This window comes from Desulfolithobacter dissulfuricans (assembly GCF_025998535.1).
Classification (GTDB): Bacteria; Desulfobacterota; Desulfobulbia; order Desulfobulbales; family Desulfobulbaceae; genus Desulfolithobacter; species Desulfolithobacter dissulfuricans.
Genome location: NZ_AP024233.1, coordinates 3033782 through 3091452 on the forward strand (window position 1 = coordinate 3033782; position 57671 = coordinate 3091452).

A 57671-nucleotide genomic window follows, 5' to 3' on the forward strand; every position below is an offset into this window, starting at 1 on the left:
GTCGCCACCGGTATCTGAACGCCGGATCAGGCAACCCTGCTGCAAACAAAAAAAAGCTCCTGCAGATCGCGCTGCAGGAGCTTTTTCTTTTGTGATTACCACTGAAATTCAGCCACCGATGGATGAAGGTGTCGGCCTCACTTGTTGCACGGGTGTCTGTGGCCTGGATGGCCACAGTCAAGCCCCCAGGGACGGGTTTATGGCGTCCCGTGAAACAAGTGTAGAGTAGAGCGCTGTCAACAATGATCTTCAACGACTATGCCCTGCCGCACGCGGCTACTACATATCAGAGGAGGTCTCATTGCGGACAGCGCCCCCTCGTCGAACCGGACGTGCGGTTTTACCGCATCCGGCTCTCCGATGATCTCTCGCCTCAAGGCATTCACAGGGAGTTGACGGCTCTTTTATGCAGATAGACCAGCCCCTTAGACATGAGCGCCCTGTACAACGACGCTCCATCAAGGTGCCGGCAGTGCCGGTGACTCCGTGTCCTCATAAAGCGACTGAACCGGGTCTGCACGTACCAGTCAAGCGTCTTGAACGATACCTTCGGGTATCCGAAGGAAAAGTAGTTGCCCCAGCCAATCAGAAATCGATTGACGTGGTCAATTACTTCTTCTACCGGCTTTTGAATCCTGCGAATCGTCAGAGCATGTATCCTTTCTCGCGCCCGTTTCAAGCTCTTGGCAGAAGGGACAATGTTCAGGTACCGGCCCGCTCCGTACAGACTGCGGTCAAAGCGGAACGTAAATCCAAGGAAATCAAAACTACTGCCGGGATCTTTCAAGTTAACTATGGTTGTCTTGTTCCGATTCAGGATCAGGTCGAGTTCCCCCAGCGTCTTGTCAACAAAGGCGTGAATGCGAGGTCCGATGTACCGAGCCATGATAACCCAGTCGTCGGCATATCGTACCAGCCTTGCGTTGGCAAAATTGCGGGGACCTTCCGAGCTGTGAAAGCGTTGGTCGAATTCATGGAGAAAGATGTTGGCCAGCAGAGGCGAGATGACTCCACCCTGTGGCGTACCCTTGCGGGAGCGAGTGATCTTGCGACCGCCCTGCCCATCCGCTTCCACGATATCGCTTTTCAACCACATCCTGATCAGCTTCAAAACGGATCGGTCAGCTATTCGACGCTCCAGGCATTGCATCAGTTTGCCATGGTCAATCGTGTCAAAGTAGCTGCTCAGATCCGCATCCAGAACTTCGGTAAATCCCGCCTTGAGCGCCTGCCGAATCGCGGCGAGAGCATCATGGGCCTTAAGGCCCGGGCGGAATCCGTACGAGCAGTCCTCAAAGTCTGCCTCGAAAATCGGCTCCAGGATCAACAGGACCGCCATCTGCACGACCCGATCCTTGACGGTCGGGATGCCCAGCGGACGCATCTTGCCATTCGCCTTTGGGATATAGACCCGTTTCACCGGCATGGGCCGGTAGGTCTTACCCTTCAATTCCTGCTGTATTGTTCGCAGCTGGCCAGATACGCCTTCCGAACTCTCCTTGATGGACGCAAGGCTTACTCCATCCACCCCGGCAGCGCCTCGATTGGCGTAAACCCGGTTCCAGGCACTTTGCAGTACATCCAGGCGATACACCCGGTCGTACAGGGCATAGAATCGGAACTCCGGTTCCTGCTTGGCCTTGTGGCCCAGTTTCTTTCGCAAGAGGGAGACTTTCGGGCTCAGGCCGAACTCCTGCCCTGCCCGTTTATCCGTAGTGTGAGACAAACATGTGTACTCCAAGCGGGACTTCCTCCATTGTCAGAAACACGATCAAAGTCCTGCCCCTTCGCTCCACGGGAGTTACCCCGCTTCAAAACTACTATGAGCAGGTCCGACTCCCGGCCGGAACCGCACAGAGGGTTATGCATTCCCCTCCAGCGTTTGGACTCGGGCTATCTGCTGCCCTGCCCGTCCCGCCGGGTCTCCCAGGTTCCCTGGCGCTCCCTTGAGTACATGCCATCTCCAAACACCCCGGGCGGCCCAACGCAACGCTCCTGTTGTCTCATCGCGTCAATGACTGGCTTCCCCATGACCTCGGAGGGTCGCCGCCGCCAAATGTGTAACGAGGCCGAATCGAGTTCACAGATGTTACGGCCTATACTCTATCTGACCTTACGGCCTTTTCCGACCCTGCTTGACGATTCGGGTTACCCCTACACGCCGGGTCGGCGATTTCGCGGTGAACAGGCAATTACCGCGGGTGGCATCGCAGCCACCAGGTTCGCCAGAGCTTCGCCTGGCACACGAGGTCGACACCGGTTTCAATGCCAAAGATTGATGGTAATCAGATTTTCTTTTAATGGCTAATATCTTTTCCGAAAGAAATCAGGGAGCTGTCTACTGCTGTTCTCCCTTCTGCTGCTGGCTGTTTTCATAGAGGGCGACAAAGTTGATCGGCTCCATGAGAAAGGGCATGAACCCGCCATCCACGGCCAGCTGGCTGACTATCTGCCTGGTGAAGGGAAAGAGCATGAGCGGGCAGTCCACAGCCAGGACCCGCTCCAGATGCTCGGCAGGAATATTTTTCATCAGGAAGACCCCGGCGTGTTCGATCTCGATCATGAACATGACCGTGTCATCATTGCCCTGATCCACGATCTTGGCGGTAATGGCAATGGACATCTCCCAGTGGTCGTCATCGATCTTCTGGTTGTTGAGCTGCAGGTTAAACTCCACCTTGGGCTGCTGGTTCTTCATCAGGAAAATCCCGGGAGCATTGGGATTCTCAAAGGAGAGGTCCTTGATATACATCTTCTGCAGCCGGAATACCGGCATGGTCTGCTGGGCGTCGTTCTGATCTGTCATAGTCTTTCCTTCCTGTGGTATTGGTTATGGAGCCGGGCGCACCATCGGCGCGGACACACGACGTACCAGATCCGGATCCGGTCCCGCCGGCCCGGCCCGGGCTGCGGCTCCTCGTTCACTTGTATTTAGCCGTATTTACGTGGTCACCATCCAGGTGCAGCAGACCGCGGACCGGTCCATGCTGGCCAGGTGAATATGTACCTCAATAGCGCCAAAGACGCAACCGCTGCCTCAGGACGCCAGCGTCTGTTTCAGAAACCGGCCGGTATAGGAAGCGGGACAGGCGGCCACCTCTTCGGGCGTGCCGGCGACCACCAGCTCTCCGCCGCCATCCCCTCCTTCCGGGCCGATATCGACGATATAATCAGCGGTTTTGATCACATCGAGGTTATGCTCGATGACCACCACGGTGTTGCCGCTGTCCACCAGCCGGCCGAGAACGTGGAGCAGGTGCTGGATGTCGGCCGGATGCAGGCCGGTGGTGGGCTCGTCCAGGATATAGAGGGTCCGTCCGGTGGAGCGGCGACTGAGCTCCTTGGCCAGCTTGACCCGCTGCGCCTCTCCGCCCGACAGGGTCACCGACGACTGGCCGAGGGTGATATAACCCAGGCCCACATCGAAAACCGTCTGGAGCCGGTTCTTGATCGGCGGGATATTCTGGAAAAAGTCCAGGGCTTCCTCCACGGTCATGGCCAGGATATCGGCGATGTTCTTGCCCCGGTAGCGTATCTCAAGGGTTTCCTGATTGTAGCGCCGGCCATGGCACCTCTCGCACGTCACATAGATATCCGGGAGAAAATGCATGGCAATGCGGATCACCCCGTCTCCCTCGCAGGTCTCGCATCGCCCTCCCTTGAGGTTGAAGCTGAAGCGGCCGGGCTTGTAGCCTCTGGCCCGGGATTCGGGCAGCCGGGCCAGCAGTTCCCGGATCGGCGAGAGAACCCCGGTATAGGTCGCCGGGTTGGAGCGGGGTGTCCGGCCAATGGGACTCTGGTCGATATCGATCACCTTGTCGATATGCTCAAGCCCGACCACCGTGCCGATTCCCGGTGTCTGGCGGCCGGTCTGGAAAAACTGGTGCGCCTGTCGGTACAGGGTCTCGATCACCAGCGAACTCTTACCCGAACCCGACACCCCGGTGACACAGGTCATGACCCCGAGGGGAAAACGCACGGTCAGGTTTTTGAGATTGTTGACCGAGGCATTTTTGACGATCAGGTTGTATTTTTTCGTCTTCCGGGCCTTCCTGCGTTTCGCGGGCACCGGAATTTCCAGCCGGCCGGAGAGATAGCCTCCGGTCAGGGATCTCTCACAGTCCAGCAGTCCGGGAACCGGCCCGGAATAGATGATCTCGCCGCCGTGAACTCCGGCCCCGGGCCCGATATCGAGCACATGGTCGGCAGTGGCGATGGTATCGGTATCATGCTCGACCACAATCACCGTGTTACCGAGATCACGCAGATCGAGCAGGGTCTTGATGAGCTTGTTGTTATCGCGCTGGTGCAGGCCGATGCTCGGCTCATCGAGGATATAGAGAACCCCGGCCAGCCGCGAGCCGATCTGGGAGGCCAGACGGATACGCTGGGCTTCGCCACCGGACAGAGTTCCGGCCTTGCGGTCCAGGGAGAGGTATCCCAGGCCGACCCCCTGGAGAAAGGAAAGCCGCTCCCGGACCTCCTTGAGGATGGGCCCGGCGATCATCTTTTCCCGCTGACCGAACTCCAGCTTTTCCAACTCGCCGAGCAGCTGGTCGATGGGCATTCGGGTCAGGTCGATAATGGACCACGGTCCGATCCGGGTGGCCAGGGCTTCCGGCTTGAGCCGCGCCCCATGACACTTGGGACAGGGCTGCTCGTTCATGAAGCGGCTCACCTCTTCCCGGACCCGGGAGGATGTGGTCTCGCGAAACAGCCTGTCCATGCGCGGAATGATGCCCTCAAAGGGGATGTTGGAGACAAGATGCCGGCGGCCTCGGGTATGGACGAAATCGATCCTGGTCCGGCCGGTGCCGTAAAGGACTGCCTTGTGCACCTCCTCGGGCAATTTTTTAAACGGCGTGTCCGGGTCAAAGCCAAAATGATCGGCCAGGGCCTGGATCCAGTGGCTGGCATGGGTGGCCAGCTTGCGACGGTTCCAGGGTGCCACCGCCCCCGGGCCAGACTGAGATCCGGATCCGGGACCACCAGCTGCTCGTCGAAAAACTGCTTGACCCCAAGTCCGCCGCATTCAGGGCAGGCTCCCTGGGGATTGTTGAAGGAAAAAAGCTGGGTGGAAAGTTCGGGAACGGAAATACCGCAGTTGTGGCAGGCCGCGGACTCGCTGAACAACATCTCCTCGCCGGAGTCGGGGAACAGGACCAGCATGGTGCCCTCGGTGAGGCGCACCGCCGTGGTGACCGACTCCTCCAACCGCCGCCTTATCCCCTCCTTCAGAACCAGCCGGTCCACCACCACCTCGATGGAATGGTGTCTGTTCTTATCCAGATTGATGGGATCGGCCAGGGAGACGATCTCCCCGTCCACCCGGACCCGGACAAAACCATCCTTGCGCAGACGGGCAAGAAGCTGTTCATGCTGACCCTTGCGGCGGCTGACCAGTGGGGCCAGCAGAATCACCTTGGTCCCCGCGGGCAGAGCCAGCAGAGACAGGACCATGTCCTCCACCGACTGGGAACGGATGGGCCGGTCACAGCGGGGGCAATGGGGCTGACCGGCGCGGGCAAAGAGCAGCCGCAGGTGGTCGTAGATCTCGGTCACCGTACCCACGGTGGAACGCGGGTTCTTGCTGGTGGTCTTCTGCTCGATGGAAACAGCCGGCGACAACCCCTCCAGCAGATCCACATCCGGCTTGTCCATCTGGCCGAGGAACTGCCGGGCATAGGTGGACAGCGATTCCACATACCGGCGCTGGCCCTCGGCATAGAGGGTATCAAAGGCCAGGGTGGACTTACCCGAACCGGACAGACCGGTGAAAACCACCAGCCGGTTCCGGGGCAGGTCCACCGAGATATTCTTCAGATTATGCATCCGTGCGCCGCGGATACGGATATATTTTGGTTCCATGGGATTTCAGGGACAGAAAAACGGTCTTGCGGGTGGCCGGCCGGTCACGAGACGCCGAACTGGTTATGGTCGATTTTCAGACACCGGTCCATGATTACGGTCAAACCTGCTTCCTCGGCCAGAGTCGCAGCCTCCTGGTTGACGACCCCCTGCTGCATCCAGACGGTGCGGGCCCCGATCTCGATGGCCTGTTCGACAATGGGGAACACGTCTTCGGGCCGGCGGAAGATGTCCACCAGGTCCACCTTGTCCGGGATCGACAGAAGGTCAGGGTAGCACCGCTGGCCAAGAATCTCCTCCTGGCCGGGATTCACCGGGATGATCCGGTATCCCGCCTGTTGCAGATAGAGGGCCACTCGATGGGAGGGTCGGGACGGTTTGGGTGAAAGGCCGACCACGGCGATGGTTTTCGTCTCTTTCAGGATACGGCGGATGGTCTCCACCGGAGCAAGCTGCATCATTGTCCGCACTCCAGAAAAAATAATTTGATATGCCGGCACGTTACAGAAAAACCGCGCCCACAGACGACAGCGACAGCGGCGGCCCGCAAAAAGGCGTTTACCGCCACACCCTGGTATGGTAGACTGTTATGTTACAGTACGTTTTCCCAATGCACACAGTCAAGCAGAGCATATTACCATGTATTTCCAAGATATAATAGCCACACTCAACAGCTACTGGGCCTCCAGGGGATGTGTTGTCCTGCAGCCCTATGACATGGAAGTGGGCGCCGGCACCTTTCATCCGGCCACCCTTCTCCGGGCCCTGGGACCGGAACCCTGGAACGCGGCCTATGTCCAGCCTTCCCGCCGCCCTACCGACGGTCGCTACGGGGAAAATCCCAACCGCCTGCAGCATTATTACCAATACCAGGTGGTCCTCAAGCCCTCACCCAAGGATGTCCAGGAGATGTATCTGGAAAGCCTCAAGCGGTTCGGCCTCAACCTGCTGGAGCATGATATCCGCTTCGTGGAAGACGACTGGGAGTCCCCTACTCTGGGAGCCTGGGGGCTGGGCTGGGAGGTCTGGCTCGACGGCATGGAGATCACCCAGTTCACCTATTTCCAGCAGGCCGGCTCCATTGACCTCAAGCCCATTACCGTGGAGCTGACCTATGGCCTGGAACGGATCGCCATGTACCTGCAGGAGGTGGACTCGGTCTATGATATCCAGTGGAACGAACAGGTTACCTATGGCCAGATCTTCCGCCAGGCGGAACGGGAATTTTCCGCTTTCAACTTCGAGGAGGCCAATGTCGAAGAGCTGATCCACGCCTTCAACACCTATGAGAGCGAGGCTCTCAAGCTGGTCGACAAAGGGCTTATCCTGCCGGCCTATGATTACTGCCTCAAATGTTCCCACACCTTCAACCTGCTCGACGCCCGCAAGGCGATTTCCGTCGCCGAACGAACCCGCTACATCGGTCGGATCCGCAACATTGCCCGACAGGTGGCCAGACGTTACGTGGAACAGCGGGAGGAAATGGGATATCCCCTTCTCCAAGACAGGGAAAAACAGGACCAGAAAAAAGCTACCGCCTGAACAGGACAGAGCCGGACAAACGCCTCAATAAAATAAAAATGGCGGAAGTGCATGGGAATCGAACCCACCTGCCAGGCTGTTCACCCGGCACACCGGATTTGAAGTCCGGGAGGGCCACCAGCGCCCTTTCCACTTCCACCTGGCACTGACTTTAATAACTATTGACCTGAAAAACAACTTTTTATTATACTCACACCCTGTAAAAAGGGTACCTTGCAACACATCAACCACCAACCAGGAGAGGACGGCCAACGTCCCGCCAGTTTTCATGCAGTGTGATCAGCTGATTCGTCTTATCAAAGGATGGTATCTTCACGTCAGAGAAGAGACCATGGCTCCTGCCCGCATGATGCAGTTCGTCGACAAACACGTCAAGGAGTGCGACGTCTGTCGATTCGACCCGGACCTGCACCATGAGATCGAGAAAATCCGTGAATTCGTGGTCCCGGAATCAAAGATTCCCAAGGCTATCCGGGTGCAGCAGGAGGCTCCGACCATGGAAATTTCTCCGGAAGAGGACCATGAAGTCACCGACGACACACCTGCTGTGGCCAGCAACCAGACCGATCCGGACAAAGCCGCCTGAACAGACCTGCACCGGTCTGCCTGTTTTTTGTTTTTTGTTTTTTGTTTTTCTGCCAAAGGTTCTCTAATTTGCCTTGTTGCCGCCCTGTTGCCCGCATCCTTTTGTTTCTCCCGTCAGCCTCCGGTTGTGCCGCTCTCCTCTGATGCAGCAAAAAAGCGTCTCCTCCCTGGTTTCCCTGCTGCTGCTTACCGGAATATTTTACCTGAACTTCTGTTCGCGCATCATCCTCGCCCCCCTGCTGCCCCAGCTTGAGCAGGACCTGCATCTTTCCCACGGGGCCGCTGGCGCGTTCTTCCTGATCATGAGCTGCGGCTACTTTCTCTCCCTGCTGGGCTCAGGCTTTGTCTCGTCCAGGCTGAACCACAAGGTCACGATCATCACCAGCATGGTGGCCGTCTCTGTTTCCCTGGCCCTGGTCGGCATGGCCACGGACCTGCTGCTGACCAGGGTCGGTTTTTTTCTCCTGGGCCTGGCGGCTGGACTCTACCTGCCCTCGGCCATCGCCACCATATCGGACCTGTTCCGGGCCGACCGCTGGGGACGGGCCTTTGGCCTGCACGAACTGGCTCCCAACCTGGCCTTTCTCACCGCCCCGCTGATCACCGCCTGGCTCCTGCCGCTGATCACCTGGCACCAGATTCTCTATATCCTGACCACAACCGGCCTGCTGATGGCCCTGATCTACGCAATTCTTGGCCGGGGCAGCCATCTGCACGGGGCACCGCCGGAACTAAACCGCTGCCGCTCCCTTATGGGACAGAGGGATTTCTGGATTCTGGTACTCCTGTTCGCCATGGGAATCACCGGCACCATCGGAGTCTACTCCATCCTGCCCACCTTTCTGGTCAGTGAACACGGCATGACCAAGTACCAGGCCAGCATGCTGGTGGGGCTGTCGCGGATCACCACCCTGGTTACGGCCCTTCTGGGCGGCATCCTGGCGGATCGATTCGGCAACCGGAGAACCATGGCCTCGGTCCTCCTCCTCACCGGGACCACCACGGCCTGTCTCGGGCTTTCGGCCACCGCTCTGGTTTCTCTCTGGGTCTGGCTGCAGCCGGTGCTGGCCGTCTGCTTCTTTCCACCGGCCTTTGCCATGCTCTCCCGGATCGGCTCGGCAGAAACCAGGAACGTGGTCATCTCCCTGGCCATTCCCCTGTCCTTTGTCCTGGGTGGCGGGCTGATTCCGGCGGCCATCGGTCGGCTGGCAGATTATGGTCATTTCCACCTGGCCCTGACCCTGACCGGGGTCTTTATTGCCAGCGGCTCGCTGATTGTCCGGTTCCTTGCCGCTGAAAAAAATCAGCAGGTCCCGGCTCCTGGCTGAGCAGGAGACTGCAGATCCACGTCGTCTACCCGCTGCCAGAGGCAGCAAGAGCTGTAACGTCCAAGAATTCCATGGAAACGAAAAACGAATCCAGGCAATCCGGTTCCGGAAAAAAATGGTGGCTTCCTGTCGGAGCAATGCTGGCCGCCCTCATCGGTGGCCTGATATTCTTCACTCCGCTTATCCTGCGCGTCGGCCTTGAGAAATGGCTGCTGGCCAACGGTGCCGACCAGGTACGAATCAGCGGTGTACGGCTCAATCCTCTGGCCGGCTCACTCTCCATCCGGGGTGTCGAAATTGTCCGGGACTCCAAAAAGGTGGTGCGGGACAGTGAAACCACCCTGGAGATAGAACTCGTTGGCCTGTTCCGGAAAAAGGCTATCCTCCGGAGGGCCACCCTGCGCGGCGTCGCAGTGGACCTGGAACAGCGTGCGGACGGTTCCTGGTGCTATGGTTTCTTCACCCCGCCGTCATCCGCAGAGGAAAAGCCACCGGAACCGGAACAGCAAAGCTTCTCGCCCTGGATCCTGGGTGCTGAAGAAATACTCGTCTCCGACAGCCAGGTCCACCTGAAGATCCCCGATCTTGAGCTGACCCTGAAGGTGGACAGCCTGCGTCTTTCCGAGCTGAGCACAGCCACCGGTGCCCAACCGGCAAAGCTTGTCTTTTCCGGCTCGATCAACGGGGCCCCGGTATCCCTGGACTTGGACAGCCTCCACCTCCTGCGCCATCCATCTCTGAGCGGAACTGTGGATATCCGTGGATTTCAGCTGACCTGGCTGGCCGATTTTCTCAAACCTTATCTCGGGCCCTTTACCGGTGCCGCCACGGTCAACGGTGTGGTCCGCCTCTCCCTCGGGCCGGATACGGATCTGGATGTGGCCTACGATGGTCATATCACTCTCGAGCAGGGGGACCTGGGCGGAGATTCCTGGGGAGTCCGGGGGAAGAAGGTCAGCTATTCCGGCAAAGCCCGGTTTCAGATGCCCCCCCGCGGAGCCATGGTGGTCGACGTGAATGGCCGTCTTGAAGGAAACGAGGTGGCGGTGACCGTACCGAAGGCCGACCTGCAAATCAAACAGCAACACCTCGTGGTCAACGGACCGGTCCAGGTCCATATCGGCGACGAGGTCCGGGTGGACTCCGGTGCTACCGTATCTGCCGGCAAAACCGACCTGACCCTGTCCATCCTCGCCATCGGCGATACGGCTCTCTCCTGGGAGGGCAAGGCATCCTACAACTCGGGCACCGCCACCCGCAACCAGCAGGTCAGCTTCAACGGTGCCCTCCTGGTCAACGATCCCGCCTTTGCCCTCGACACCCGGACCGTGGCCCTGCATACCGAAGGAAAAAAAATCTCCTGGCAGGGGAAAGGAAGGTACACCTCGCCTCTGGCCGGCAAGGCCGAACATACCGTTGCCCTGGACGGGACGCTTGGAGGCGCTGGCTTGCGGTTCGCCATGCCCGGACAGCTCGATCTCTCCCAGGAAGAGCTGCAACTGGCCGGCAAAACCTCGGTACGCTTCGGTGACCAGGCCACGGTCCAGGTCGATGGCGAACTTGCCTTGAGGGGGGGCAGACAACGCATCCTCTCCCTGGTCAACGGCTCCCAGAACGATCTCAGCTGGAACGGTACGGCCTGCTGGGAGCAAAACGATCAGCAGCAGGCCGTACTCCTCGACGGCACCCTGCAGGGTGCCGGTCTCCAGGCACTGCTCGTGCCCCAAAAACGGCAACTCTTAATCGATGACCTGAAGCTCTCAACCAGGGCCTTTGATCTACGGCTTGCCGAAGGTGTCGAACTGCATGGCAATGGAGACCTGGAAGCGCAGCAACTGGTCTTCGGGGACTCGGAAACCGGACATTACCTGCTCAAAAGCCGAGAGCTGACAATCAGCGGACTGGAGGCCCCCGGGAAAGGTCCGGTAACGATCACCGGGGCCGGCCTGCTTGGCCTGGAAATCGACGGCGGGCCGGACAGAGGACTGCACCTGAGCCTGCCCTCTCTTCGCCTGAACCGGATGGAGAGCCAGAATCTACATGATTTCACCATCGACTCCCTGATCTCTGACCCGGTGACAATCACCAACACGCGGGATGGCAGCAACCAGGGAGGAATCGGTGGTCTCGAGGCCAGCAACATCCAGGCCGACACCACGGGTGAGGTCCACCTTGATCACCTCCTGGTCCAAAATGTCCATCTCTTTCCCCAGGACGAGGACACCGAGGCCCTGCATCTTGGCTCCATCACGGTCAACAAACCGGCCTGGTCGATGAAAAACGGCCTCTCGGCCGAAGAGATCGTTCTCAACGATCTCTTCATGGACCTGAAGATCGACGAGAAGGGCTCGCTCAACCTGAGCCAGGCCGTGCGGGAACTGACCGGCAGCCAGGTTCCGGTCGCCGTGGAGTGTGTCGAAGACAGACGGAATCCAGGTACAAAGCCTGCCGAGGGAGCTGACAGAGAAAAGGAACCGGCCAGGGGCTACGCCGGGCCGCCCCTGCGCCTGGAACGCATTCATCTGGAAGGGGAAAACCGCATCCTCTTTGTCGATCACCGGGCTGCCACCGACTATACCCGCAACCATCCCTTCACCATGGAGCTGGTTCCGACCAGGGCCCTGGTGGAACATATCGATTCCCTGGATCCCGAGACCCCGGCCAGCTACAGCCTGGAGGCGGTGATCGACAAGTTCTCCTACCTCTCGGTCGAAGGGACCGCCCGGCTATTCGGACCGACCTTGGTCCTGGAACAGGAGGCTCAGATCAAGAACTATCCCCTGGTCAACCTGTCGCCCTATGCAGCCGATGCCATAGGCGTGGAATTCACCCAGGGCCAGCTGGAACTGCAAGCCAAAATTCACATTGCCGACAACACCATCGACGCCGACAACAACTTTTTGTTCAAAAAAGTCGATGTTCAGACAGTGGCCAAGGAAAAGGCCAAGGCCCTGCCCTTTGATCTGGACTACGCCCTGGCCATCCTCAGGGACAGCAATGGCAATATTGAACTCAAGGTGCCCGTCTCCGGACCGCTCGACAAACTGGACGTGGGGCTTTCGGGTCTACTGATCACAGCCATGAACAAGGCGGTGGTCACCGGGGCCTCCTCCTACCTTATCTATGCCCTGGGTCCCTATGCCGCCCTGGCCTATCTGGGCGCCAAGGTGGGTAACGAGATACTCAAGACCCGGCTGGCGCCGGTGGAATTCACGCCGGGCAGTGATGTCTTGAGCGAAAAACAGACCGACTATCTCGACCGGGTGGCCAAAATCCTCCGGGAGCGGCCCAAGCTGGAGCTTCAGCTCTGTCCGAAGCTGGCCCGGGACGACCTCCCCCCGACACCAAGGTCGACGAGCTCAGTTCCGAGGCAAAAGAGCGTCTCCTGGACCTTGGCGAGAGGCGGGCCATCGCGGTCCGGGATTTCCTCACCGGAAACCACGGTATCGATCCCAAACGGCTGCTCATCTGTTCATCGGCCCTTGATACCGGCAACGGGGGCAAGCCGCGGGTCGACCTGCAGCTCTGACCGCCACCGGGTCGACCGCTCAGCCCCAGATGCCCTGGATCGCTTCGCCGCATTCGGGGCAGTGGGCCAGGCGCGGATTATCACCGAGGCGCAACCGGTTCTCCTCGAGGGAAAAACCGAGCCTGGTAATGAGGGCGACGCCGCAGGCAGGGCACCAGGTATTTTCTCCGCCTTCACCCGGCACATTGCCCTCGTAGACAAACCGCAGTCCTTCGGCAAGACCGATGTCCCTGGCCCGCCGCAGGGTGGCCACCGGGGTGGGTGGCCGGTCGGTGAGTTTATAGGTGGGATAAAAGGCGGTCACATGCCAGGGAATGGAGGGATCGATACTGTAGATGAAGCGGGCAATGTCTCGCAGTTCCTCGTCCGAGTCGTTGAGCCCGGGGATCACCAGGGTGGTCACCTCGACCCAGATCCCTGCCTCGTGCATAAGCCGGACCGTATCCAGCACCGGCTGGAGCCGGGCCGAACAGATACGGCGATAGAAGTCCTCGGTAAAGCCCTTGATGTCGATATTGATCCCGTCCAGCAGCGGGGCCATATCCTGGATCACCTCCGGCGTCATGTAGCCGTTTGATACAAAGACATTTCTGATGGAACGGGCATGGGCCAGCTCCATGCAGTCGCGGGCGAATTCATAGAAGATGGTGGGTTCCACATAAGTATAGCTGATGCTGGCACAACCCGTTCGCTCCGCCGCAGCCACTACCTCTTCCGGTGACCGATAGGTACCGGCGATGCCACCGTGATGCAGGTGCGGATACTGGGAGATGTCATAGTTCTGGCAGTGGAGACAGCGGAAGTTGCACCCCACGGTGGAGATGGACCAGGATTTCGAGGCTGGAAGAAAATGAAACAAAGGTTTTTTCTCGATGGGATCGCTGCTTTCCGCCACCAGATGCCCGTAGACCAGGGTATAGAGCGTCCCTTCCCGATTCTCGCGTACTCCGCAGATACCACGGCGTCCCGGTTTGATCAGGCAGCGGTGATTGCAGAGTCTGCACTGGACCTTGCCGTCCTCCTTTCTGGTGTAGAAACGTGCCTCGTGCATGGTATCCCTCCCTTGTTGCAGATCAACTGTCAGCAAACCCCTGAAAAAAACTATAATACCTATTTCCGGTATGGGAAACCGGCACCCTTGATTTTCCGGCCAGATCGCATAACGTATCTTGATCTGGCGGCGATCCCGGGCTATCTTTTCAGCTGGTGCCACCCGTCCAGGTGCCGGCAAAAAGACCATTTCTCAATGGCCGCCTAGCCCGCATATTTCACAATGATCGTGGCGAAAGGCCTGAAAACGGTGTGGATGAAAGGAACAGCTTCAAAAAGAGCCGCAGACATATTGAAATATTTCGAGGACTCTTTTTGAAGCTGTGACGCAGCAGGCGAGGTGTTTTCAGGCCTTGCAGTAGATCGCTTGTGAAATATGCGGGCTAACACCGATCCCGGCTGTCTGATGGTGCTAACCAGCATGGTTGGACCACATTTCAGTACTGTCCAGCCACAACAACTCATGAAAATCACTATGGAATTATCCAAACCTGTGGTGTTTTTCGGACAAACCTGTTTCGGAAGGATCCCATGCACTGGAAAAAAACTTCTCTTTTTCTCCTCTTTCTGACGCTGTCCACCTCGCTGCCCGCCGTGGCCTTGGCCAGAATCACGGTTTTTGTCTCTATCCTGCCCCAGGAATATTTTGTCGAACGGGTGGGTGGCGAACGGGTCCAGGTTCAGGCCCTGGTCCAGCCAGGCCAGAGTCCGGTCACCTACGCCCCGACACCACGGCAGATGGCGGCCCTGTCCCGGGCCGATGTCTATTTTCGCATCGGTGTGCCGTTTGAAAACAGCCTGATACCCAAGCTGCAGCGCTCCATACCCCATCTCTCCATCATCGACCTGCGTCAGGGACTGGATCTGCTACCCGGCGACCACGACCACGAAGGCCACGGGGCGGGTGATGAGCATGTCGAAGACAGGCGACACGACGAAGAAATGGACCCGCACACCTGGCTCGATCCCCGGCTTGTCAAAAAACAGGCGGCTCTCATCCGCGATACCCTGATCCGTCTCGATCCCGAAGGAAAAGAGCTCTACCAGCTGAACTATGAAACCTTTGCCGCGGATCTCGAGGCTCTGGACCGCAGACTCAGGGAGGTGCTCGCACCCCTGTCCGGCCAGACCATCTATGTTTTTCATCCAGCTTACGGCTATTTCTGCCGGGCCTACGGCCTGCGACAGAAAGCAGTGGCCCCCGGGGGCAAGGGGCCGGGCCCCCGCCATCTGGCACGCCTTATCGCCTCGGCCAGGAAGGACAATGTCCATGTCATCTTTGTTCAGCCCCAGTTTTCCAGCTCCAGCGCCCGGGTCATCGCCCGGGCCATCGACGGAGTGGTGATTCCGCTCGATCCGCTGGCGCGGGACTACCTGGCCAACATGGAGCGTATTGCCGGCCGGATCGCCGCCGCGTTCTCGCCAACGGTCGGGTCGTCTCCCAGACGGCCCTGAATACAACCTGAAAAAGAACATGAAGATCATCTCCGGAGGACAGACCGGGGCCGACCGGGCGGCCCTTGACGCGGCCATCAGGCTGAACATTCCCCATGGCGGCTGGCTGCCCAGGGGACGCCGGACTGAAGAGGGATCGCTGCCGTCCCGCTACCGGCTCCAGGAACTGCCGTCGGCCAACTACCGGGACCGGACCCGGCAAAACATCCTGGACAGTGACGGCACCCTTATTGTCTCCTTTGGCCCCCTCACCGGTGGTTCGGCCCTGACCGAGGCCCTGGCCATCCGGCACCGGCGGCCCTGTCTCCATATCGACCTGGAACTGTGGCAGCCGGAGCGAGCTAAAAAAGCCATAGAGCAATGGCTGAGAGACCATAACATCGAAACCCTGAACGTGGCCGGCCCCAGAGCGAGCGGCGAGCCGCGTATCTACCGGGCTGTCTTCGATCTCCTGCTGCAGATCAGCTGGCCTGAAACGGACGAAACACCATGAGCAGATCAAACAACACATCTCGGTTTTCGCGTCGGTCAATCCTGCGTTTTTTCCTTCTCTGTGGCGGAAGCGCTATGGGAGCGCCTCTTCTTACCGCCTGCAGTACTGACCCGGTAACAGGAGAAAAATCCCTTGTCATGATGTCCAGGAGTCAGGAGATAGCCCTGGACCGACAGCAGGCTCCGTTCCAGTTCTCGGCCGATTACGGGGTTATTCAGGATCAGCGACTCAACGGCTACCTGAACCGGGTGGGACTGGAACTGGCCCGCCGTTCGCATCGGCCCGACATGCCCTTTTCGTTCCGCGGCGTCAATGCGGCCCATATCAACGCCTACGCCTTTCCCGGCGGTTCCATCGCCGCCACCCGCGGAATCCTGGTGGAACTGCAGAGCGAAGCCGAGCTGGCGGCCCTGCTGGGACACGAAATCGGCCATGTCTGCGCCCGGCACGCAGCCGAACAGATGGGCAAGGGATTGCTCGTCAACCTCCTGGTGGCCGGGGCCTCGGCGGCTACCTCCAGCGCCGGTCACGAGAGTACGGCCGAACTGATCTCCAGGCTTGGCGGCATCGGGGCCGGAGCCCTGCTGGCCAGATACAGCCGCAACGACGAACGGGAGGCCGATGCCCTGGGCATGGAGTACATGACCAGGGCCGGATACACGCCGCTCGGCATGGTGGGCCTCATGGAGATCCTGCTGCGGAGCGGAGAGCACAATCCCACCGCCATCGAGCTCATGTTCGCCACCCATCCCATGAGCCGGGAACGGCTGGAAACGGCCCGCCAAAATGCTCGTGGCCGCTACCGGGCCATGATCGACAACCCCGATCACCGGCAAAGGTACCTGGATCACACCGCCAGCCTCCGTCGTCTCAAACCGGTGATCAAGGCCATCCAGAAGGCGGAAACCGCCATGGCCGGTAAACAGCTCGATCGGGCCGAAGAGCTGCTGCGCACCGCTCTTGACCAGGCTCCGGAGGATTACGGAGCCCTGGTGGTCATGGCCAAGTGTCAGTTCCTCCGCCGGCAGCCAAATGAGGCTGCAAGCTATGCCCGCCAGGCCACCCGGGTCTACCCGGACGAAGCCCAGAGCCACTGGCTGCTGGCCATGGCCAGCCTGGCGGAACAGAAATATGGCCAGGCTCTGCGGGAATTCGACGAGGTGGACCGGCTACTGCCAGGCAATCCGGACATCCTCTTCTACCGGGGCCGGGCCCTGGAAGGCATGCAGCGCCGGGAAGAGGCCGCCCGGGCCTACGCCGCCTTTCTTGGCCAAGTGCGCCAGGGTGACAAGGCAAAATATGCCTACGCCCGCCTCCGGGAATGGGGCTATATTCGCTGAAGGGTGCTCACGATACATTCCCGGGACCGATAACCGCTCGGCGGGCACGGATCACCTCTTCCCGGCAGGAGCAGGTTGACGGAGCGCATTTTTTCAGGTAACGTTGGTGTCATATTTTCAGATGCTCTTAACCGAGCTTAATAGGGAACCCGGTGTGAATCCGGGACGGGCCCGCCGCTGTGACCGGGGACGAATTTTGCAACATGCCACTGACCTCCTCCGGGGTTGGGAAGGCGCAAAAGGAGGATGATCCGGGAGTCAGAAGACCTGTCTGAAATACATAGAGAGCCTGCCCTCGCGGACAAGGGGCAGATGTATGCTCACAGGGTTGTTCGAGGAAAAATCAGGGATCCTCGGATCAATAACTTTTTGTTTATTGGTCCGGGGATTTTTTTTTGCCTTTACCCGGCATCTCCGGACCGGCACAACGTCATTACGAGGAGATGTGTGATGAAAAAGGAGATTCGAGCGGCCCTGGCCCTGTGTCTCGTGGCCACACCTGGACTGGCCCTGGCAGGAGCGGACGAAGACAGTCCTGCAAACGAAGTTACCCTGGACGAGGTGGTGGTGACCGCCACCCGCAGTGAAGAATCAGTGCGGGAGATTCCGGCCAAGGTCGAGGTGATCGATGGCGAGACCATCGAGCTGACCACCGGCGACACCCTCACCGAGCAGCTCAAGAAAAACAGTTCCATCGGAGTAATAGAGTATCCCGGCGCCCTTGCCGGCATCGGAATCCGCGGTTTCCGGCCGGAATTCTCCGGTATCACCAAGCACACCCTTGTCCTCGTCAACGGCCGGCCGGCAGGGGCCACCAACCTGGCGACCCTGCTCACTGACAACGTGGAGCGGATCGAGGTCCTGAAGGGGCCCGCCTCCTCTCTCTACGGCGGCGAGGCCATGGGTGGCGTCGTCAATGTCATCACAAAAAAGCATACCGGGCCGCTCACCGGTATGGCGGAGATAGGCTTTGGCTCTTTTGAGACCAATGCGGAAAAGACGGCCGTGGGTGGCAGCATGGGGAGAGGCTTTGACTTTGACATCTTTGCCAACCGTTTCGAACAGGCGGACGACTACAAGATGGGCGACGGTGCAACCAGGCCTAACACCGCCTATAAAATCCAAAACGGTTCCCTGCGCCTGGGCGGTGATCTGGGAGCGTGGCGGATCGATGTCAGGGGTGACATCTACCAGGGCCGCGATATAGAAACGCCGGGTGACATAGCCTATGGCAACGATATGTCAGGCCACAAGGATATCGACCGCTTCGGGATGGACGTTACTCTCGGCGGGCCACTGGGCGACAGTACCAGAATAAGCTTCACGGGATACCGCAGCAACGAGACTGCCGAGAACTACAACCACTACTCGGGCTGGTACCCGTCCGTGGTTCAGGTAACCCCCTACCGGAGCTACGACTCGGAGACCGACTGGCTCGGATTCCAGCTCAAGGACGAGTACACCTGGGGCAGCCACAGGTTCGTCGCCGGAATCGATTACCAGGATATCGACAGGGAAAGCCGGAGCTACAACCAGGACGGTACCCGCAGGGCGCCCTGGTCCCCGGATGAAGGCCGGGAAAACTGGGCAGGCTACCTGGAAACCATCTGGCGCTTTATGGATGACCGGCTCACCGCCACCATAGGCGGCCGCTACGACACCTTTGAGGTGGAGACCAAACCAACGCCCTACAAAACCGATTTTACGCCCAACTCTGAAGATTTTTCAACCTTCAGCCCCCGGGCCGGCCTGAACTACAACCTTGACCTGGGACTCCGGTTGCACACCACCATCGGCAAGGCCTTTGTTCCGCCGACCGCGGCCCAGCTTGCCGGCTATGCGGAAACGGACGTTGGCGGGGTCACCATGGTCACCCGGGGCAATCCGGACCTGAACCCCGAGTCCTCGATCACCTGGGATATCGGTATCGGCTATGCTCAGCCCAGGCTGGGATTGTCCATGGACGTCACTTATTTCCACACCGACGTGGACGACAAGATCACCACGATCACTGTCGGCAACACCACCACCTACGAAAACAGCCTCAGCGCCGAAATGGAAGGGCTGGAAACAGAATTTTCCTTTGATATCGGAGCGCCCATGAACTGGGACCGTTCGCTGGAACTGTTTGTCAATGCCACCCACATGTTCAAGGCCGAAGAGGAACAGCCCGATGGGACCATGAGCGATATCCACAACGTGGCCGACTACACGATAAACTATGGCCTCCGATACTCGGACGACATGTTCGATGCCAGGCTGCATTTCCGCAGCCAGGGCCGGATGAAGGATACAGACTGGACCGCACCCGGCTATCCGGAAATAGAATACCCCTCCTTCACGGTGGCGGACCTGGTGGTCGGGATGTCGTTTAAGGAGCATCACCGGCTCACCCTCAAGGTGGACAATCTCTTTGATGAATACTACTACGAGAAAACAGGCTATCCCAAGCCCGGAAGAGGCCTCTACCTGAGCTACCGGTATGCGTTCTGAGCCGAAAATATGGATGAGGACCGGCAGCCGGCCCTGACCCGAAGACAATCATGGTCACCGCCATGAACGGACCGGCGATCGATCTTTTAAAAGAGGAAAACACACTGTCAGGGCGGCGGGCAGCCTCCTGCAGTTTTTCACCTGCAACGGGATCCTCAGCCGGCCGGGATGACAGCATCCCGGCCGGACCAATCTCTGTACCTATCCGGACAGGTTTTTTTCGGGGCACAGCCCCGAAAAAAACCTTCATCTTCTGCCCGCCGCCCTGCTGTTTCGCGGAAATCTGTTGCAAACCATTGGCCTGTTGCCGGAATAATCCCTTGCCCGGGAACATATTGAAGGACAAGCAGCAGCCCTGAAAAAAATCAGACACCCAAGGAGATCCCATGGAAATCATCGGCGAAAGCATGCACATCATGAACCCGCAGTTTCTCAAGGCCCTGGAAGAGCTGGACGATGAGAGCCTGGTCCAGCTTGCCCGGAGTCAGGTGGAGGCCGGAGCCACCGCTCTGGACATCAACCTTGGCCAAAGCAGAAAACTCGGCCGGCTCACACCCTGGCTGGTGGAAACCATCCAGGACCGGCTGGAGGTGCCCCTTTTTCTCTCCAGCCACGTGCTGAGCCAGCAGCGGGCCCTGGAGATCCACCGGGGCCGGGCCACCATCAACGCAGTGACCGCCAGCCGGACCGAACTGAACCGGGCCATGAAAATTGCGAAGTTTTTCCAGGCCAACCTGGTGGTCCTGCTGGTCAGCTCCGAACTGACGCCCACGGATGTCAACGGTCGTCTCCAGCTGGCCATGCAGGTCCTGGAAACCGCCGAGACGACCGGTCTTTCCCCGGACCAGCTCTATCTCGATCCGGTGATCGGTTGCCGGCCGGATCCTGCCAGCTGGAACCTGAGCGCCGGACTGCCGGACATCGATGTGGTCCTGGAGTCCATCCAGCTTGTCAAAGAACTGAGCAGCAGGCCGCCGAAAACCATTGTCGCCATCTCCAATTCCTCGGTCTGCCTGTCCCGGAGCGAGCGTTCCTCCTTCCACTGCCGACTGCTGCCGCTGCTGGCCGAGGCCGGCCTGGACACGGTGATCATGAACTGCCTGGATACAAACCTCATGGCCGTGGCTCGGGAGTCCCGCGTCCCACTGGCCAGCGCAGCCTGAAATGCGAAGATATTTCCTGAAAAAGCGGTCCGGGGGCCGACCCTCTGGAAACAAAAAACCGACCGGAACCGCTTTTCCAAGCCGCACCTGTATTCTCTGCCTTGCCGGCCTGATCCTGTTGCTGGGCACCTATCCTCCTGCCCGGGGCAGGACCACGGCGCAGCGGATCATCTCGCTTGGGCCCATCAACACGGAAAACATCTACCTGTTGGGCGCTGAAGAACTCCTGGTGGCCAATACCCGCTACTGTGTACGGCCTGAAGCTGCCAGGACCAAGGAAAAAATCGGTTCGGTCATGCAGATCAATATCGAGAAGATCGTCAGCCTGTATCCGGACCTGATCCTGGCCACCGGCTTGACCCAGCCCGCTCAGATCAGAAAACTGCGTGAGCTGGGATTGCGGGTGGTGCAGTTCACCCAGCCGAAATCCTTTGCCGATATCTGCGCCCAACTCCTCAGGCTTGGCCGGCTGCTCGGCCGGGAACAGCGGGCCGGAGAGCTTGTTGCCAGGGCGGAAAAGGAGGTGGCCGCCATCCGGCAAAGAGTTGATGGCCGGGAGCGGCCCAGGGTCTTTCTCCAGGTCGGGGCCGAGCCGCTCTTCGGATCGGTTCCAGGTTCCTTTACCCATGATTTCATAGAGTTTGGCGGCGGGACGAATATCCTGTCCGATCAGTCCTCCGGAGCTGTCAGCCGGGAAAAGGTCCTGGCCCGAAACCCCGATGTCATCCTGATCGCGATCATGGGTTCCGAGACCGGGGTGGCAGGCCGGGAAAAGGCCAGGTGGGAACGGTTTGGTGTGATCAGGGCCGTCCGCGACCACCGGGTCCATATTGTCAACCCGAACCTGGTCTGTTCGCCTTCCCCGGCCACCTTTGTCCAGGCTCTGCGTCTCATTGCCGGGCTGATCCATCCGGAGATCTTCCAGGAGAAAGATCATGCGAATTTATGAACTCATGCATCAGGGCGGGCCGGTGATGTGGCCGCTCTTGGCCTGCTCCATCATTGTGCTCACGGTGATTCTTGAAAGGCTTTTGTTCTGGATCGGAATTGAGCGCAGACGGAACCGGACCCTGATGGACGAGATCCTGCGCCTGGCGGAAAAGAGGGACTGGGAGCGGATCGGAAAAAAGATCAGCGGCAGCGAGGATTATGTGATCCGGGTGCTTACGGTGGGTATCCTCCATCGGGAGTATGACATGGCCAAGGCCATGGAGGCCGAGGCCCGACACATGGTGAAAAAAATGTCACGCTTTATGACCGTACTCGACACCATGATCACCGTGGCCCCGCTTCTCGGCATCTTCGGCACCGTGCTCGGCATTATCTCCTCGTTCAAGATGCTTGGCACTGGCGGGATGGCCGATCCGAAACTGGTCACAGGAGGCATTGCCCAGGCACTCATCACCACCGCTGCAGGGCTTGCAATTTCCATCATCACCGTGTTCCCCTACAATTATTTCAAAAGCCGTATCGAACACGCCATCCACATTATGGAAAAATATGCCACCAATCTGGTGGTGGTGTATGAAAAATCCCGGTAAGGATACTCCTCAATTACTTCCTGCTCTTGCTCCACGCAAACGCCTCATGAAACCCTGATGGATTATTAACCTTTTCAAAACACAGGCCAGATACACTCTCCTGCCAGGTAAAGAGCGCCTGCTCGCACGTACAGTACAGGTTAGCAGGCCGTTGAAAAACGTAGCGAGCGAAGACGGGATCGTCTAGCCACCACAACCCATGAAAATCACGCTGAACCCCCAACAAATTCAGATGATTTTCGAGTCAGTTATATCAAGGGAGAGATGTATCATGAAGAAACTGTTTGGCCGTTCACTGCTGGTATTATTCACTGCCGGAGTTCTCACGGGTCAGGCCGGCCATGTTGATGCCGGGCAGAAAAAAAGCTCGAAAATTCCGGAGTTCAAAGAGGTTCCCTTTCCGGTAACCGATGCAGACAAACGAAAGATCATGGCCAGTGAAGAGGTCACGGTAGACGGAAAAACATACAGGATCGGTTACAATACCATTCTGCGCAGCGGCGACCAGGCCGGCGAAGGCACCTTTGGCCTCCTGATGGACCAGAGCGGCAACCCTGTTCTCAACAAGGATGGCTCCAGACATATTTCCGTGGACAATGACTTCAGCTCCCTGCTTCCGGTGGGCAACAAGCTTTTCATGGTGTCCCATTTTGAAAGCCGTCCCGGCGCCATGTACCTGACCGAACTTGGCCAGGACCAAAAAACCGGCAAGCTGAAAGCGATCAAGACCGAAAACATCGATTTTTCAGCCGTTGGCGGGTTGTGGGTTCCCTGCGCCGGCAGCGTCACCCCCTGGGGAACGCATCTTGGCAGCGAAGAGTATCCCAACAATGCCCGGGCCACGGAAGCGGCAAAATCCATGGACGACATAGAGGATTATGACAAGCCCATGGCCCGCTACTTCGGCCTGGATCCGTATGCAACTTCGACCACTGTGGTTGATTTCCGCAGGGTGTTCAAGCCGTATCGATACGGGTATCCGGTTGAGGTGGCTGTGTCCGAGGATGGCAAACCAACTGTCTACAAACACTATGCCATGGGTCGTGTCGCCGTGGAGCTTGCCTATGTCATGCCGGATAAACGCACTGTCTATATTTCCGATGACGGAACCAATGTCGGTTTTTTCATGTTTGTTGCCGACCGGCCAGAAGATCTTTCCAGCGGTACCCTGTATGCTGCCAAATGGAACCAGAAGCATTCAGCCAACGGTGGATATGCTGACCTGAGCTGGATTAATCTTGGTCATGCCGATGAGGATACCATCCACAAGGCCGTAGAAAGCGGCATTTCCTTTTCCGACATCTTTGCTGTCAGCGAGCCAAAGGGGAATGGAACCTGCGAACAGGGGTTCACCTCCGTACATACCACCACCGGCCTGGAGTGCCTGCAGATCAGGCCGGGCATGGAAACCATTGCCTCCCGGCTCGAGACCCGGCGCTATGCAGCCATGAAAGGGGCAACAACCGAATTCCGGAAAGAAGAAGGCATCACTTTTGATCCTGACCATAAAAGGCTGTACGTCGCCATGAGCCAGGTGGCCAAGGGCATGGAAGACGGGAAAAAATATGACAAGGGCGGACCAAACCATGTCCGGCTGCCCAAAAACAAGTGCGGGGTGGTCTATGGCCTGGATATCAGGCCTGATGCCACAATCGGCAGTGAGTATGTGGCTGTTAACATGTACGGGGTGGTTGCAGGCACCATGCATAAATATCCGCAGGACAGCGAATTTGCAAACAACACCTGCGATATCAACTCCATAGCCAATCCGGACAACATCACCTACATGGCTGGCCGTGACACCCTGATCATTGGCGAGGACACCGGCTCCGGACATCAGAACGACGCCATCTGGGCCTACAATGTCAAAACCGGCAAGTTGACCCGGATTCAGACCACGCCCTATGGTTCGGAAACAACTTCCCCATACTTTTACCCCAACATCAACGGTCACGCGTACCTGATGAGCGTTATCCAGCACCCGTATGGGGAATCGGATGAAGACAAGCTCCGGGATTCCGCCGAGGCAAAGGCCTACACCGGCTACATCGGACCTCTGCCGGCCATGGATTAAGAAGCAGGCAGTCCTCCATACATACTACCCGTGGCGCCGCCGTTCTGCGGCGCCACGCCATGTTCTACCCATTGCCCCTCAAACTATTCCAGGTACAAAGCCATGAACACGCGGGCTCATCTGCAGGCCATTTTCACCTGCATCCTGTTTGCCCAGCAAAGCCAGGGAGCGGAAAGCCGCCATACCATGCCGGTTGACCTGAAAACCAGAGTCGTGGTCAACGAGACAGCCTATATCCCCTCCCAGTGTTATACTAAAACAAAAGCAACCGGGAGACAGAAACAGGATTATAACCCCTGTTACGTCTGCCATACCCGGTCGCCTGAACCAAACTATATCAATGATCAAGATCTGCAGCTTGCATACTCTTTTCCCGAACCCGCACTCGTAAACCCGTGGAGCAACCTGTTCGAGGACCGCACCGAACGTATCCAGCTCATAGCTGACCAGGAAATTGAACATTATATACGACAAAGCAACTATCTGGACAGCGACGGCAACATCATTTTAAACAGACGGCTCCGTAACCTTCCTCCGGCCTGGGATTATAACAACAATGGCAGGTGGGACGGGTACACGCCGGACTGCTGGTTCCAGTTTGACGATCTCGGTTTTGACCGCACCCCGGAGGGCGGCTATTCCGGCTGGCGCGCCTTTGCCTACTACCCATTCCCGGGAACTTTCTGGCCGACCAACGGTTCCACCGACGATGTACTTATCCGGCTGCCCGAAAGTTTCCGCAACAATGAACAGGGCATATTCGACCTGACCGTGTACCGAATCAATCTGGCCATTGTTGAAGCATTGATTACAAAACGCGACGTTGCCACCCTACCGGTTGATGAACATCAATTCGGGGTGGATCTGGACAAGGACGGAAGACTGGGCATGGCAGAGCGGATAGTCTTTGACTGGGAGCCCAGGGAGAACAGAACCATGTCGTATGTGGGCCAGGCAAAAATCGACCAGGAGCAGGGACGGGTTCACCTGGCTGCCGGTCTTTTTCCTGAAGGCACGGAGTTTCTCCACAGTGTCCGGTATATCGACAGCACACCGGAAGGTGCGATTGTCCTGGCAGCACGCATGAAAGAGCTGCGCTACATGAAAAAGCGCACATGGAAGACCTATGCCGCCCTGGAAGAATCAGCGATCAATGAAATCAAGGAAAAGGATGATTTTCCCGACCGTACCCGCCAGTTTATCGGTAACCCGGAACAGGGGATAAACAATGATGATGGCTGGCTGTTACAGGGATTTATCGAGGACGACTCCGGCAATCTGCGTCCGCAGAGCTTTGAAGAGACTGCATACTGCATCGGCTGTCACGGCGGCACCGGTGCGACCACCGATTCCGTGTACGGTTTTCCGCGCAAACTCGACAGCAGCCAGTACCAGGAAGGATGGTATCACTGGAGCCGGAAAGGGCTGGCAGGATTGAACGAGCCCAAAGTCGAGCTCCGCGGCGCCGGAGTATACTACGAGTACTCCTATTATCTGATGTACAACAGATCGGGCAGCGAGTTTCGTGAGAATCCGGAGCTGGAGAAAAAATTTTTCACCCCGAACAGTACTGTCAGGCCGGATATGCTCAACCGGCTGCATGACGATATTTCCATACTGCTCAACCCGTCAAAAGAGCGTGCCCTGCTGCTCAACAAGGCCTATCGCACCATTGTTGCTGATCAGGATTTCATTTATGGCCGGGAGCCGAATGTGGCGCCTGTGGCCAATGTCCACAGAGAAGTGGAACAGGACCAGCCAACAGGTGTCAAACAGCCCACCTCCATGAACCGTTTTGGCGGCAGATTCGGTGAGCATGGCCCCGGCCCTGTTCAGACGCCTTTGTCCGTAATGGAAAAGAAAAGGGGAAAAGAACAAAAAATATTCGGAAAGGGGATGAATGGTCCCAACGGCAGGAAATATGAGGTGGACTGGCAGGGGATTATCCACAAGAGCCGCTACAGCCTTGACATACCAGGGGTCCACTTTACCTTTCCGCCCCGTATTACCCTGCCAACCAGGTTTATCGTGCCTCTCGGGAAAAACCGTGTCTGTTATACCTGCCACCGGCTGGAATATCCTTCCATACCAGAGGCTGCACTTCTGGTAGAGGCTTTCAAACCCGCTGCCGGCAAAGGGAAGATGCCTCCGGAGATGACACGGTTGACCAAGGATCCGGGACAGGATCTGCATGGAAAATGGAGCCCGGATAACAGCAGGATTGTTTTTGTTTCCAACCGCAGCGGCAGTGATCAGCTCTGGCTGATGGACGCAGACGGAAAAAACCAGCGCCAGCTCACCAGTGGGCCGACCATGGCAGCATGGCCTGAATGGAGTCCGGATGGCAGCCGGTTGGTTTTCTGGTCATATAATCCAGCTGCAAAGATCTACGGTATCGAGATGGTGTCTGCAGAAGGCAGAGAAGAAAACAGAAACAGAAAAATCCTGGTTCAGAGCCACAGCATGCTTGACCGGCCGACCTTCCATCCGGACGGAGAATACATTGCCTATGGTGCAGTCACTGAAGGAAACTGGGATATATGGCTGATCAATCCGGACACCGGCAAGAAATGGCGACTGACCAGTGACCCGCAGATGGAAACCAATCCCCTGTGGCGGCCGGACGGCAAGGCTCTGGCTTTCAAGGTAGCGCCGGGCGGAGAATATTCTCTGACCGAGGAATATTTCATGACCTTTGAAAAAGGGTATCAAAATCCGACAATCTACCGCTGGAAGGGCCCGGAGTCGTTGCAGATGAGCGGCTGGAGTCCGGATGGCAGAAAGATAACCTATACCGCAGAGATCATCAGCGACAGCTCCGGTGAGGACCGGGTAACGTACGCGGCCATGGTTTCCGATATCTGCCTGAAAGACGGACAGGCCATTGCACAAAACTCAAAAATACTTTCAAAAAACAAAACCCTTGGCGATCGGGGACCTGTGTTCTCTCCTGACGGGGAAAAAATTGCGTTCTGGTCCTGGGATACTTCCGGAAACGGTACCCTCTGGCTCCATGACCTGAAAACCAGCGGCCTCACCCGGCTGACAAACGGTGGAGCCGACATGTACCCTCAATGGAGCATGGATGGGAAAAAGCTGCTTTTTACCTCCACCAGGTCCGGCAACCAGGACCTGGTGCTCTTATCTTTACAAAAGACCCTGAGACAACAATTGCGCTCAACTAACCCATAATCCAAAACTCATAACACAATGCAGCAGGAATTTCGCAAGACCAAAATCGTGTGCACCATAGGCCCGGCCACGGCGTCCCTGGAGGCGCTCAAGGAGTTGATCCGGGCGGGGATGAATGTGGCACGCCTCAATTTTTCCCATGGAAACCATAAGGAACACCGTGAAACCATAAGAAAAATTCGACAGGCAGCCAGAGAAGAAGGGCGCCCGGTGGGCATTCTTCAGGATCTGGCAGGTCCAAAAATTCGCCTGGGCCAGGTGGACAAACGGCACCTGACTGCCGGTGAGGAGGTGATACTGACCAGCGGCGAGACAGCGACAGGTGATGCACTGCCGGTGAATTATCCATATCTGTGTGAGGATCTTTCCGAAGGTGAGAGTATTTTGATGGCCGATGGCCGGGTCGAGCTTCTGGTGCTTGAAGTACAGGATGACCATATTCGCGCCAGGGTCGTCAATGGCGGCATGATTGCGGCCAACAAGGGCGTCAATCTGCCTGCCAGTGATCTGAGAATTCCTGCGTTTACCGAAAAGGATCGGGAAGACCTTGAATTCGGACTTGCTGAAGGGGTGGATTTTGTGGCCATGTCTTTTGTCCGGCATGAAAAGGACCTGGAACCATTGCTGCAGAGAACAGCCGGGAACAGTACCCGACCGCTGCTCATTGCCAAGATAGAAAAACCCCAGGCGGTCGACCGGCTGGGACCTATTATCGCTGCAGTGGACGGAGTGATGGTGGCCAGGGGAGATCTGGGCGTGGAAATGCCCCTTGAAGACGTTCCACTGATCCAGAAAAAGATCATTTTTCAGGCCAGAACTGCGGGAAAAGTCGTCATAACAGCCACCCAGATGTTAGGCTCCATGGTGGAAAATCCCAGACCCAGCCGGGCGGAAGTCACCGATGTCGCTAATGCTATTCTGGATGGGACCGACGCGGTCATGCTCAGTGAAGAAACAGCCGTGGGTAATTATCCGGTGCAGGCAGTGACCGTCCTGGACCGCGTTGCGATCAGCACCGAGGCAAGCCTTGATCCCAGGCGATTTCTAAAAGATGATATCACTGAAAACCTGCCATTGTCCATTGCCGCTGTCAGCCGGGCAGCCGCGTGGATGGCCAATGATCTGAAAGCGGATCTTATCGTAGCCGCCACCACAGGTGGCTCCACGGCCCGCGTGATGTCGCGCCTGCGACTGCCAATACCCATTATCGGCCTGACCGCCGACCCGAAAATACTGAGACAGTTCTGTCTTTCCTACGGTGTGATCCCGGCCCTGGTTCCAGCGTATGACGATTTTGACGAAATGCTCTGGCAGGTGAACCGCTACCTGAAAAATGAAGCTCTTGCCCGGAGAGGAAATCGGATAATTCTCACCGCCGGTACGCCTTTGGACGTTCCCGGAACCACCAACCTGATCAAAGTTCTGGAGATTGATTAAACCAGCGATTGCATAAGCCTTCCAGATACCGCGCTCTACCTGCAAGGCCACCGACTCCCCCAAACCTGCGCCACCAGAAAACCTCGCCCCGGCACCCGGAATGCGGATTTGTTGTTGACAGAAAGAAAAAAACCGTCTTTAGTAACACCCAATTTTAAAACGTGTTACCTGACCCGGCGACAAAGAGGCACACCCCAGGAGACTGGCAGCAACCCGCCCGTTGCAATAACTGTCATCAAACATGCTGAGACGATTCTCCATATCCCTTGAAGAAAGTCTGCTGGACAAGTTCGATCGCTATATCCAGGCACGCCAGTATGACAACCGCTCCGAAGCGATTCGGGACCTGATCAGGAAAGCCCTGGTCAAGAAGGAATGGCAGGCGGACAAGCAGGTCATGGGGGTCATAACCCTGGTGTACGATCACCACCAGCCGAAGTTGCAGGAAAAGGTGACCGAAGCCCAGCATGATTTCCATCATCATATCGTTTCATCCACCCATGTTCACATGGACCACAACAACTGCATGGAAGTTATTATTGTCCGTGGCAAGGCAGGAGAGGTGCAGGAACTGGCAGACCGGCTCATCGCCCTGCGCGGGGTGCGGGACGGCAACCTGACCATGAGCAGCACCGGAAAAGCTCTCCGGTAATAAATAATTCCCGGGTAATATTTTTTTGCCCGCCAGTAACACGATTTATCCATCTGTAACACAGGAAACAGGCTATGCATATTTCAGAAGGTGTTTTATCGGCACCGGTGTTGATCGGCGGCGGGGCCCTGACCGCGGTGGGAACGGCCATTGGCCTGAAAAAGATCGATTATGACCGGATTATGTCCGTGGCCATTCTGACCTCGGCCTTTTTCGTCGCCTCGCTGATCCACGTGCCCCTGGGGCCGGGTTCCGTCCACCTGGTGCTCAACGGCCTGCTCGGGGTCATCCTGGGCTGGGCCAGTTTTCCGGCCATCCTGATCGCACTCCTGCTCCAGGCCATCTTTTTCCAGTTCGGCGGCCTGGTGGTACTGGGAGTCAACACATTCAACATGGCCGCCCCGGCCGTGCTCTGCTTTTATCTGCTGCGGCCCTGGCTGGTCCAGCCAAAACTCCGGCCTCTGGCCGGATTTGCCGGAGGTTTTCTCTCCATCCTGCTCTCTTCCCTGCTCATGGCCCTGTCACTCGCCCTGAGCGACACCGGCTTCCTGGGCACGGCCAGAATCGTTGTCGCCGCCCATCTGCCGGTCATGATCATCGAGGGATTCATCACCATGTTCACGGTCTCCTTTCTGGCCAGGGTACAACCCGACATCATGCAACTAAAAATATGAAACAGGAACAAGCCATGTCACGACCCGGAACAACAGCGCTTCTACTCACGGTGCAACTGGTTATTTTCTGCCTTCTGGCCGGTCCGGCCCTGGCCCACAAGGTACGGATATTCGCTTACGCTGAAGGCGACACCATCATCGGCGAGACCGCCTTCAGCGGCGGCCGTGCCCCCAAGGACTCGGAAATCATTGTCAAGGACGCAGCCTCGGGCAAAATCCTGCTCACCACCCGCACCGACGACCATGGCGAGTTCAGCTTCCCCATCCCTACGGAGGCAAGGCAAAAAGGTCTTGACCTGCTCATCGTGGTCAATGTCGGCGAAGGTCACCGTGGTCAGTGGAAACTGACCGCGGACGAGTACCTCGACCAGCCCCCCACCCCATCCCCCTCCCCAGCTACCGGACCGACCCCGGCAACAAGCATCCGGGTCGGTCCGGACCCCGCCGCCGCTTTAACGGCAGGGGAGAGAGACGGGACACCGGCCCGGCCCGAGGTGGTAGCCGTGGATGAAACCATGCTGCGCCGGATGATGGAAGAGACTCTGGACAGAAAACTTGGACCGATCAAGCGGATGCTGGCCGAAAGCCGGGACCAGGGACCCCGGATACAGGATATCCTGGGCGGCATCGGCTACCTCATCGGCCTGGCAGGATTTCTGGCCTACTTCAAAGCAAAAGCCAACAAAGGAGAGAAAAAATGATTCGGAAAATGCTTTTCGCAGGATGCGTGGCCGGGCTGGTGCTCGGTGCGACCGCCCAGGCCATGGCCCATTTCGGCATGGTGATCCCGTCCGGCAACATCGTGACCCAGGAGAAAAAATCAGTCGATCTCACCCTGTCCTTTTCCCATCCCTTTGAGCTCATCGGCATGGATATGGACAAACCGGCGAAATTCTACGTGGTCCGCAACGGCAAAAAGACCGATCTGGTGAACAATCTGCGCCGGACATCGGTCATGGGACATGCGGCCTGGCAGACCACCTACAGGGTGAAACGGCCCGGGGTCTACCAGTTCGCCATGGAACCGAAACCCTACTGGGAGCCGGCCGAGGACCTCTCTATCATCCATTACACCAAGACCATTGTCGCCGCTTACGGTGCCGACGAGGGCTGGGATGAACCCGTGGGCCTGCCGACGGAAATCGTCCCCCTGCTCCGTCCGTTTGGCAACTATGCCGGCAACTCCTTCACCGGCCAGGTCCTGATGAACGGCAAACCGGTTCCCCATGCCGAGGTTGAGGTGGAGCTTTACAACCGGGACGGTTCCCTGCAAGCCCCCAGTGATTACCACGTGACCCAGGTGATCAAGGCCGATAAAAACGGTGTTTTCACCTTCACCTGTCCCCGGGCCGGCTGGTGGGGTTTTGCCGCATTGAGCGAGGCCGACTACACCATCCCCGATCCCGAGGGCAATGCCAAACCGGTGGAGCTGGGAGCGGTTCTGTGGATCTATCTGGACAGGTATCAGGGTAAATGACCTTCGAGGGATTCAGCCAGGGCGACTCGCTGCTGCACCGGACCGATACCAGGGTCAAGCTGGTCTGCGCCCTGGCCCTGACCCTGGTGATCGCTCTTTGCCACAGCTTTGCGACCGCAGCCGGCGGACTGGTCCTCGGCCTGGTGCTGCTGGGCCTGGCCCGGCTGCCTCTTAGACAGGTTCTGTGGCGGCTGCTGGTGGTCAACAGCTTTATCGGCCTGCTCTGGCTGTCCCTGCCTCTGACCTATCCCGGCGATCCTCTGACGCTGGGTCCTCTGCACCTGAGCCGGCAGGGACTCGTGCTGGTGAGCCTTATCACGCTTAAGACCAACGGGATCATCGTACTGTTCATCTCCCTGCTGGCCACCTCCACGGTGGCGGAACTGGGCCATGGACTGGGACAGCTCCGGGTGCCGGGCAAACTTTGCCTGCTGCTGCTCTTTTCCTACCGCTATATCTTCGTGATCAGCCAGGAATACCAGCGGCTGCTGCGGGCGGCCCGACTGCGCTGTTTCGAACCCGGCACCAACCTGCACACCTACCGGACGTACGGCCACCTGTTCGGCATGACCCTGGTCAAAAGCTGGAACCGGGCCCAGAGGGTAACCCAGGCAATGATGCTGCGAGGCTTCCGGGGCAGGTTCTACACCCTGGAAGACCGGATCCTCAACCGGCGCGACCTGATTTTCCTCGCATCCATGACCACCATGGTTATTTGTCTTGGCATTCTCGAGGGGATCCGTTAGGAACGACAGACAGAAAAACAAAAAACAGAAAACAGAAATCTGATTACCATCAATCTCTGGCATTGAAACCGGTGTCGGCCTCACCTGTTGCACAGGACGCCATAAACCCGTCCCTGGGGCTTGACGGTGGCCATCCAGGCCACAGACACCCGTGCAACAGGTGAGGTTGACACCTTCATCCATCGAAGGCTGAATTTCAGTGGTAATCACAAACAGAAAAGCCGAACCATTCCCGGCCAGCCGGCCGTTCCCAGGCTTCATACACCTCGACAAAAAGAACATGATTCCAACCATCCATGGCCCCGCTGCTTGAACTTGTTGACATATCCTTCAGTTATCCTGGGGCGGACCGGCCGGTCCTGGACCGGATCAATCTCACCCTGAGCCAGGGACAGCGCGTGGGCCTCATCGGCCCCAACGGCTGCGGTAAGACCTCGCTTTTCCATGTGATCATGGGCCTGCTGCAACCAACGTCCGGGAAGATACTTTTCAAGGGCAGGCCTGTGACCTCCAGGGAAGATTTCCGCCAGGTCCGGGAAAAGATCGGCCTGCTCTTCCAGGACGCCGACGACCAATTATTCTCGCCCACGGTTATCGAGGACGTGGCCTTTGGCCCCTGAACCTGGGCGCCAGTCCTGACGAGGCCAGGGAGCGGGCCATGCAGACCCTGGCACGACTGGGACTGGCCGGTTTTGAAAAACGGATTACCCACCAGCTGTCCGGTGGAGAAAAAAAACTGGTTTCCCTGGCCACCATCCTGGCCATGGAACCGGAGACCCTGCTCCTCGATGAGCCGACCAATAACCTAGATCCGGAGACCAGGAACCGGCTCATCAAGATCCTCACCGACCTGGAGCCGGGCTATGTGATCATCGCCCATGACTGGGATTTTCTGGCGGAAACCTGCAGGGAAATCTATGTCATGGACCAGGGCCGGGTGACCCGGTGTGATACATCATGCCTTCATGAACACCACCACGCTCACCCCTACGGTGAGCATCCCCACCGGCACGGAGGATGAAAAAACACCCGGACTGACCAGGGATAATCCGGGACACAAGTAACACGATTTTATAATTCGTGCTACAGCACTCCTCTGCCTGCAAAATGGCAGGAGGAGAAAATAAAGGTGCGATTATTTTTTTGTCAATCAGTGTTACGAATTTCAAAAACGTGTGTCGGTTCTGTTACTGCCCATACATAACAACAAATGGAGGTACCAATGCAGATGAAGTCAAACGGCAGACTATCAGGCAGGAGGTACACATCCCTGCTGGCCTCTGTCATTACCCTTCCCCTGAGCACCGTCATGGCCGGAATGAGCACCACGGCCCTGGCTGAACAGGCAGCACCGGAGCCGGCCGCAGTTCTGGAAGAAGTGGTGGTAACCGCCACCAAAACACCTCACACCCTCAAGGATGTACCGGTGGAAACCCTGGTGGTGGACCAGGAAGATATTGAACAGAGCAATGCCCAGAATGTCATGGAACTCCTGAGCACGGTGCCGGGCATTACCACAGCGGTCCATGATGATATCTTCGGCACCTACACCTGGCGGGCCAGCCTGCGGGGACTGAACTTCAACGACGGATATGCCCTGATTCTCATCGACGGCCAGCGGGTGATGGGGTCCGGCCAGAGCGGCGGAATGGGCGAATACGGAATCGGCCTCAACCAGATCCCGGTGGAAATGATCGAACGAATCGAGGTGGTAAAAGGCCCGGGATCCGCTCTGTACGGCAGCGATGCAGTGGCCGGCGTCATCAATATCATCACCAGAAAGACGCCGGACAGGCCAACCGCCCGGGCCGGTGGAGCCTACGGCTGGTACAAGGTCAAGGAAAGAGTACGAAACGGTATTGTCGAGAAACCATCTGATGACGGTGAAAGCAGAAACATTGCCCGGGCCTATGTTTCCTTTGGCGACCATCCCCTGGACAGACTGGGATATCTGATCCATTACGACTACGAAAGCGCGGAAGACATCGGAGCCGACCCGATCAAGTCCGACCGCCACTCGGTCATGGCCAAGGTAGACCTGGCCGCCAGTAACCGCCTTGACCTGTATTTCAAGGGCGAGGCAAGCAAGTATGAAAAAATGGACAACCGGGAAGAAGACAGCTTCCGGTTATCGGCAGGTTTTGAGCACCACCCGGCAGACGACCAGGTCCTGGCCGTCAAGGGGTACACGTACAACTGGGATTTCGTCCACGGGTATCCCGGCTATGCCTATGGCTATAAGCATGGTGCCATCGGCTTTGATCAGATCGAAACGCAGCACACCTGGTACACAAACGAGCGCAACACCCTGGTTACCGGCGTCGAAGCCCAGCAACAGACCATTGATTACACTATCGAAAACAGCGATGGTTCCATAATCACTGTTCAGGAAGATATCACCACCTGCAGCCTGTACGGCCAGGACGAAATCACCCTCCTGGACGATCTGGTCCTGGTGGCCGGCCTGCGTTACGACGACCATTCCACCTTTGGTTCCAGGGTCAATCCCAAGCTGAGCCTGATGTACAGCCTCACCGAAGACACTGTTTTCAGAGCTTCAGCGGGCCAGGCATTCAAGTCGCCCACCATTCGCCAACTCTATTACAGCGCCCCCTATCGCCACGGAAGCTTCTATGCCCAGTCCAATCCGGACCTGAAGCCGGAAACAGCCACCGGCTACTCGGCAAGCCTGGAGCAATGGCTCCTGGGCCGCTCACTCATGCTCAATCTGGGCCTTTTCCGCAACGAGGTGGATGACATGGTGGTCCGTGAAGATACCGGCACCCTGTATGACGGGTTGCCGCTGCTGGTCTACCGCAACGTGGAAGAGGCGGTCACCCAGGGAGTCGAACTGCTGGCCAGGCTTGAACGTCGGGACTTCTCCCTGACAGCGACCTACACCTATACGGATTCGGAAAACAGGGATACCGGAAAGGAATTGACCTATGTTCCACGCCACAGTTTCTCCCTGGTTCCGGCCTATGAATGGAGCCAGTGGAACCTGGGCATAAGCTCCACCCTGACCTGCACGGGCAGACAATACACCGACGCGGACAACACGGAGCAAATCGATGCCCATACGGTGGTGGATGCCAAAATGTACCTGAAACTCAGTGATAAGGCCCGCATCAGCCTGGAACTCGACAACATCTTTGATTCGGACAAAGGTGACGAAGGTAATTTCCGGACCGGCAGAACCATCCTGGTCAAGCTTGATGCCTCATTCTGACCAACGGAACCTGACCATACTTTGACCATATCCAGGGCGGAACCTGAAGATATTGGCCGGGCCGGTGGTCAGACACCGGGATACATTTCCATATCAACGCATTGCAAAAAAAAGGAGCATCTTCATGAAAAAAAATTATTCCTACCAGCACAACTGGACCACATTTCCACAGTATCTGGCAGCACCAAAACCTGGATGCCTGGCCGGACCGGTCAGGCACCGGATAAATTTTCATGGCAACCTGTTCGTTTTTGTGGCCGCCTTTCTCGCCTGTACCGCCTGGTTCACCGGAACGGCTGCAGCCCATGACCTCTGGTTGAATCTTGACAATTATTTACTGAAATCCCCTGGCAAAACCCTGGCAAAAGTCGTTTTCGGGCACAATTATCCCCATTATGGCATCCTTGTCAGCAGGGACCAGCTCAACGAGTTCTTTTATCTGACACCTGACGGGCACAAAAAGGAGATAGACAAGACCTGGGAGGAATTTCACGGGGAGAGCTATGGCCGGCCGGCCGGTGCCCGGGTCGGCGAAGTGAGGTGCGAACAGGAGGGAACCTATATTGTAACGGCAGTCAAAAAGAGAAAAGGGGACCGCCTCCATGTACCATCTGAAAAATACGCTAAATCTGTTATTGTTGTCGGCAAGGGATCAGCCGGAATCAACAGGGTGGTGGGGCACCGCATCGAGATCATACCTCTGAAAAATCCCACCGAGGTGCGGGCCGGACAGGTTTTCCCGGTAAAAGTACTGTTCGAGGGCAAACCGCTGGCAACCTATGTGTACGGCACATATGCCGGCTATGCTTCCGAAGACGAACCGTTTCCCGTACTTGCCAGGAGCGACGAGAACGGCATTGCCCGGATCAGGATTGACAGGCCAGGCACCTGGATGGTGGTCACCAACCACAAAGTGGATTTTTCCGCTTCATTGACATTCCAGATCAAATGAAGCGCTATGGCACCCCTCTTGCGCTGTTGATCCTGGTGTCTCTGGTTGCCACCTCCCCGGTATCCGCCCACACCATCCGCTACACGACCGGTACCGGCGGAATGGTAGTCACTGCCCTTTTTGACGACGGCCGGCCGGCCAGAGACATGTTCGTGTCCGTCTTTGCGCCCGGACTGGAGGAACGTTTCCAGTCCGGAAAGACGGACAGGAATGGACGGTTCACCTTTTTTCCTGACAGATCAGGAACCTGGGAAATCCTTGTGTATGACCGTATGGGGCATCGCCTGGAAGTCAAGATGAAGGTGGACAGCGCACTCTGCCCCGAAGAAGACAAAAAACCAGATCAATCTGATCGCGGTTTGAAGATACTCATGGGGCTGAGTACCATAGCTGTTCTTTTTTCCGGTTTGCGGCTGGTGAAGAAGAAAAACAAGGCGGATTGCTAGACTGGTATATGCACTATTTTCCCATAGACCATGATCATGAACTGACAGAGCACGAGTTTCTCGGCTGTTGCAAAGACTGCGAGCGCAGTCACTGGTTGGTGAAAAAACATCTCTGTGACTTTTATCAGCGGATTAGCAGCTACAGTCCGGAGGAACTGCGTTCCCTGCCTCCGGCCGAACTCTACCAGCTCTATCTGGTCCTGGATGATATCGCCCATCTGGACTGCGGCAACCACCTGGCGGAACTGATCCTGGCCGACCGGGAGATAGAAAAACTGCTCCCGACGATACGGGGTTACTACACCACCTTTTTCGAGCTGCATGAAACCGCCCTGGCCAGGGAAGTGATGACGGCGGCTGATCCCTGGAAGCCCCTGGAGATCTTTGGCCTCTATCCCCGGTATGAGGCCCTGATCAGAACCCAGGTCGAAACCCTGGACCTGCCCCGTCCCAACCGGCTGGCCTTTATCGGTTGCGGACCGGTTCCACTTTCCCTGATCCTCATGCACCGACTTTACGGGATAAGCTCCTTTGGCCTGGAAAGTGACCCGCAGGCTGTCTCCCTGGCCAACCAATGTCTGGACCGACTGGGCCTTGCGGGCGCAATTGAAATTATCCCGGGCAACGAAGAATCACTTGGAGATCTCGACTGGGACCTGGTTCTGGTGGCGGCCCTGGCCGAACCCAAGGCCAGAATCTTTACCCACCTGGCCCGGATCATGGCAGACAGGGGAAAACGACCGGTGATCTGCCGCACCTATTCCGGCCTGCGCGGCCTGCTGCATCCGCCACTGACCGCCAGGGATTACAGTGGATTCCGAGTGCAATATGAGATCCGACCCGGCGGTCGGGTCAACAACACCCTGCTGCTGCTGGAGATGATGTAATGACGGCAGACTTTACCGCAATCCACAGTGAACTCCTGGATATCTACGACGCCATCCGGGACTTGAGCGATAAGGAGATCCTCCGGGCGCATCCCGGGGCCCTGGATCCCCCTTTTCGCCGTCTGGACCAGCTGGCCGCGATGGAGATCGAAGACGGGGTGCTGGCAAAGATTCTTGCTTCTCCCGAACTTGAACAGGTGCTCCTGGCCATCAGCCGGTTGCGCAATACGTATGGCCTGCGCCTGGAGATCGAACAGGCCCATGCCCTGCTCGCTTCATCCGATCCCTGGAAAACACTGCAGGAATTCACCTTCCATGAGAACTACCTGCAGCTGGCAGCCATGGAACAGCAGGGAGCAGGTCTCAAGTCGGGAGACAGGATCATCTTCCTGGGAAGCGGACCTTTGCCGCTGTCCCTCATTTTCCTCTGTTCCCGGTACGATTTACAGGGTATCGGTATTGAACGGGAAAACTTTTTTGCTGATCTCTCCCGACAGGTGGTGGCCCACCTCGGCCTGGAGGATCGAATTACCATCAGGGCTGGCAACCATTTTTCTCTGCCCCTAAAAGAGCAGTTTCAGTTGTTGATGGTGGCCGCCATGGCCCGGCCCAAGGAGGAAATCTTCCGCCACCTGGCCCGCAGCCTGCCGGAAGGAAGCCTGGTTGCCTTTCGCCTTTACGAGAAGGGACTGCGCCGACTCCTGGACCGCAACGGAGATGTCACGTTGCCACCCGAGTTCACTGTCTATCACCGCATCCGACCCCGACCGCCGGTAAACAACACCGTGGTGGTGGTCAGGCGACAATAAAAACTTCGTAATCAAGGACGAACAGCACTCATGACAAAGAAATGAGACCCATAGCCGGCCGGATAGGGATGGTGCGGAAAATGGTGTTCGTGGCGAACAGGCCGGGTAAAGCCGCAGCCGGTCAGCAGATCCTCGGCCTCGGCAGCCCGCACCCCGCAAAAATGCGGGAGGTGACGCCTGATCGGCTGATAGGCCAGCTCAAAACGTACCGGAATGGAATTGCGGCCTTTTCTGAGGGCTGAAACAAGTAACCGGGTGTAATGGGTCACCAGGCCCGAAAAATCCGGACGACGCCATATTCCGTCGGAAACGATGATTCTGCCACCAGGCCTGATGAGCCTGTGCCAGCACCGCAGGGCCCGTGCCGGTTCTGGCAGGGTCCAGAGCAGGTTGCGGCAGACAATGGCGTCGAAGCTGGCAGGCGTGAAGGGTGGGTCAATGGCATCCGCCGCAAGCAAGCTAAGCGTCAGCCCCTGCACGGTGACCTTGGTCCCGGCCTGACGCAGCATGCCCGGCGAGATATCCAGGCCAGTAACCCGGTGACCGCCCCTGGCCAGTCCCAGGGCGATAAAACCGGTGCCGGTACCGACATCTAGAATACGCAGGGGTCCGGTGGCTCCCAGGGCCCGATTATAGACCTGCCACCAGCTTTGCTGCTGGGCCGAGGAGCCATCAAAGGAAAGGGCCCGCCAGTCCCAGTAATTGCGGATATACCGGGCTGCTGTTGTTGCATTATTCATAGGGAGATTCCCGTTACCCAATAACACAAAAAAATAATTTGTGTTAAACCCTACTCTTTTTTGCTGATTTTTCAAGTGCTTTCGACATGGAGGTATAGCCAATGCTCATACCCATGGAATTACACTGTCTGACCCTGCGCAAGGGCTACCTGAGCCCGGAACTCGCCATTGGCTGGCAGATCGGCAAATACGTGGAAGAATTTTTCGATGGGCTGGAGGAGGTGTGGATTGCCGCGGCCCGGGACGATGACGCCGTCCTGGCCCTCTCGTATCTAACGCGGCAGCACGGCCATCCCGGCCAGGTCATTGTGCCGGAGACCGCAAGGCCCTGGGATTTTCTCTTTTATCATCTCACCACCGGCACCCGGCTGGGCTTCACCCTGATCCGGCAGCGCACCCGGTTGCCGCAGAAAATACGCGATCTGGAACCAGACCTCTGTGTGGACAACCCGGCGGTGGTGGAAATCTACCAGGCCAGCCTCAACCTGTTGATCAAGTCGGTCCTCTGCCAGCCGGTGACCAGTTTCTGTCAGGTCCGCCAGGCCCGTTGCCGCCGCCTGCTGTCCAAACACAGCAGTGACCAGCAGACCAGCTGTCACCGTTGCGGCCGCCCGGTTCCCCTCAGCCAGGCGTGGGATATAGAAGGCGACATCTGCTGTCCTGCATGCACCGGGCTGGAGCCGGTCTGGTACACCTTACATTAGCTGAAAAGAATTGCTTTCCAGAACCACGTTTCACCCAAAAAAACAGATGCTTTTAAAAAACATGTGGGAAATAATACATCATGGCGGCCCCGTGATGTGGCCGCTATTGGCCTGCTCCGTCATTGTGCTCACGGTGATTCTTGAACGGATTTTGTTCTGGATCAGAATTGAGCGCAGGCGAAACCGGACCCTGATGGACGAAATCCTGCGCCTGGCGGAAAAGAGGGACTGGGCGCAGATCAGGAAAAAGATCAGGGGCAGCGAGGATTATGTGATCCGGGTGCTTACGGTGGGTATCCTGCATCGGGAATATGACATGGGCAAGGCCATGGAGGCTGAGGCCCGGCACATGGAAAAAAAAATGTCACGCTTTATGACCGTACTCGACACCATGATCACCGCGGCCCCCCTCCTGGGTATCTTCGGCACCGTGCTCGGCATTATCTCCTCTTTCAAGATGCTGGGCACAGGCGGGATTGCCGACCCGAAGCTGGTCACCGGCGGCATTGCCCAGGCACTGATCACCACCGCTGCCGGGCTTGGCATCTCCATTATCACCGTGTTTCCCTACAATTATTTCAAGAGCCGTATTGAAAACGGTATCTACGTTATGGAAAAATATGCCACCAGTCTGGAAGTGGTGTATGAAAAAGTACAAATAGACAAACACAAATGAGGTCCGTCTGCACAGGCGCAGATAACCGAAATTTTAATTGGACAATTCGTCACTTCTCTTTTCAGAATATTACCATGAAGGTTCACAGAAAAAGTATTTCGTCGCCACGCATCGAGATGCTGCCGCTTATCGATATCGTCTTTCTCCTCCTGGTATTTTTCATCTATGCCATGCTCTCCATGGCCGTGCACCATGGCCAGCCAGTGGACCTGCCCGACTCCACGGGTGCGGTCCTGGAGCCCGATGAGGCCATCGGGATCACCATCCAGGACATGGGGGACACCATCCGTCTCCACGTGAATGAACAACCGGTCAGACTGGAGGAACTGTCCGCGGTGCTCCGCGAGCAGGCCGGCGAGGAACGGGAGCAGGAGGTGAAGGTCTTTGCCGACAGGACGGTAGCCTACCAGGAGCTCTTCCGGGTCCTGGACCGGATCCGCCAAGCCGGCCTGAGTCGTATCTCGCTCCAGGCCCGGCCCGAAGAAGTGGCCAGCCCATGAGTGAACCATGGCGACTTGCCCTGGCCGCCGTGCTCGCTCTGGGCCTTCATGGTGCGGTCCTGACCCTGATCCGCATGGACCTCCGACAGACCCTGCCCGCCCCCCTCATGATGGAACGGATCACGGTCTCCCTGGGTGGCACCGGGGCCAGTGTGCCGACAGAGAAGAAAAAAGAAAGAGAGAAAGGAAAAGAAAAAATTCAGCCGGTTACGGAAGACACCCCGGAGAGGCCGGCGGCAGAAGAAGAGGTGGCCAGGGAAACAGAGAAGGTCCAGGTGCCAGAGGCCAGATCCGAACCTGAACCCGGGCCGCAGCCCGGAGAACGGACAGAAAAAAAGGTTGAGCGGCAGAAGACAAAGAGTACCGTAATCACAGAGAGGGAAGAAAAACCGGAATCGCGACAGACAATCCAGCCCCGGCGCACCCGGAAGAGGATGGTTTCTTCGGTCCGGGAAAAGGCGGTCCGGGAGGATCTCGCCGCCGGGGCCGGACCGGTGACATTCCCCCGGCAGAGCACGGCAGAGGATGCGGCGGATGATCAGGCCGCGCCGCAGGCCGCCCTGGTCACGGTCCAGGCGACCCCGCTCTACCGGGTCAATCCACCGCCCAGGTACCCCCGCCTGGCCAGACGCCGGGGCCTGGAGGGCACGGTTCTCCTCGAGGTCCTGGTCGACCGGAACGGCCGGGTCCGCGAAGTGCGTGTCCAGGCCTCCTCGGGTTACCCGATCCTCGACCGGGCGGCGTTCAAGGGAGTGCGTAACTGGCGTTTCAGCCCTGGAACCATCGACGGCCAACCTTCGGACATGTGGATCCGGGTACCGGTTCGCTTTCAGCTCAGGTGATTATGTTGACCAGTCATGAGCGGCGTTCCGCGACATGGACCATCCGGCCCTGGCGCCGCGGCCTTGCCGTCCACCGCAAACTCAGCTATCCGGCCCGCTACGGCTGCTACCATGAGCTCATCACCCCGCAGGCCGTCTACCACATGGGCCTGGACGGGTTTCCCCGTTTCCTCCAGGGCACCGGCCCCGACTGGTCCCATCCCCAGGAATGGCTCAAGCTGACCCGGAACGGTGACTGGGTCTATTACTCCACCCAGGGCTACAGCGATCTCTTCGATCTCACCGGTGAATATTATTATCCCCTGCTGCCCTATCCCTCCAATCCCATATTTCAGGGATCTCCCCACACCGTTCCCGGGGTAGCCGACCTCCTGGCCGCCCATGATCAGCATTGCGCCGAGGCCGCCCGGCTGGCCTCAACCTGTTGCTCCAGGCAGGAGACAGCCGTGCTGCGAAGTTTTTCCCGCTGGACCAGCACGCAAATCCGCCGCCACGCCGGAGCGCTGCACCGGCTCATCCAGGGTCGCATTCCGGTACTGCCACCGGACTGCCGTCATGTGGATTATGACGTTTTGCCGATCCTGCTCACCGAAGGGTGTCTGGCCAACTGCGGATTCTGCCGGATCAAGACCGGCACCGAATTCCGGCTTCGATCACAAAGGGAGGTGCGGGATCAGCTTGAAGGAATGAAAAATCTGCTGGGGGAAGAAATCGGCAACTACCGGGCGGTCTTTCTTGGCCAGCATGACTGCCTGGCCGCCGGCAGCCGTGCCATTGTCCAGGCGCTTGACCAGATCGAGGCCACCCTGGCCCCGGGCACGGTTCATGTCCGGAAACCGGTGGCCTTTCTCTTTGGCTCTACCCGCTCCCTTCTGGCCCTGGACGACGACGATCTCAGGCGACTCGATCGGTCTCCATTCAGGATAGTTGTCAATATCGGCCTGGAATCCTTTGATCAGGAGACCCTGGAGATCCTGAAAAAACCGGTCCGGGCAGAAGAGAACTGGCTGGCTCTGCAAAAAATGGTGACCATCAACCGCCGCTATCCGGGAATCAGCATCAGCGGTAACCTGGTCCTGGGCGACGGGCTCGGCAGCGGTCATATACAGCGAACCCTGGATGTTCTCAGCGAACTGCCCCGGTCCCAGCCCGGCTCCACCCTTTATCTCTCCCCCCTCGCCGGAGCCTGCCGAACAAGGGATATCCTTGCAATCCTCCGCCGACTTAAAGACCTCATGCGCCTGGAGATCTATCCCTATCTTATCCAGCAACTCTAACAGGCTGTTGAAAAACGTAGCGAGCGAAGTAGGTTCTCAACGGCCTGCCAAGGGTTGAGCCCTCAACAAAAAAATTCAGCGCGGACCGGAGACCCGCGCCGGTAGGAGTTCCGGGCCTTACAGCTTCTTCAGGAACTCCTGCTGGGCGCTGGTCAGGACATTTCTGGTATCATGGATACACTGGAGATGAACCATGGTTGTCCTGGTCTTCAGCCGGGCAATGGTCTTGACCAGCGGCCGGAGCTCCTCCAGGCTCTTTCCGGCAAAGATCCCCTCGACTACCTGCTTTTCAAGGGCCGCCATTTTTCGGTCCGAGCCGGCGGACAGTGCTAATGCTCTCCTTGCGCACCACCATTAGTCTGCTCTTCTGTTCATCGCTCAGATTCAGTTCCGGGTTATCCCACTGCTGCATCAGCAGCTTGGTCAGATGGGGCAGTTTGCCGGTGATCAGAAAAGGGGGCGTTTTTTTCTGCTGCCCAGGTCCTACGGAGCCACCGTGGCCCTGGGCAAACAGCCCGGCAGCCGAGAAGGTGACGGTCATCAGAACAGCGACGGCAACGAGCAGGACCTTTCTTTGCAACATTCTTGAACTCCTGATTTTTTTTGTTGAATACGACGTTATTGGAGCTGACCTGAAGGAACAACTCGCGAGAATAACAATCAATCACAGATCCTGTGGTGCAAAGATTCTCCCGGGCTGTCCAGATAAACCAGCATAACTGGACCATATTTCAGAACTGTCCAGCCACAACAAACCATGAAAATCATCCTGCAATCACTTAAGGTTGTGGTGATTTTCGGATAAAAGACACGGTCTTAAGCGGCAGGAATGTCCGGGGGTATCCGGGGTGCGATGGTCACTGGCTGCCAGAGGAAAGAAAAGACCTGTCTGGCTCAGGTGATGACAAAACGTGGAGAGCAACAGGGAATAGGGAGTAGAACACCGCCGGAACCGGTCATGCCGCGGCGGACAAAGAAGGAAAACCAGGCCGGTCAGGCTCCATGCAGGGCCTGGTTGACCACCAGACCGAGCTCGAGCAGGGTATAGGGCTTGCACAGAAGCTGGCCGGCCCCCATGGCCTGGGCCTTTTTCACCTCCTCGCTCCGGGAAAAACCACTGGCGATGATGGCTTTCTGATCCGGATGGATCTTGATGATCTCTGCATAGGTCTCGCAGCCGTTTATCCCCGGATCCATGATCATGTCAAGAAGGATCAGATCCACGCTCCTGGAACGGAGCCAGGCAATGGCCTCTTCCCCGGAGGCAACCGTATGCACGGAGTAGCCGAAAAGCTGCAGCATCTTCCGGGTTATATCCCGCTGGGTCTCCTCGTCATCGACCACCAGGATCCGCTCACCCCGGCCACGCAGGTCTACCATGGAGAGTGAGTCCTCCAGGACAGCGGGACGCTCTTCGCTGGCCGGAAAAAAGAGGCTGAAGACGGTTCCCTGGCTATCGCTTTCCACGGTCACACTACCCCGTGATCCTGGACCGTGTTCCAGACCACGGCCAGGCCAAGCCCGGTTCCGCTCTTGCCCATGACCTTCTTGGTATAAAACGGCTCGAAGATACGCTCCAGATCCCCGGGTGATATGCCACTGCCGTTGTCCTGGACACGCAGGACCACAAACTCCCCGGCTTCAAGCGACACATCGGCCCCATCCCCGCTGACAGACCGGCCACCGGTGCTCACCACCACCCGACCGCTGGTGGCCACGGCCTCGGCGCCGTTGAGCACCAGATTCATCAGACACTTGCTGATATGAACCGGAGAACAGGTGATGACCTGCGGCTCCCTGGCCAGTTCGGTATGGAACTGGACCCCGGGAAAACGGGCGCTGATCTGCTGATGTTCCGGCGAGTCAAAATACTCCCGGACCAGGTCGTTGACATCCACCACCTCGCGGACTCCGGCCGCGCCCCGGGCCACGGTCAGCAGGTCGGCCACCACGGCCGCCGCCCTCTCACCGGCCCGCTGCATGGTCTTGATCGGCGCATACAGCTCGGAGCCCTCGTCCAGCTGGCCGAGCAACAGTTCGGGATAGCTGACGATCCCGGAGAGGATGTTATTAAGGTCATGGGCCACCCCACCGGCCATGAGGCCGATGGCCTCCATCTTCTTCACCTGCTGCAGCTTGTGACGCAGGACCTCTTTTTCCTCTTCCTCCTGCTTTTCCCGCGTCAAATCATCGTAGACCGCAACAATCTCGCCGGAAGGCAGCTTATAGACCATGTTCTCGCGCCAGCCCTGGAGCCGCTCGTCCTCGTACCAGGACAGCGGATGCCTTTTCGGCCGGCCGGTTTTCCAGACCTCGCGGAAAACCTCAAGCAGGCCGAGCTGCGCCACTCCGGGGAAGACCTCGGACACCCTTTTGCCGATCAGGTCCTCCCGCCGGACCCGCTCGATCCGTTCTCCGGCCCGGTTGAAATCCTTGAAAATAAAATCCGCTCCCTTATCCACTGCCTCGTAGACCGCCACCCCGGAGCTGGAATGTTCAAACAGCTCCTTGTAGACCAGCTCGGTCTGTCTCCGTTTCTCCTCCTCCTTCTTCAGGTCGCGAAGATCCACGTCCACACAGTAAAGCTCCCGTCCCCCGGCCCGGTTGGTCAAAAGGACATGGGTGGAGTAGACCGGCACCGGATTCCCGTCTTTGTCCCGCAGAACCTGCTCCGCCGGCGGAATAGGCGTATCGTTGTCCAGGCAGTCCTGGATCGCACCAAGGACCTCGTCCCGTATTTCCTCGGGGATGGTCAGGTCCTCCAGCTGGCGGCCACAGGCCTCCTCGGCCGTATAGCCGTACAGTTCCTCGCTGGTTCTGTTCCAGAAAAAGACCCGCCGGTTCTCGTCATAGCCCTGGACAGCGACCTTGTGCAGGCTGTCAACCAGGGAACGGAACCGTTCCTCGCTGGCTGCCAGCTCCGCAGTCCGGCGGGAAATGGTAGCCTCGAGGTTTTGCACATGGTTCTTGATCTGGCCGGCCATGAGAGAAAAGGTTCGGGCCAGTTCGCCGATTTCATCCCTCCCGGCCACGGGCAGAGCCACGTCCATGTTACCCTGGCGCAGGCCGGCCGCAGCCTCGGTCAACCGAACGATATTGCCGGTAATGCTGTGCTGGAGAATGCGGGAGATAACAATGGCCGAGACCAGCCCGGCGGCAAAAATAGCCGCCATGGCGCCGGCCGCTATCCGATAGGCCCGGCTGATATGGAGCTGGGCCCGCTCCATCTGCTGTTTGGACTCGTTGATCAGGATGGCCGAAACCGGAGCCACTGCCTCGGCCTGGAGGGCGAAATCATGCAGTTTTTCCCGCAGAGCGCGGTCGGTGGAGAGGATATCATCGGCGGTCTTCCTGCACTGCTCCAGGAGGTCTAAAAGCTTCAACTTTTCCTCCTGGCTAAGCTCCGTCGACTGTTCCAGTGCCTGGATGATCCGGAAACGAACGTTAAAGGCCGACTGCATGTAGGGCCGCTTCCTGGTCAGCAGATAGTCCTTGGATGCCAGAAGCATCTGCCGGTGCAGATCCTCCAGGGAATGGAGCCTGGAAATTTTCTCGTCGATCTGCCGGGCAATCGTCCGGAACCGATCCTCGAGACCGCGCTCGGGCACCGCCAGCCTGGTCACCAGTTCGATGGCCTCGATGGAGGTCCGGGCGAATCGTCTCGCCAAAGAGAGGTAGAGATTGAACTTGCTGGTCAGGTCTGTGCGGTTCAGTTTCTCCCGCAGCAGGGTACTGGTGTTGATGGCCCGGGCTGCCTCGCGGATGGATGGCTGGGCATAGCGGATATGGGCCTTGTTGAGCCCCATGACTGGATACTGGATCAGAAAATCATCCATCAGTCGCCGGGCCTTCTCCATGCTCCGGTCCATTTCCAGGGTCAACCGGCCGATCTCGCTGCTGGCACTGATGGCCCGCTCGGCATGGCGGATATACCAGAAGGTGAAGCAGCCGGTGACCGCCAGGGACAACAGCATCACCAGCAAGATGAGCAGACCGGCGGACATCTTGCTGCCCACGCTGAGGCGATGCCAGTAGTTTCGGATCATGGATTTTTTGTGACCTGCGGGGTTGCCGGGAAGGAAAACCGGACATTATGTCGCAATCCATCAACCCCGGAAGCCGGGTCATCCTGCCTGAGGATATGGAAGACAGGAGTGGCGCAGTCGCCGAATTCATCGCAATGGAGCCTACCGGTTACCCCATCTTCCCTGTCCATGGAACGAAGGGCGTCACGCAGGGCCTGGCGTCCGACCAGCAACTCTCCCCCGGGACCCGGGACAGCCACCTGTTCGATGGCGTCAAAGAGCAGCCGGGCCGCATCAAAACCTGAAAGATAATACCCGGTAGGCGGTTCCTCACCGTAGCGGACAACATACCGTTTTCCCAGTTCCCTGCCGGCCGGGGTATCCGGGATATCCGGGCCGACAAAATACATCCCGCGTCCCAGCTCCCCCACCGACTGAATAAAGGAGTCTTCGATCAGTGCGCCGTCACTCATCAGCAGGATCCCGTCAAGTTCGGCCATATTACGAGCCTGGCGAAGGATATGCGTTCCCTCGGGCTGGAACAGGGGAAAGAAAAGCAGCTGGGCTCCCGAATCATGGACCGCGGTCAGCACCGGCTCCATATTCGAATCGCCTTTATTGACCGAGGTCGCCAGAGTGATGGTTCCGCCGAGCCGGATGAACTCGGCCGCAAACCCGTCGGTCAGCCCCCGGGTGTAGATATCACCATCGTTGATGGTGGCGACCCGCCGAATGCCCAGCTGACGGTAGACAAAATAGGCAGCAGCCTTGCCGGCGTTTTCCTCGTTGAAGGCGGTGCGGAAATAACCCGGATGGTGATTGGGTGCCTCTTTCCCGCCCATGGAGGTCAGGAATGGAGCCGAATTGTTACCGGAAATCATGGTCAGGCCGGCATCGGACATGGCCTGGGAAGCGGCAGCCGCAGCTCCTGAACAAGTGGTACCGTACAGGGCCACGGTCTGCGGATCGGCAATGACCTTCAGGGCCGCGTTGGCCCCGCCCTCGGCCGTACAGCCGGTATCCTCGATCTGCAGAACCACCGGATGGCCTGCAATCTTCCCGTCCCGCTCCTCCAGGGCCAGTTCCAGGCCACGGATCTGTTCCTGGCCCAGGGACGCTATCTTACCACTCAGGGCCTGCAGCACCCCGATCCGGACCGGTGCCTCGGATAAAATTTCCACACAACCCAGGGGGTCCCCGCAGACCAGCTTGTGCTCCGGACCGTTGCATCCGGCGGTAACAAGCAACAGAAACAAAGGAAGAAACCAGTGCCGCCAGATTCCCATTACCATTCAAACACTCCCTGACTCGATTCCGGTTCGCGGCTTCATGGCTACACCCACTGCGGTGGAAGGTAGAGCTCACCTGTTTGCAGTATAGGTGGCGACCGGCGTATCTGGCAAGGAGAGTGGCGGTAAAATTCGCAGGAAGTTCAAAAGAAATGTCCCTGGACATTATCCTGCGTCGCCCGGAATAATCCAGGCATGAAAAACAATTTCGATCCGGAGAGATACGACAGGAATGCTCAAAAAAAGTGCCACTCCCGCCAGGACGGTGGGAGTGGCACAACGTGGAATGGAGCGATAAAAGCGGTACGGTCTGGTTGCGGCTCACACCCTGGTCAGCTTGCGACCGCCGACGATCATGTCGTTGTTCTCATAGAAACCAAGGACGGCCATGTCGTTGGCCGGGGAGGACTCGCGGTACTGCTGGTCCCGCCACCAGGAGGCCTGCAGCAGGGCCTGGCGGGCCGCAAGATGGGTGGCCTCGCTGACTCCGACCATGGGCGTCTTCCAGGAAAGCTGTTCATGGGTCACGGTAAAGATACTGTAGCGCATGGGATGTGAGTTCAGGGACGGCAGGGCGAAATACTGGACACTGTTGAGTTCCCGGGTATGCAGACCGATATGGCGGTGACCGGAAAAGGCGATGGGCGTGGCCTGGACGTTTTTTTCGAGAACCGACCGGACTTCGGCCGCATTGTCAATACAGAACCACTGTTTGGGGCCACCGCGCAGCTCATCGACCGACCAGGGCAGGAAGTTATGGTGCATGAAGACCAGGTTCACCTGGTCACTGTGGGAAAAAAGCTCCTGATCCAGCCAGTGGAGCTGTTCATCGGGCAGCCGACCGCCCCACTTCTTCTCTTCAGCGGGCAGGCAGGCATCCAGGGCGATGAGACGCAGACCGGGAACAATCTGCCTGGCATAGTAGCGGCGAGCGGAATCATCGTAGCCAAAGCCGGCAAAATACTTCCTGAACTCCCCGTCGCTCAGGTAGGTGAACCCCTGGCGCAGCTTCTTTGGATTGGCCGGCCGGTAATCGTGGTTACCGCTGATGACAAAAACCGGAGCCTTGAGAACGGACAGGGCATCCCGGACCACCCTGGCATTCTCCAGCTCGCCATCCTGGAGTAGATCACCATTGACCATGACAAAGGCCAATTCCTCCTCCCGATTGAGATCATCAACCGTGTGCTGCAGACATTCGATACTGTGAGCGCTCATCTTCATTTTGTTCACCCCACGGATGTCCACATGGGGATCTGAAATAACCGCAAAACGTACCGGCTGCAGCGGGGTGGTTGCCGGGGCGGCAAAGACACGCCTGCCGCCACTCGTCATCACCGCCGCCCCAAGCAGGGACAGGGTGGTGGTTCCGATAAACTGACGTCTTGTAACAGGTTTCATCATGTCTCCTCTCTTGTTTCTTTTCCCAGGATTATTTCTCTTGGCCCCAAACACCATAGTTTTGGCCGCCGTGGATCCCTATCCCGGCCGGGGCCCTCTGTTTGCTCCACAAATCCTGCGCTCTCAATATCCTGTTCCTGTTACAACCCGGTTACCAATCCATTACAGGACCATTAGGATCAGTCCACCTCCTCCCCTCGAACTTACACAATCTTTCACTAACAGAGAAATCATACGTCCCTAACCATTCCGTAATCAGCACCTAACACAGGCTCTGTAGTCTCCCACTTGTTGCACGGATGATGTCTCCAGTGGAGAGCATCCTGTCCTCCTACCAGAGCCGGACCAGTTACCGGGTCCGGCTCTCCCTCCTGCCAAGGAGAAGTACACATGATCAACCTGGAAAATGTAACGCTTGGCTACAACGGAAAACCGGTCCTAAACAACGTGAACCTCCACATGGAACAAGGGGAGTTTGTCGGGATTATCGGCCTGTCCGGGGCGGGGAAATCCACTCTCCTCATGTCGCTGATCGGCAGTATCGATATCCTGGCCGGTCGCTACCGGGTGGGCGAATACCAACTGGGCAACATATCCAAAAAACAGCTCAAGGAGCTGCGCTCCCGGATCGGTTTCATCTTCCAGGGCTACAACCTGGTGGACAGGCTGAGCGTCCTGCACAACATCATGAGTGGCATGCTCGGCCGCATGCCCCTGCCCAGGGCCCTGGTCAAGTGCTATGACCGGGACTCCCTGGCCAGGGGCTATGAATACATGCAGACCGTGGACCTGGTCGATGTCGCCCACCAGCGTTGTGATGCGCTCTCCGGCGGACAACGCCAGCGGGTGGCCATCGCCCGGGCCCTGGCCCAGGAGCCTGACATTCTGCTGGCCGATGAGCCCGTGGCGGCCCTGGACCCCAGGAGCGCGACCCGGGTCATGGACATCCTTAACACCATCAATTCCCGCTACGGTGTCACCATCATCGCCAACCTGCACCACCTCAGCTTTGCCAGGGAGTACTGTTCCCGCATCATCGGTATCGCCGAAGGCGGGATCGTCTTTGACGGCAGCCCCGCCGAGCTGGCCCAGGCCCATCTGGATCGGATCTACCATGTCACAAACAGTGCCCGGCCTGAAGAAAACGTGGCAGAGGTCGAGCGGTCTTTGCCCATCGGCGGGGCCAGCCCCTGTCCCCGGTTCAACAAGAATATACTGATCCCCGTGAAAGAGGCGGCAGGCATCTGAAGAGGTTTCAGGTTCTGTCCCGCCAGCGGGTTTTTTGTAACCTCACACACATTTAAAGGAGAGAAACGATGAAGAAAATGATTCTGGCACTGGTCGTACTGGGTGTCGCCCTGACCGTAAGTCTGTCCCAGGCCCTGGCGGCCCAGCAGTGGCCCGAAGAGATAACCTTCGGGGTGATTCCAGTGGCCTCGTCGCGAGAGATGAGTGATTCCTTTGGCGACCTGACCAGCTACCTGCAGAAAGAGCTGGGCATCAAGGTCAAACTGCAGGTGGCCGGAGACTATGCCGCGGTGATAACCGGCATGCAGCACAAGCACGTGGATGTGGCCTACCTGGGGCCCAAGTCGTACTGCGAGGCCGCCAGGCGGGCCGGGGCCGAAGCCGTGGCCGTTGAAGTCGGCGAGGATGGAACCGCCGGCTACTATGGTTTCATCATCACCAGGGCGGACTCCGGCCTGACGGACTTAAATTCCCTCAAGGGCAAGACATGGGCCTTCACGGATCCCCAGTCCACCTCCGGGACCCTGGTGCCGACCATCTATTTCAACGAGGTGGGCATCGATCCGCATAAATACTTTTCCAAGGTGATCTATTCCGGAAGCCACGAGGCCTCCATCCTGGCCGTGAAATCGGGCAAGGTTGCGGCCGCCTCGACCAATAACCTGGACTATTCCCGCGGCCTGGGCCGGCACTGGCAGGAAAAGGATTTCAACATCATCTGGAAATCCGACCTGATACCTGGCTCGCCCATCGCCGTCCGCAGCGACCTCCCCTCTTCCCTGAAAATGGCCATCAAGGGTGCCTTCATTTCCTACAACGACAAGGAAGGACTGGAGAAGCTGAAGATCGCCGGCTACATCCCGGGCAACGACTCCATGTACAACGGGGTTCGTGAACTGATCGTCATGAAGAACGCCCTGAAGAAGAAGGCAAAGGTTGCCAGACAGTAGCTGAGTTCCAGCGGTGTATACCCGGTCTGTTTTGTCCACCCCTCCGGGTGAAACAGACCTTTTCCCTGAACCCGCGTGAACCGTTTCAGGAGATATCATGTCAACCATCCAGGATTCCACACCTGCTGACCTGGCCGTGTCGCGGCTGAAAAGGAGCTCGACCCCGTTTCGCTGGCAGACATTTTTCGTCGCCGCCATCCTTGCCGCAGTCTTCCTGACCAGCTGGTTCGACACCGGGATGAGCATCGGCTCGCTGCTGGGCGGGGCCGGTTTCATGAGGGACTACCTGGTCGGCAACCCGGAGATCAGCGGTTCCGCTTTTTTTCCGCCCACCCTGATTCTCTCTGATATCCGGGTCTACGTGATGGCCATGATAGAGACCCTGGAGATGGCGGTGGTTGCCCTGTTCTTTTCCATCCTGGTGGCTGTGCCCCTGTCGCTCTTCGCCTCACGCAACATCCTCAGGATTCTCCTGCCCGGCCATTCCCTGATCACCCGTACCCTGCGGACCGGTATCTACCTGGCTGCATCGCTGGTGGCCAACGTCTTTCGCTCCATCAATGAAATCGTCTGGGCCCTGTTTTTTGTCTCTGCCGTCGGCCTGGGCCCCATGGCTGGAATTCTTGCCCTGGCGGTTCATACGGCGGGGGTGCTGTGCAAGCTGTTGGCCGAGGGCAACGAGGCCATTGATCCCGGACCGGTGGAAGCCCTGAGCGCCACCGGTGCCGGCTTTCTCAAGATCATAACCTTTGCGGTGGTCCCCCAGACCATGCCCCATTTTATCTCCATGGTCCTCTACCGCTTTGAATCCGACGTCCGGTCCGCCTCCATCCTCGGCTTTGTCGGGGCCGGCGGCATCGGCTTTTACCTCTTTGACAAGGTCAGATCCTTTGAAAACGGCGACGTAACCACGATTATCATCATCATCGTGGTCACGGTCTGGCTGATCGACAAACTGAGCGCCTATATCAGAGAAAAATTCATTTAAAGAAGCGAGACCTACAACCTGTATTCGAAAACAGTTAGACGCAAGGTGCAGAAAAAATGCAGATCAAACGCGAAAACTTAAATGACCTCCTGCAGGAGATCGCCCGGGAAGATGTGCAGCATCTGGCTGATCGAATCAGCCGGAGAGCGGTTATCCATATTCTCCAGCATTCCACCCAGCATACCCTGCTGGTTCCGGTATTCGACCCGGTGAGCCAGTCCCGGTTCTACAGTGGCGAGGCCCTGGTCACCTCGGCCGTGGTCCAGGTGAACGGCTGTAACGGCTGGGCCATGGTCATGGATGACCAGCCGGAACTTGCCCTGGCCATCGCGGTCCTGGACGGGGCCTGGGGCGCGGTACTTTTCAGGGAAGACATTGCCCGCCTGGTGCAGCAGGGAATCCGGAGCCGTACCCTCACCCGCCAGCGGCAGCAAAACGAGGTGGCGGCGACCGAGGTTAACTTTGATCTCCTGTAACACGCAGGAGAGTGGGGTTCATGACTGTGGGCTGGATATGATCAACAGGCAAGTTCAGCTTGAGCAGACCAACCGCCGAAATTTCAGGGTCTGCCTGGAAACTCTTGCCCGGCCGGGAACCACGGGCACGATCCTCCCGGTTTTTGGCAGCCATCTGCTGGCCCTGGCCCACTGTCTGCTCTATCCGGAGGTCACCAGCTGTTTTTACGCTCCGGGCAATCAGCGGCAGCTCCGAGCCATGACCGGTTCCCCCGGTGCACCCCCCGACCAGGCCGATTACATCTTCTGCGACCGGGCCGAAACAACGATTCTGACCGCCGCCAGAGCCGGAACCCTGATGCATCCGGAACAGTCCGCTACCCTCTTTATCCAGACCGATGATCCAGGAGTTAAGACCACCAGGGTCCTGCTGAGCGGTCCCGGGATCCCGGGACGCATGGCAAGGAGTCTGCCGGTGGCAGGTTCGTTTTTGTCCCTGCTCCGGGAGAAAAACTCCTCTTTTCCGCTTGGACTCGACTGTTTCTTCCTGGACCGGGACGGGAGGATGACTGGTATTGCCCGCACAACCAGAGTGGAGATCATCCCATGAGTTATGTGGCCATCAAGGGCGGCACAGAGGCCATAACCGCCTCAAAAGCCCTCTATAAGAAGATGCTTGCCGGAGAGTTCCCGGACATCGACGGCGTGCAGGGCCAACTCCTCTTCGGCCTGGACCGGATCATGGGCGAAGGCGCCCTCTACTCGCAGCAGATGGGCATCCGGGCCATCGAGTATTCCGGCTGCGACCTGCTTGAAGCCGCCTTTTACCTCCGGGCCCACCGCTCCACCTGTCGTCGGGCCGGGATCGCCGAAACCGTCAGGACCGAAGATATCAGACTGGTTCGCAGAATTTCCTCGGCCTTTAAGGAGATCCCCGGCGGCCAGATCCTCGGTCCTTCCAGCGACTACCTGTTCAAGCTTTTGGCAGAAAAACGGCCTGTCCCCGGCCCGTCGACAATCCCCGTGGCCGCAGCCAGGGGCAAGGTGGCCGGGGCCCTGGACGAACTGCGGCGCCAGGAGAGAATCCTGCAACTCGAGGTGGATCAGGAAGAACCCTTTGACATCACCAGGGCAACACCCCTGCCGCCCTATCCCCGGTCGAGCCTCATGCAGATGATGGCCCGGGGCGAAACCGGCTCCATGCTCGCTTTTGCCTACACCTCCCTGCGCGGCTACGGCGACGTCCATCCGACCATCGGCGAGCTGCGTCTCGGCATGGTGGCCCTGGAAACCACTCATCCGTTCACCGGCAACCGGGTCACTGTGGGCGAGATCAGGGTCACGGCGGTGGAAAGCGTGGGCAGCTTCAAAAAAGACCCCCGGGACGGTAAACTGCGGCTGGCCACCGGCTTTGGCTTCTGTTTCGGGTTCAACGAGACCAAGGCCATTGCCATGTCCATCCTTGACCTGGCCATGACCTGGCCCAGCTTCTCCATCGGCGGGGAGGATGGGGTGGCGACAAGCCCGGAGATGATCATGCATCACATCGACGGTATCGAATCCATGGGCTTCACCAACCACTTCAAAATGCCCCATTACGTCACCTTCCAGGCCGACCTCCACACCTTCAACAAGGCGAAAGACAATAAACACCATGACTGAACCCACCTTTGGCTTTTTTGACCAGGATACCAAGAAAGAGATCCGCCGCGCCCTGCTCAAGGCGGTCTCACTGCCCGGCTATACCGTCCCCTTTGCTTCCCGCGAGATGCCCATCGCCCGCGGCTGGGGAACCGGCGGGTTGCAGATAACCCTGAGCCTCATCGAGGAAGACGATGTCCTCAAGGTCATCGACCAGGGTTGCGACGGCTCGGTCAACGCGGTCAATATCCGCGACTTCATCGTCGCCACCACCGGGGTCCGGACCACCTGCCATACCAGCGATGCGACCGTGATCCAGTCCCGGCACCGGATCCCGGAACAACCCCTCACCGAAAATCAGATCCTGGTTCTACAGGTACCTGTACCCGAGGTTCTTACCACAGTGGAACCGGACACCGGCCGACAGAAAGACATGCACGCCCACCGGGACTACTCCAGGCTCTGGGTCCTGCTCTACGAGGATACGGCCCAGTTCGGAGATTCAAGAATATCCAGCCGGTATCCGGTGGCGGTCCATGATCACTATGTCATGGACCCCTCCCCCATTCCCCGCTACGACATTCCCCGGCTCCACAATAATCCGGCCCTGCTGCTCTTTGGCGCCGGACGGGAAAAAAGGATCTATGCAATTCCGCCTTTTACCACTGTCACGCCACTCGTCTTCGCCGACCGACCGTTCCGGATCGAGACCTTTGACGGTATCTGCTGTGAGCGATGCGGAACCAGCGGGGTTTTCTTTGACCAGGTCCAGCGGGAAGACGGGACCCATTACTATTGCAGCGACACCGATAACTGCGACTCCATGCTGAAGAGGAAACAGAATGCTGCTTGATATCCAGTCGCTCTGCAAGATCTACGGACCCTCGTGTGGCCAGTGCCTGGACCTGACTGGCGACGACCATGGCCGCTCCATCTGTCCCCGCTGCCAGGCGGTGGTGGCGGTCAACCGGGTCAATCTGCAGATCGGCGAGGACGAGGTCCTGGGTATTGTCGGCGAGTCCGGCTCGGGTAAATCCACCCTGCTCCAGCTAGTGTACCGGGACATTGAAGCCACTTCAGGAAAGGTGTTTTTCAGGGATATGACCAACGGCTGCGGCGTGCCCGTAAACATTCTTGAGCTGAGCCTGCTGGAAACCACCCGGATGCGTAGCGAACTGATGTCCATGATTTACCAGAATCCGCGCCTGGGGCTGAACTTTCTCTTTTCCGCCGGCGGAAACATTGCTGAGAAGATCATCGGCTCGGGCGAACTGCGCTATGAAACCATCCGAAGCCAGGCCCTCCATTTCATCGACAAGATCGAGCTGCCCATCTCCCGTATCGACGAGTACCCGGAGACCTTTTCCGGCGGCCAGCAGCAGCGTATCCAGATCGCCAAGGCCCTGTCCAGCTCACCCAGGCTGCTCCTGCTCGATGAACCAACCACCGGCCTTGATGTATCGGTCCAGGCCAGGATCCTGGATATGATCAAGAAGCTGCAGCAAGAGATGGGTTTTTCCATGATCGTCGTTTCCCACGACCTGGGCATCATCAGGCATCTCACCGATATCACGGTGGTCATGCGACATGGATCCATTGTCGAATATGGCCTCACCGACCAGATCCTGGAAGATCCGCAGCATGGCTATACCCAGCTGCTGGTCTCCTCCATTCTCTGAGCACTGGTATGAATATCCAGGTTGAAAATCCACCCTGCCTGCAGGTCAACGACCTGACCAAGGAGTTCACCCTCCACAACCGGGACGGCATGCAGATCAACGGTTTTTCCGGGGTCTCCTTCTCGGTCCGGACCGGAGAGCTGCTGGCCCTGACCGGACCAAGCGGAGTCGGCAAATCCTCGATACTGAAGACCGTGTATCGGACCTACACCCCGAGTCGGGGGACCATCTGGTTGCACCGGGGCCAGGGCAAGATGGTGAACCTGGCCGGTTGCAGCGAGAGCGAGATGCTTG

51 protein-coding genes, 1 tRNA gene, 2 pseudogenes and 1 riboswitch (2 of these 55 running past the window's edge) are annotated in these 57671 nt (G+C 58.0%); of the genes and pseudogenes, 41 read left to right on the plus strand and 13 right to left on the minus strand.

The window, feature by feature from the left end; genetic code table 11:
- Positions 1 to 18, plus strand: partial view of a hypothetical protein gene (locus GF1_RS13560; RefSeq protein WP_267927090.1) — the end only. Its footprint begins 225 nt before the window's first position; 18 of the gene's 243 nt are visible here — the last part of the coding sequence; its start codon lies beyond the left edge, outside the window; its stop codon occupies positions 16 to 18.
- Positions 19 to 382: 364 nt separating this feature from the next.
- Here the strand turns inward: GF1_RS13560 and ltrA are convergent, their stop codons facing one another.
- The 4 genes and pseudogenes from ltrA to GF1_RS13580 form a co-directional block, all read right to left on the minus strand.
- Positions 383 to 1726 carry a group II intron reverse transcriptase/maturase gene (gene ltrA, locus GF1_RS13565; RefSeq protein ID WP_267927091.1) on the minus strand — a complete coding sequence of 448 codons (1344 nt, stop codon included), beginning with the start codon at positions 1724 to 1726 and terminating at the stop codon, positions 383 to 385.
- A gap of 612 nt (positions 1727 to 2338) precedes the next feature.
- On the minus strand, positions 2339 to 2806 hold the full coding sequence (gene secB / locus GF1_RS13570) for a protein-export chaperone SecB (RefSeq protein ID WP_267927092.1): 468 nt from the start codon (positions 2804 to 2806) through the stop codon (positions 2339 to 2341).
- Positions 2807 to 3037: 231 nt separating this feature from the next.
- Positions 3038 to 5868, minus strand: a pseudogene (uvrA, locus tag GF1_RS13575) (excinuclease ABC subunit UvrA).
- Positions 5869 to 5912: 44 nt separating this feature from the next.
- Positions 5913 to 6329 (minus strand): CoA-binding protein, encoded by a 417-nt coding sequence (locus GF1_RS13580; protein WP_267927093.1) that lies wholly within the window; start codon positions 6327 to 6329, stop codon positions 5913 to 5915.
- A gap of 178 nt (positions 6330 to 6507) precedes the next feature.
- Here GF1_RS13580 and glyQ point away from each other — a divergent pair, with 178 nt between their 5' ends.
- Complete coding sequence (gene glyQ, locus GF1_RS13585; protein ID WP_267927094.1) at positions 6508 to 7410, plus strand: glycine--tRNA ligase subunit alpha; 903 nt, start codon at positions 6508 to 6510, stop codon at positions 7408 to 7410.
- A 39-nt stretch (positions 7411 to 7449) separates the two neighbouring features.
- Here the strand turns inward: glyQ and GF1_RS13590 are convergent.
- Positions 7450 to 7547 (minus strand) — tRNA-Sec (locus tag GF1_RS13590).
- A gap of 194 nt (positions 7548 to 7741) precedes the next feature.
- On the opposite strand from GF1_RS13590, the gene GF1_RS13595 reads away from it, so the two are divergent.
- The 3 genes and pseudogenes from GF1_RS13595 to GF1_RS16625 form a co-directional block, all read left to right on the plus strand.
- Positions 7742 to 7996, plus strand: coding sequence for a hypothetical protein (locus GF1_RS13595; protein ID WP_267927095.1), 255 nt, complete (start codon positions 7742 to 7744; stop codon positions 7994 to 7996).
- A gap of 142 nt (positions 7997 to 8138) precedes the next feature.
- Positions 8139 to 9323 carry an MFS transporter gene (locus GF1_RS13600; protein ID WP_267927096.1) on the plus strand — a complete coding sequence of 395 codons (1185 nt, stop codon included), beginning with the start codon at positions 8139 to 8141 and terminating at the stop codon, positions 9321 to 9323.
- Between the two features lie 71 nt (positions 9324 to 9394).
- Positions 9395 to 12637, plus strand: a pseudogene (locus GF1_RS16625) (DUF748 domain-containing protein); the annotation flags it as partial.
- Positions 12638 to 12871: 234 nt separating this feature from the next.
- Here the strand turns inward: GF1_RS16625 and amrS are convergent.
- Positions 12872 to 13903, minus strand: coding sequence for an AmmeMemoRadiSam system radical SAM enzyme (gene amrS / locus GF1_RS13610; RefSeq protein ID WP_267929151.1), 1032 nt, complete (start codon positions 13901 to 13903; stop codon positions 12872 to 12874).
- A 530-nt stretch (positions 13904 to 14433) separates the two neighbouring features.
- Between amrS and GF1_RS13615 the strand changes: the two genes are divergently transcribed.
- The 22 genes from GF1_RS13615 to GF1_RS13715 all read left to right on the plus strand — a co-directional run bounded on the left by GF1_RS13615 (position 14434) and on the right by GF1_RS13715 (position 38962).
- Positions 14434 to 15357 carry a metal ABC transporter solute-binding protein, Zn/Mn family gene (locus GF1_RS13615; protein ID WP_267927097.1) on the plus strand — a complete coding sequence of 308 codons (924 nt, stop codon included), beginning with the start codon at positions 14434 to 14436 and terminating at the stop codon, positions 15355 to 15357.
- 19 nt (positions 15358 to 15376) lie between these two features.
- On the plus strand, positions 15377 to 15850 hold the full coding sequence (locus tag GF1_RS13620) for a putative molybdenum carrier protein (protein ID WP_267927098.1): 474 nt from the start codon (positions 15377 to 15379) through the stop codon (positions 15848 to 15850).
- 137 nt (positions 15851 to 15987) lie between these two features.
- Positions 15988 to 17190 (plus strand): M48 family metalloprotease, encoded by a 1203-nt coding sequence (locus GF1_RS13625; RefSeq protein ID WP_267927099.1) that lies wholly within the window; start codon positions 15988 to 15990, stop codon positions 17188 to 17190.
- Positions 17191 to 17293: 103 nt separating this feature from the next.
- A riboswitch (cobalamin riboswitch) is annotated at positions 17294 to 17479 on the plus strand.
- Between the two features lie 161 nt (positions 17480 to 17640).
- The gene (locus GF1_RS13630; protein ID WP_267927100.1) at positions 17641 to 19683 is read left to right on the plus strand and encodes a TonB-dependent receptor plug domain-containing protein; all 2043 of its coding nucleotides are present in this window, start codon (positions 17641 to 17643) and stop codon (positions 19681 to 19683) included.
- Between the two features lie 386 nt (positions 19684 to 20069).
- Positions 20070 to 20846, plus strand: coding sequence for a dihydropteroate synthase (locus GF1_RS13635; RefSeq protein ID WP_267927101.1), 777 nt, complete (start codon positions 20070 to 20072; stop codon positions 20844 to 20846).
- Between the two features lies 1 nt (position 20847).
- Positions 20848 to 21795 (plus strand): ABC transporter substrate-binding protein, encoded by a 948-nt coding sequence (locus tag GF1_RS13640; protein ID WP_267927102.1) that lies wholly within the window; start codon positions 20848 to 20850, stop codon positions 21793 to 21795.
- Positions 21782 to 22387, plus strand: coding sequence for a MotA/TolQ/ExbB proton channel family protein (locus GF1_RS13645; protein WP_267927103.1), 606 nt, complete (start codon positions 21782 to 21784; stop codon positions 22385 to 22387). The genes GF1_RS13640 and GF1_RS13645 overlap by 14 nt, the downstream gene beginning before the upstream one ends.
- Positions 22388 to 22658: 271 nt before the next feature.
- Positions 22659 to 24461: a PhoX family protein gene (locus GF1_RS13650; RefSeq protein WP_267927104.1), complete on the plus strand. Its 1803-nt coding sequence runs from the start codon at positions 22659 to 22661 to the stop codon at positions 24459 to 24461.
- 102 nt (positions 24462 to 24563) lie between these two features.
- A complete protein-coding gene (locus GF1_RS13655; RefSeq protein WP_267927105.1) occupies positions 24564 to 27653 on the plus strand; it encodes an Aq_1262 family (lipo)protein in 3090 nt (1029 codons plus the stop codon).
- 18 nt (positions 27654 to 27671) lie between these two features.
- Positions 27672 to 29090 (plus strand): pyruvate kinase, encoded by a 1419-nt coding sequence (gene pyk / locus GF1_RS13660; RefSeq protein WP_267927106.1) that lies wholly within the window; start codon positions 27672 to 27674, stop codon positions 29088 to 29090.
- Between the two features lie 241 nt (positions 29091 to 29331).
- Positions 29332 to 29742 carry a nickel-responsive transcriptional regulator NikR gene (nikR, locus tag GF1_RS13665; protein WP_267927107.1) on the plus strand — a complete coding sequence of 137 codons (411 nt, stop codon included), beginning with the start codon at positions 29332 to 29334 and terminating at the stop codon, positions 29740 to 29742.
- Positions 29743 to 29816: 74 nt separating this feature from the next.
- Positions 29817 to 30416, plus strand: a complete 600-nt coding sequence (gene cbiM / locus GF1_RS13670) for a cobalt transporter CbiM (RefSeq protein ID WP_267927108.1) — start codon at positions 29817 to 29819, stop codon at positions 30414 to 30416.
- A 14-nt stretch (positions 30417 to 30430) separates the two neighbouring features.
- Positions 30431 to 31117, plus strand: coding sequence for a NikL family nickel/cobalt ECF transporter subunit (locus GF1_RS13675; RefSeq protein WP_267927109.1), 687 nt, complete (start codon positions 30431 to 30433; stop codon positions 31115 to 31117).
- Positions 31114 to 31893, plus strand: a complete 780-nt coding sequence (locus GF1_RS13680; protein WP_267927110.1) for a DUF4198 domain-containing protein — start codon at positions 31114 to 31116, stop codon at positions 31891 to 31893. The genes GF1_RS13675 and GF1_RS13680 overlap by 4 nt, the downstream gene beginning before the upstream one ends.
- On the plus strand, positions 31890 to 32639 hold the full coding sequence (gene cbiQ / locus GF1_RS13685; RefSeq protein WP_267927111.1) for a cobalt ECF transporter T component CbiQ: 750 nt from the start codon (positions 31890 to 31892) through the stop codon (positions 32637 to 32639). The genes GF1_RS13680 and cbiQ overlap by 4 nt, the downstream gene beginning before the upstream one ends.
- Before the next feature lie 296 nt (positions 32640 to 32935).
- Positions 32936 to 33259 (plus strand): energy-coupling factor ABC transporter ATP-binding protein, encoded by a 324-nt coding sequence (locus tag GF1_RS16270; protein ID WP_326491561.1) that lies wholly within the window; start codon positions 32936 to 32938, stop codon positions 33257 to 33259.
- Positions 33260 to 33297: 38 nt separating this feature from the next.
- Positions 33298 to 33660 carry an ATP-binding cassette domain-containing protein gene (locus tag GF1_RS16275; protein WP_326491562.1) on the plus strand — a complete coding sequence of 121 codons (363 nt, stop codon included), beginning with the start codon at positions 33298 to 33300 and terminating at the stop codon, positions 33658 to 33660.
- Positions 33661 to 33861: 201 nt separating this feature from the next.
- Positions 33862 to 35868, plus strand: a complete 2007-nt coding sequence (locus GF1_RS13695) for a TonB-dependent receptor plug domain-containing protein (protein ID WP_267927112.1) — start codon at positions 33862 to 33864, stop codon at positions 35866 to 35868.
- Positions 35869 to 35992: 124 nt separating this feature from the next.
- Positions 35993 to 36820, plus strand: coding sequence for a DUF4198 domain-containing protein (locus GF1_RS13700; RefSeq protein ID WP_267927113.1), 828 nt, complete (start codon positions 35993 to 35995; stop codon positions 36818 to 36820).
- Positions 36817 to 37266 carry a hypothetical protein gene (locus GF1_RS13705; RefSeq protein ID WP_267927114.1) on the plus strand — a complete coding sequence of 150 codons (450 nt, stop codon included), beginning with the start codon at positions 36817 to 36819 and terminating at the stop codon, positions 37264 to 37266. The genes GF1_RS13700 and GF1_RS13705 overlap by 4 nt, the downstream gene beginning before the upstream one ends.
- Positions 37267 to 37274: 8 nt before the next feature.
- Positions 37275 to 38153, plus strand: coding sequence for a nicotianamine synthase family protein (locus tag GF1_RS13710; RefSeq protein ID WP_267927115.1), 879 nt, complete (start codon positions 37275 to 37277; stop codon positions 38151 to 38153).
- On the plus strand, positions 38153 to 38962 hold the full coding sequence (locus tag GF1_RS13715; RefSeq protein ID WP_267927116.1) for a nicotianamine synthase family protein: 810 nt from the start codon (positions 38153 to 38155) through the stop codon (positions 38960 to 38962). Before GF1_RS13710 ends, GF1_RS13715 begins: the two co-directional genes overlap by 1 nt.
- A gap of 11 nt (positions 38963 to 38973) precedes the next feature.
- Here GF1_RS13715 and GF1_RS13720 read toward each other — a convergent pair whose 3' ends face one another.
- A complete protein-coding gene (locus GF1_RS13720; protein WP_267927117.1) occupies positions 38974 to 39702 on the minus strand; it encodes a class I SAM-dependent methyltransferase in 729 nt (242 codons plus the stop codon).
- A gap of 113 nt (positions 39703 to 39815) precedes the next feature.
- On the opposite strand from GF1_RS13720, the gene GF1_RS13725 reads away from it, so the two are divergent.
- The 5 genes from GF1_RS13725 to GF1_RS13745 all read left to right on the plus strand — a co-directional run bounded on the left by GF1_RS13725 (position 39816) and on the right by GF1_RS13745 (position 43701).
- Positions 39816 to 40406 (plus strand): hypothetical protein, encoded by a 591-nt coding sequence (locus GF1_RS13725; RefSeq protein ID WP_267927118.1) that lies wholly within the window; start codon positions 39816 to 39818, stop codon positions 40404 to 40406.
- A gap of 61 nt (positions 40407 to 40467) precedes the next feature.
- On the plus strand, positions 40468 to 41082 hold the full coding sequence (locus GF1_RS13730) for a MotA/TolQ/ExbB proton channel family protein (RefSeq protein ID WP_267927119.1): 615 nt from the start codon (positions 40468 to 40470) through the stop codon (positions 41080 to 41082).
- Between the two features lie 74 nt (positions 41083 to 41156).
- Positions 41157 to 41582, plus strand: coding sequence for an ExbD/TolR family protein (locus tag GF1_RS13735; RefSeq protein WP_267927120.1), 426 nt, complete (start codon positions 41157 to 41159; stop codon positions 41580 to 41582).
- The gene (locus tag GF1_RS13740; RefSeq protein ID WP_267927121.1) at positions 41579 to 42424 is read left to right on the plus strand and encodes an energy transducer TonB; all 846 of its coding nucleotides are present in this window, start codon (positions 41579 to 41581) and stop codon (positions 42422 to 42424) included. The genes GF1_RS13735 and GF1_RS13740 overlap by 4 nt, the downstream gene beginning before the upstream one ends.
- Before the next feature lie 2 nt (positions 42425 to 42426).
- A complete protein-coding gene (locus GF1_RS13745; RefSeq protein ID WP_267927122.1) occupies positions 42427 to 43701 on the plus strand; it encodes a radical SAM protein in 1275 nt (424 codons plus the stop codon).
- 117 nt (positions 43702 to 43818) lie between these two features.
- Here the strand turns inward: GF1_RS13745 and GF1_RS13750 are convergent, their stop codons facing one another.
- From GF1_RS13750 to GF1_RS13775, 6 genes are all read right to left on the minus strand, one after another.
- The gene (locus GF1_RS13750) at positions 43819 to 44004 is read right to left on the minus strand and encodes a hypothetical protein (protein ID WP_267927123.1); all 186 of its coding nucleotides are present in this window, start codon (positions 44002 to 44004) and stop codon (positions 43819 to 43821) included.
- Positions 43991 to 44284, minus strand: coding sequence for a hypothetical protein (locus tag GF1_RS13755; protein WP_267927124.1), 294 nt, complete (start codon positions 44282 to 44284; stop codon positions 43991 to 43993). The genes GF1_RS13750 and GF1_RS13755 overlap by 14 nt, the downstream gene beginning before the upstream one ends.
- Before the next feature lie 410 nt (positions 44285 to 44694).
- The gene (locus GF1_RS13760; RefSeq protein WP_267927125.1) at positions 44695 to 45168 is read right to left on the minus strand and encodes a response regulator; all 474 of its coding nucleotides are present in this window, start codon (positions 45166 to 45168) and stop codon (positions 44695 to 44697) included.
- A gap of 2 nt (positions 45169 to 45170) precedes the next feature.
- A complete protein-coding gene (locus GF1_RS13765; RefSeq protein ID WP_267927126.1) occupies positions 45171 to 47747 on the minus strand; it encodes a PAS domain S-box protein in 2577 nt (858 codons plus the stop codon).
- Positions 47744 to 49018: a branched-chain amino acid ABC transporter substrate-binding protein gene (locus GF1_RS13770; RefSeq protein WP_267927127.1), complete on the minus strand. Its 1275-nt coding sequence runs from the start codon at positions 49016 to 49018 to the stop codon at positions 47744 to 47746. The genes GF1_RS13765 and GF1_RS13770 overlap by 4 nt, the downstream gene beginning before the upstream one ends.
- A 318-nt stretch (positions 49019 to 49336) precedes the next feature.
- The gene (locus GF1_RS13775; protein WP_267927128.1) at positions 49337 to 50419 is read right to left on the minus strand and encodes a metallophosphoesterase family protein; all 1083 of its coding nucleotides are present in this window, start codon (positions 50417 to 50419) and stop codon (positions 49337 to 49339) included.
- Between the two features lie 387 nt (positions 50420 to 50806).
- Between GF1_RS13775 and phnC the strand changes: the two genes are divergently transcribed.
- The 9 genes from phnC to phnL form a co-directional block, all read left to right on the plus strand.
- The gene (gene phnC / locus GF1_RS13780; protein WP_267927129.1) at positions 50807 to 51664 is read left to right on the plus strand and encodes a phosphonate ABC transporter ATP-binding protein; all 858 of its coding nucleotides are present in this window, start codon (positions 50807 to 50809) and stop codon (positions 51662 to 51664) included.
- A gap of 68 nt (positions 51665 to 51732) precedes the next feature.
- A complete protein-coding gene (phnD, locus tag GF1_RS13785; RefSeq protein WP_267927130.1) occupies positions 51733 to 52614 on the plus strand; it encodes a phosphonate ABC transporter substrate-binding protein in 882 nt (293 codons plus the stop codon).
- Between the two features lie 97 nt (positions 52615 to 52711).
- Positions 52712 to 53602, plus strand: a complete 891-nt coding sequence (gene phnE, locus GF1_RS13790; protein WP_267927132.1) for a phosphonate ABC transporter, permease protein PhnE — start codon at positions 52712 to 52714, stop codon at positions 53600 to 53602.
- A gap of 56 nt (positions 53603 to 53658) precedes the next feature.
- Positions 53659 to 54078: a phosphonate C-P lyase system protein PhnG gene (locus GF1_RS13795; protein ID WP_267927133.1), complete on the plus strand. Its 420-nt coding sequence runs from the start codon at positions 53659 to 53661 to the stop codon at positions 54076 to 54078.
- A 37-nt stretch (positions 54079 to 54115) separates the two neighbouring features.
- Entirely contained in the window at positions 54116 to 54667 is a 552-nt protein-coding gene (locus GF1_RS13800; protein WP_267927134.1) for a phosphonate C-P lyase system protein PhnH, read from the plus strand.
- A complete protein-coding gene (locus GF1_RS13805) occupies positions 54664 to 55719 on the plus strand; it encodes a carbon-phosphorus lyase complex subunit PhnI (RefSeq protein WP_267927135.1) in 1056 nt (351 codons plus the stop codon). Before GF1_RS13800 ends, GF1_RS13805 begins: the two co-directional genes overlap by 4 nt.
- Positions 55652 to 56551: an alpha-D-ribose 1-methylphosphonate 5-phosphate C-P-lyase PhnJ gene (locus GF1_RS13810; RefSeq protein WP_435051712.1), complete on the plus strand. Its 900-nt coding sequence runs from the start codon at positions 55652 to 55654 to the stop codon at positions 56549 to 56551. The genes GF1_RS13805 and GF1_RS13810 overlap by 68 nt, the downstream gene beginning before the upstream one ends.
- The gene (locus GF1_RS13815) at positions 56541 to 57377 is read left to right on the plus strand and encodes an ATP-binding cassette domain-containing protein (RefSeq protein WP_267927137.1); all 837 of its coding nucleotides are present in this window, start codon (positions 56541 to 56543) and stop codon (positions 57375 to 57377) included. The genes GF1_RS13810 and GF1_RS13815 overlap by 11 nt, the downstream gene beginning before the upstream one ends.
- 8 nt (positions 57378 to 57385) lie before the next feature.
- Positions 57386 to 57671 carry the start of a phosphonate C-P lyase system protein PhnL gene (phnL, locus tag GF1_RS13820; protein ID WP_267927138.1) on the plus strand. It continues 425 nt past the right edge of the window, so 286 of the gene's 711 nt are visible here — the first part of the coding sequence; the start codon lies at positions 57386 to 57388; its stop codon lies off the right edge, out of view.

What these genes read in the sequence shown, in the direction of transcription:
- secB (WP_267927092.1), bottom strand. Translation starts at nt 2,806, where the DNA reads ATGACAGATCAGAACGACGCCCAGCAGACCATGCCGGTATTCCGGCTG.
- GF1_RS13580 (WP_267927093.1), bottom strand. Translation starts at nt 6,329, where the DNA reads ATGATGCAGCTTGCTCCGGTGGAGACCATCCGCCGTATCCTGAAAGAG.
- glyQ (WP_267927094.1), top strand. Translation starts at nt 6,508, where the DNA reads ATGTATTTCCAAGATATAATAGCCACACTCAACAGCTACTGGGCCTCC.
- GF1_RS13595 (WP_267927095.1), top strand. Translation starts at nt 7,742, where the DNA reads ATGGCTCCTGCCCGCATGATGCAGTTCGTCGACAAACACGTCAAGGAG.
- GF1_RS13600 (WP_267927096.1), top strand. Translation starts at nt 8,139, where the DNA reads ATGCAGCAAAAAAGCGTCTCCTCCCTGGTTTCCCTGCTGCTGCTTACC.
- amrS (WP_267929151.1), bottom strand. Translation starts at nt 13,903, where the DNA reads ATGCACGAGGCACGTTTCTACACCAGAAAGGAGGACGGCAAGGTCCAG.
- GF1_RS13615 (WP_267927097.1), top strand. Translation starts at nt 14,434, where the DNA reads ATGCACTGGAAAAAAACTTCTCTTTTTCTCCTCTTTCTGACGCTGTCC.
- GF1_RS13620 (WP_267927098.1), top strand. Translation starts at nt 15,377, where the DNA reads ATGAAGATCATCTCCGGAGGACAGACCGGGGCCGACCGGGCGGCCCTT.
- GF1_RS13625 (WP_267927099.1), top strand. Translation starts at nt 15,988, where the DNA reads ATGATGTCCAGGAGTCAGGAGATAGCCCTGGACCGACAGCAGGCTCCG.
- GF1_RS13630 (WP_267927100.1), top strand. Translation starts at nt 17,641, where the DNA reads ATGAAAAAGGAGATTCGAGCGGCCCTGGCCCTGTGTCTCGTGGCCACA.
- GF1_RS13635 (WP_267927101.1), top strand. Translation starts at nt 20,070, where the DNA reads ATGGAAATCATCGGCGAAAGCATGCACATCATGAACCCGCAGTTTCTC.
- GF1_RS13640 (WP_267927102.1), top strand. Translation starts at nt 20,848, where the DNA reads ATGCGAAGATATTTCCTGAAAAAGCGGTCCGGGGGCCGACCCTCTGGA.
- GF1_RS13645 (WP_267927103.1), top strand. Translation starts at nt 21,782, where the DNA reads ATGCGAATTTATGAACTCATGCATCAGGGCGGGCCGGTGATGTGGCCG.
- GF1_RS13650 (WP_267927104.1), top strand. Translation starts at nt 22,659, where the DNA reads ATGAAGAAACTGTTTGGCCGTTCACTGCTGGTATTATTCACTGCCGGA.
- GF1_RS13655 (WP_267927105.1), top strand. Translation starts at nt 24,564, where the DNA reads ATGAACACGCGGGCTCATCTGCAGGCCATTTTCACCTGCATCCTGTTT.
- pyk (WP_267927106.1), top strand. Translation starts at nt 27,672, where the DNA reads ATGCAGCAGGAATTTCGCAAGACCAAAATCGTGTGCACCATAGGCCCG.
- nikR (WP_267927107.1), top strand. Translation starts at nt 29,332, where the DNA reads ATGCTGAGACGATTCTCCATATCCCTTGAAGAAAGTCTGCTGGACAAG.
- cbiM (WP_267927108.1), top strand. Translation starts at nt 29,817, where the DNA reads ATGCATATTTCAGAAGGTGTTTTATCGGCACCGGTGTTGATCGGCGGC.
- GF1_RS13675 (WP_267927109.1), top strand. Translation starts at nt 30,431, where the DNA reads ATGTCACGACCCGGAACAACAGCGCTTCTACTCACGGTGCAACTGGTT.
- GF1_RS13680 (WP_267927110.1), top strand. Translation starts at nt 31,114, where the DNA reads ATGATTCGGAAAATGCTTTTCGCAGGATGCGTGGCCGGGCTGGTGCTC.
- cbiQ (WP_267927111.1), top strand. Translation starts at nt 31,890, where the DNA reads ATGACCTTCGAGGGATTCAGCCAGGGCGACTCGCTGCTGCACCGGACC.
- GF1_RS16270 (WP_326491561.1), top strand. Translation starts at nt 32,936, where the DNA reads ATGGCCCCGCTGCTTGAACTTGTTGACATATCCTTCAGTTATCCTGGG.
- GF1_RS16275 (WP_326491562.1), top strand. Translation starts at nt 33,298, where the DNA reads ATGCAGACCCTGGCACGACTGGGACTGGCCGGTTTTGAAAAACGGATT.
- GF1_RS13695 (WP_267927112.1), top strand. Translation starts at nt 33,862, where the DNA reads ATGCAGATGAAGTCAAACGGCAGACTATCAGGCAGGAGGTACACATCC.
- GF1_RS13700 (WP_267927113.1), top strand. Translation starts at nt 35,993, where the DNA reads ATGAAAAAAAATTATTCCTACCAGCACAACTGGACCACATTTCCACAG.
- GF1_RS13705 (WP_267927114.1), top strand. Translation starts at nt 36,817, where the DNA reads ATGAAGCGCTATGGCACCCCTCTTGCGCTGTTGATCCTGGTGTCTCTG.
- GF1_RS13710 (WP_267927115.1), top strand. Translation starts at nt 37,275, where the DNA reads ATGCACTATTTTCCCATAGACCATGATCATGAACTGACAGAGCACGAG.
- GF1_RS13715 (WP_267927116.1), top strand. Translation starts at nt 38,153, where the DNA reads ATGACGGCAGACTTTACCGCAATCCACAGTGAACTCCTGGATATCTAC.
- GF1_RS13720 (WP_267927117.1), bottom strand. Translation starts at nt 39,702, where the DNA reads ATGAATAATGCAACAACAGCAGCCCGGTATATCCGCAATTACTGGGAC.
- GF1_RS13725 (WP_267927118.1), top strand. Translation starts at nt 39,816, where the DNA reads ATGGAATTACACTGTCTGACCCTGCGCAAGGGCTACCTGAGCCCGGAA.
- GF1_RS13730 (WP_267927119.1), top strand. Translation starts at nt 40,468, where the DNA reads ATGTGGGAAATAATACATCATGGCGGCCCCGTGATGTGGCCGCTATTG.
- GF1_RS13735 (WP_267927120.1), top strand. Translation starts at nt 41,157, where the DNA reads ATGAAGGTTCACAGAAAAAGTATTTCGTCGCCACGCATCGAGATGCTG.
- GF1_RS13740 (WP_267927121.1), top strand. Translation starts at nt 41,579, where the DNA reads ATGAGTGAACCATGGCGACTTGCCCTGGCCGCCGTGCTCGCTCTGGGC.
- GF1_RS13745 (WP_267927122.1), top strand. Translation starts at nt 42,427, where the DNA reads ATGTTGACCAGTCATGAGCGGCGTTCCGCGACATGGACCATCCGGCCC.
- GF1_RS13750 (WP_267927123.1), bottom strand. Translation starts at nt 44,004, where the DNA reads ATGGCGGCCCTTGAAAAGCAGGTAGTCGAGGGGATCTTTGCCGGAAAG.
- GF1_RS13755 (WP_267927124.1), bottom strand. Translation starts at nt 44,284, where the DNA reads ATGTTGCAAAGAAAGGTCCTGCTCGTTGCCGTCGCTGTTCTGATGACC.
- GF1_RS13765 (WP_267927126.1), bottom strand. Translation starts at nt 47,747, where the DNA reads ATGATCCGAAACTACTGGCATCGCCTCAGCGTGGGCAGCAAGATGTCC.
- GF1_RS13770 (WP_267927127.1), bottom strand. Translation starts at nt 49,018, where the DNA reads ATGGTAATGGGAATCTGGCGGCACTGGTTTCTTCCTTTGTTTCTGTTG.
- GF1_RS13775 (WP_267927128.1), bottom strand. Translation starts at nt 50,419, where the DNA reads ATGATGAAACCTGTTACAAGACGTCAGTTTATCGGAACCACCACCCTG.
- phnC (WP_267927129.1), top strand. Translation starts at nt 50,807, where the DNA reads ATGATCAACCTGGAAAATGTAACGCTTGGCTACAACGGAAAACCGGTC.
- phnD (WP_267927130.1), top strand. Translation starts at nt 51,733, where the DNA reads ATGAAGAAAATGATTCTGGCACTGGTCGTACTGGGTGTCGCCCTGACC.
- phnE (WP_267927132.1), top strand. Translation starts at nt 52,712, where the DNA reads ATGTCAACCATCCAGGATTCCACACCTGCTGACCTGGCCGTGTCGCGG.
- GF1_RS13795 (WP_267927133.1), top strand. Translation starts at nt 53,659, where the DNA reads ATGCAGATCAAACGCGAAAACTTAAATGACCTCCTGCAGGAGATCGCC.
- GF1_RS13800 (WP_267927134.1), top strand. Translation starts at nt 54,116, where the DNA reads ATGATCAACAGGCAAGTTCAGCTTGAGCAGACCAACCGCCGAAATTTC.
- GF1_RS13805 (WP_267927135.1), top strand. Translation starts at nt 54,664, where the DNA reads ATGAGTTATGTGGCCATCAAGGGCGGCACAGAGGCCATAACCGCCTCA.
- GF1_RS13815 (WP_267927137.1), top strand. Translation starts at nt 56,541, where the DNA reads ATGCTGCTTGATATCCAGTCGCTCTGCAAGATCTACGGACCCTCGTGT.